The organism is Streptomyces sp. NPDC001668 (assembly GCF_042893155.1).
Taxonomy (GTDB): Bacteria; Actinomycetota; Actinomycetes; order Streptomycetales; family Streptomycetaceae; genus Streptomyces.
On the sequence record NZ_JBIAUQ010000003.1, the window covers coordinates 671251 to 727054 of the forward strand.

Sequence of the window (55804 nt, forward strand, 5' to 3'; positions counted from 1 at the left end):
GTACGGCGGTCACCGCGATGCGCATCCGCGGGCCGATCGCCCAGCGGGTCCACGGCGCCCCGGACGGCGCGACGATCCGCCTCGACCTGGCCTGACCGGCTCGTCCGGCACCTGGGGTGCGCTCGTCTCAGCCGTCGAAGGCGGTGGCCCGCGTGGTCTTCTCCCACGCGGCGACGTCGGCCCGTACTCCGTCGAGGTGGTCCAGTACGGCGGTCACCGCGTCGTCGCCGAGGGGCAGCCGCAGCGGGGTCTCCTCGGCGTCGAGGGCGGCGCGGATCAGAGCGGCCGCCTTCGCGGGGTCGCCGGCCTGGGTGCCGTCGCCGCCGGAGACGAACCCGCGGGTCTCGCTCACCTTGGCGTAGACCCCGCTGTCGGCACTGGCCCCCGCCCGGCCGGGCTCGAACAGCGAGGTGCGGAAGGCGCCCGGCTCCACGATCAGCACCTTGATGCCGAACTCCCGGACCTCGTCGGCCAGCCCCTCGGACAGTCCCTCCAGCGCGAACTTCGTCCCGCTGTACGCCGAGAAACCCGCGAAGGACAGCTGCCCGCCCATGCTGCTCATCTGCACGATCGCACCCGCACGCCGCTCGCGCATGGCCGGCAGCACCGCCCTGGTGAGCGCTGCGGGACCGAAGACATGCAGGTCGAACAGCTCGCGCAGCTCGGCGTCGGTGGTCTCCTCGAAGGCGCCGACATGGGTACGGCCCGCGTTGTTGACCAGCACGTCGATCCGCCCGTGCCGGGCCAGCACATCCTGTACGGCGGCCTCCGCGGCGGCCGTGTCGGTCACGTCCAGGCGCAGCGCCTCCACCTGGTCGGGGTACGCGGCCACCAGGTCGTCCAGCGCCTCGGGCCTGCGGACGGCGCCCACCACGACATCGCCGTCGGCCAGCGCCGCCTCGGCAATCGCCCGCCCGAACCCGCTGCTCGCACCCGTGATCAGCCAGACCTTGTTCATGACGTCTCCTCGTTCTCGGGCTGTTCCAGGAACCAGCCTGCTGCGGAAGTCGGTTGCCGGTCCAAGACCCACGGTGATAACCGATGGCTATGACGACGGACGTGCATGTACGGGATCTGCGCTACTTCCTGGCGGTGGCCGAGGAACTGCACTTCACGCGTGCCGCCGAGCGGCTGTACGTCTCGCAGCCCGCGTTGAGCAAGCAGATCCGGGCGCTGGAACGGCAGTTGGGCGTGGAGCTGTTCCGTCGGGACCCGCGGGGCGTGCTGCTCACCGAGGCGGGTGAGGCGTTGCTGCCGCACGCCCGGCAGGTGCTGGCGGCCTGGACGGCGGCGGACGCGGCGCTGGCGGCGGCCCGGGCGGCGGGACGCGGCACGCTGGTGGTGGGCATGAGCACCAGCCCCGGCCGCGGCGGTCTGCTCCCCGCGATCCGCTCCCGCTTCACGGCCGCGCATCCGGAGGCGGTCGTACGGCTGCGGCAGATGGGCTGGCAGGACCCCACCGCGGGTCTGGCGGACGGCGGGACGCAGGTCGCGTTCGTCTGGCTGCCCCTCCCCGACGAGGAGCGCTACGACTGGACGGTGGTCGCCGAGGAGCCCCGCCTGGTCGCCCTCCCCGACACCCACCCGCTCGCCGCGCGCGAGGAGATCGACTTCGCCGACCTGGCCGACGAACCGTTCCTGGCCCTGCCGCCGAGCGCGGGCCCCCTGCGCGACTTCTGGCTCGCCCTCGACGAACGGTCCGGCCGCCCGCCCCGCGTCGGCGCGGAGATCGCCGGCACGGAGGAGACGTACGAGGCCCTCGTCGCCGGCCTGGGCGTCTGCCTCGTGGCCGCCGGCAACGCGCCGCTGATCACCCTGGGCGGGGTGGTGACGCGGCCGGTGCGCGGGATCGGGCCGAGCAGGTACGTGCTGGCTTGGCGGAAGGAGGACGGGGGGCGGGCGCTGGTGCGGGGGTATGTGCAGGCTTGTCGGTGGGTGGCGGGGGCTGGAGCGGGGGCCGTCTGACGGTGATGGCCTTCGCACGCCGTTCCCGACTCACTCCGCCGCCGTGAGCCTCTCGTCCCGCATGCCCAGACGCTCCTGTTCCTCCTCGACGATCTGGCGGGCCAGTTCGGTGTCCGACACGTCGATCGCGTCCGGGGAGGCTTCGGCAACGGCGCTGCGGCGGGCGTAGGCGTCGAAGAGGCGGGTCTTGGCCTCCAGCAGTTTCACCAGACGTTCGTCGACACCCCCGGTGGCGAGGAGGCGGTAGACCCGGACCGGTCTGACCTGGCCCATACGGTGGGCGCGGGCCACCGCCTGGTGTTCGATGGTCGGCTTGATCTGGGGTTCGCAGAGGACGACGACGGAGGCGGCCTGCAGATTGAGGCCGACGCCCGCTGCCTGGATCTGCGCCAGGAGCACCGCGGGGCCCGGGACACGGGTGAAGTCGTCGACGATCTGCTGCCGCCGTCCAGCGGGGACGCTTCCGGTGAGGGGGCCGAACAGCGCGGTGCCTTCGGTGCCTTCGGTGCCTTTGGTGCCTTCGGCGGCGAGGGCTTCCTCCACCACGCTCAGTACGTCCCTGAAGTAGGAGAAGACGACCGTCTTCTGCCCGTTCTCCCCGGCCTCCCGAACGATCTCACGGAGCCGGTCCAGCTTGGCCGACTTCTCGGGGCGCAGGTACGCGGCCCTGCGCATCGCCATGAAGTTGCCCGCGCGCACGGCTTCCCGGTACGCCTCCTCGTCGGACGCGCTCAGTTCCTCCCACTGGTCGGTGTGCTGGAGACTGGGGAGTTCCGTCAGCACGTCCTCCTGGTTGCGCCGCAGGTAGACCGGGGCCACGGCCTTGCGGAAGGCGACCGATCCGGCCACCGCGTCCCGTTCGCCGAGGGAGTCCGCGAGGTCGGCGTCGAGTATCCGGACCAGGTGGTGGAACTCCACGACCCTGTTCTCCATCGGGGTTCCGGTCATGAGGAGGGTGCGCCCGCACCGCTCGGACCACTGGGCGACCGCCTGGGACCGCTTGGCCTTCGGGTTCTTCACCGAGTGCGCTTCGTCCACCACGAGCAGGCCGACCTCCCCGTCGCCCGGCGCGGGAAAACCGCGCAGCGCGTCGAAGGTGGTCACCCCCACCCCGCCCCGCTCCTTCCAGTCGGCGTACGCGTGGTGCCGGTCGGGGCCGTGGAGCACGGTGGCCCGCAGGGCGCTGCGGGCCTCGATCTCCCGTGTCCAGTTCACCAGGACGCTCGCCGGGCAGACGACCATGAAGCGGCTCTGTCCGGCGGCGGCCAGGTGTGCCAGTACGGCGATCGCCTGGATGGTCTTGCCGAGTCCCATCTCGTCGCCGAGTATCACCTTGCGCTGCGCTAGCGCGAACCGCGCGCCGAACGCCTGGTAACCGCGCAGGGAGACCCGCCGGTGCGCGTCGTCGAGGTGCTGGGTCCGCACCCGCTCGGCGATCTCGTCCGGCAGGAAGCCCTCGGCGGCGGCCGTGTTCGGCGGCCGTCCGGAGATCTCCGCGAGCAGGCTGTAGTACTCGGCGGAGCGGAGTTCGAAGTCCACCCAGGCCGCGAGGTCGGTCGCGGGTCCCCGGAGCAGGTCCACCGAGGCCTGGGCGAACAGCCCGGGCAGGTCCGCCTGCTCCGCCTCGTCCAGCAGCGACCGGATCTCCGTGACGGCGGCCCACGCGCGGGCCTTCTTCTCCTGGCCCGCCAGGAGGATCCGGATCCGCCCGACGGCGGGCCTGGCGTCGGTGAGCAGCGGACCGAGCCGTTTCGACAGGTCGGCGGCCTTGTCGACCGCACGCCGGGCGTCCGGGCCCGCCTCCACCAGGACGTGCAGGGCCATGACGAGCGCGGTGGTGCTCGGTTCCGGCCGCTCCACGTCGATGTGGACGGCCACCGTCTCGTCGGCGGCCTCGGAGAGCCGGCGGGCGGCCGCGAGCACCTGGTCGACGGTGCGCTGTCCGACACCGGGAATCTGCCGCAACCGGTAGGGGCCGGCTTCGAGAACCGCGCCCACCGTGCGCAGGCCGCTCTTCTCGACACTCCCGAGCCGCAGCCGCCCCCCGGTGACGTCCTGCAGCCGGGCCACGGGGATGGCGTCGAGTTCCCGCCGCACCTCCGTGTCGTGGATCGGCTTCAGGGCCGCCCGAACCGCCTCCGCGGCCCGTGCATGGTCAGCGACCACCGCCTGCGCCGCCTCGTACAGCCGCGCCCCTCTCGCGACCGTCTCCCGCTCGCCTCGTCCCACGCCCCCGCCCCCTCTACGGAAAGAAACCTGTGCCCGACCCGCCGGGAAGCGTGTCGGGCGCAGGTTTCTGACTTGTTCTCAGACGTTGAAACGGAACTCCACCACATCCCCGTCCTGCATGACGTAGTCCTTGCCCTCCATCCGCGCCTTCCCCTTCGCGCGGGCCTCGGCCACCGAACCGGTCTCCACCAGGTCGTCGAAGGAGATGACCTCCGCCTTGATGAAGCCCTTCTGGAAGTCGGTGTGGATCACGCCGGCCGCCTCGGGGGCCGTGGCGCCCTTCTTGATGGTCCAGGCGCGGGACTCCTTGGGACCGGCCGTGAGGTAGGTCTGGAGGCCGAGGGTGTTGAAGCCGACGCGGGCGAGGGTGGTCAGGCCGGGCTCCTCGGCGCCGACCGACTCCAGCAGCTCCATGGCGTCGGCCTCGTCGAGCTCGGCGAGGTCCGCCTCCAGCTTGGCGTTCAGGAAGATCGCCTCGGCGGGGGCGACCAGGGCGCGCTGCTCGTCCTTGAAGGCGTCGTCGACCAGTTCGTCCTCGTCGACGTTGAAGACGTAGAGGAAGGGCTTGGTCGTGAGCAGGTGCAGGTCGTGCAGGAGCTCCTCGTTGCCGGAGCCCTGGACGATGCCCGCGGAGAAGAGGGTGTCGCCCTTCTCCAGGATCTCCTTCGCCGCCTCGACCGCCGCGACCTTCGCCACGACGTCCTTCTTGATCCGCGACTCCTTCTGGAGGCGGGGCAGGACCTTCTCGATGGTCTGGAGGTCGGCCAGGATCAGCTCGGTGTTGATCGTCTCGATGTCGTCCTTGGGCGAGACCTTGCCGTCGACGTGGACGACGTTCTCGTCCTTGAAGGCGCGGATGACCTGGCAGATCGCGTCGGACTCACGGATGTTCGCGAGGAACTTGTTGCCCAGGCCCTCACCCTCGGAGGCGCCCTTCACGATGCCCGCGATGTCCACGAAGTCGACGGTCGCCGGGAGGATCTTCTGGGAGGAGAAGATCTCGGCCAGTTTCGTCAGGCGCGGGTCCGGGACGCCGACCACGCCGACGTTCGGCTCGATCGTGGCGAACGGGTAGTTGGCCGCCAGCACGTCGTTCTTGGTCAGGGCGTTGAACAGGGTCGACTTGCCGACATTCGGCAGACCGACGATTCCGATCGTGAGCGACACGTTGCGACTTCCCGTACGTGAGAGGAGACGTGAGGAGACTGGCGGCCAGGGGGCCGATCCACCAGTCTACGGCGTGCCGTACCCCGTCCTGGCGGCCCTCTCGAACGCATGGCCAAGGTCTTTCCCACGGCGTGTCTCAAGGGCGATTCCACACATAAACAGACCTAAGTTGGTCCAGTGGAGCACTACAGGACCCGCCCCCCGCACAACGGAACGCGACGCCCGACACCGAAAGCGCCGCTGCCCGCGCAGGCCCGCGGCGAGCGCCGACCACCGGTGGCCCGCCGCCCGCCGCCCCCCGTGGTCCAGACGCTGCGACGGCTGCCCAACCCCCGGCTCACCGGGCTCGGCGGCGGTCTGTTCTGCGCCGGGCTGATGTTCCTGCTCGGCTGCCTCGTCTCCCTGCTGTTCGGCTCGTCGCTGACGGTGTACGGCGTGCTGTTCGTCCCGGTCAGTGTGCTGACGGCGGTGTGGATGCGCCGGGGCGATCTGCTGACCGCCCCGATCATCGTGCCGATCGCCTTCGCCGTCGGGCTGGTCCCGGTCGCCGACAGCGGCGGCGGCACCTCGGGCCGTCTGATGGGCCTGTTCACCGCGCTGGCCACCCAGGCCGGCTGGCTCTACGCCGGCACCCTGGCCGCCGGCCTCATCGCACTGGTCCGCAGGATCCGTCTGGTACGGGGCCGCTCGCGCTGACGTGAGAGCCGACGGCACGGGGAACGCCTCCCGGGCTGACGCCTCCCTGGCTGCTCGGTTCGGGGCCGCAGGGCGGGGCAGGAGCGACACCAGCCCACGGGTGGACCACCATCCCTCTTCGCCGCGCTGCCCGCTGAAACGGTGGCCGTCGCAGTGACCTCGGCGCGAGGCCGGTGGTCGCCGCCGGCACTTCCTCATCGGAGCACGGCCCGCCGCCGCGCGGGGCCGCACCCGTCCGCGCCGGTCACGGCGCCGCTGGGGAGCAGGAGCGCCGGGTCTCGCCCCGCACCCCTTCTCCCCGCTCCCTCTACTCCTGCACCGCCCGCATCGCCGCGCCCACGATCCCCGCGTTGTTCTGGAGCTCCGCCGGGACGATCTCCGCCTTGATGCCCTCGATGTGGGGCAGGAACTTCTGCGCCTTGCGGCTGACGCCGCCGCCGATGATGAACAGCTCGGGCGAGAAGAGCATCTCGACATGAGCGAGGTACTTCTGGACGCGGTGGGCCCAGTGCTCCCAGGTGAGCTCCTCGTCCTCCCTGGCCTTGCTGGACGCCTTCTTCTCGGCGTCATGGCCGTGCAGCTCCAGGTGGCCCAGCTCGGTGTTGGGGACCAGGGCGCCGTCGACGAAGAGCGCGCTGCCGATGCCGGTGCCGAAGGTGAGCAGGATGACGGTGCCCTTGCGGCCCTTGCCCGCGCCGAAGTTCATCTCGGCGACGCCCGCCGCGTCCGCGTCGTTGACCACCGTCACCGGGAGCCCGCCGAGCCGCTCGCTGAACAACGCGCGCGCGTCGGTGTCGATCCAGCTCTTGTCGACATTGGCGGCCGTACGGATGTGGGAGCCGCCGGTGACCACGCCGGGGAAGGTCAGCCCGACCGGGCCGGTCCAGCCGAAGTGGTCCACGACCTGCTTCACCCCGTCGGCCACGCCGTCGGGCGTGGCCGGGTGCGGGGTGAGCACTTTGTGGCGCTCCTGGGCGAGGTCGCCCTTGTCCAGGTCCACAGGGGCGCCCTTGATCCCGGATCCGCCGATGTCCAAGCCGAAGATCTGCATGGCCCTACGTTACGACGGACGACTGACAGTCACGCCTGGGAGGTCCCCTTGCGCTCCGCGACCAGCGCCGCGGCCTCCTCGCGCAGGTCGCGCCGCAGCTCCTTGGGCAGGGAGAAGGTGATCGACTCCTCGGCCGCCTTCACCAGCTCGACATCGCCGTAGCCGCGCTGCGCCAGCCACTCCAGGACCTCCTCGACCAGCACCTCCGGCACCGAGGCGCCCGAGGTGACGCCGACCGTGGTCACGCCTTCCAGCCAGGCCTCGTCGATCTCGCTGGCGAAGTCCACGAGGTAGGCCTCGCGGGAGCCGGCCAGCTTGGCGACCTCGACGAGCCGCTTGGAGTTGGAGGAGTTGCGGGAGCCGACCACGATGACCAGTTCGGCCTCCGCGCCCATCTGCTTGACCGCGAGCTGGCGGTTCTGTGTGGCGTAGCAGATGTCGTCGCTGGGCGGCGAGATGAGCTGCGGGAACTTCTCCTTGAGGGCGTCGACGGTCTCCATGGTCTCGTCGACGGACAGCGTGGTCTGGGAGAGCCAGACGACCTTCGACTCGTCGCGGACCTCGACCTTGGCGACGTCCGAGGGGCCGTCGACGAGGGTGATGTGGTCGGGGGCCTCGCCGGAGGTGCCGATGACCTCCTCGTGGCCCTCGTGCCCGATCAGGAGAATGTCGTAGTCCTCGTTCGCGAAGCGCACGGCTTCCTTGTGGACCTTGGTGACCAGCGGGCAGGTCGCGTCGATGGTGGCGAGCTTCCCGCGCGCGGCCTCCTCGTGGACGACCGGGGCGACGCCGTGCGCCGAGAACATGACGATGTTGCCCGGTGGGACCTCCTCCGTCCGCTCGACGAAGACGGCGCCCTTCTTCTCCAGGGTCTGTACGACGTACTTGTTGTGGACGATCTCGTGCCGGACGTACACCGGAGCGCCGTACTGCTCCAGGGCTTTCTCGACAGCGATCACGGCGCGGTCCACACCCGCGCAGTAGCCACGGGGGGCGGCGAGCAGGACACGGCGGCCAGACGAAGCAGTCATGCGTCCCATCGTAAGGCCGCGTTCGGCCGGTCAAAGATCGCGTGCACATGACCTTCCCGGGAAGACTGACCAACAGACGCGGGGGGAGCGGCGGGCGAGGCACAGGCGGAGGCGCGATGTCCGGAACCGGCACGGCGGACCGTACGGCCGAGGAGGAACACGGCGACCTGCGCCGCACCCTGGGCTTTCGGGAGCTCGTCGTCTACGGGCTGCTGTTCATCGCCCCCATGGCGCCGGTCGGCGTCTACGGCACCCTGGACGCCAAGTCGCACGGGGCGGTCGCCCTCGTCTATGCCGTGGCCACCGTGGCGATGGCGTTCACCGCGTTCAGTTACGCGCAGATGGTGCGGGTGGTTCCTCAGGCCGGGTCGGTGTTCGCCTACGCGCGCGCGGGGCTCGGCAAGGAGGCCGGGTTCGTCGCGGGCTGGATGGCGATGCTGGACTACCTGCTGATCCCCGCCGTGGCGTACCTGTTCTCCGGTATCGCGATGAACTCCCTGGTCCCGGAGGTCTCGCGCTGGGTGTGGACGGCTCTCGCGGTGGTCGTCACGACCCTGCTGAACCTGTGGGGCGTGCGCGCCGCGGCCCGGGTGGGCTTCCTGGTGCTGGCGATGGAGATCGTGGTCCTGCTGGTCTTCGCGGTGTCCGCGGTCGTCGTCCTCGCGCGGGGCGGCGCCGAACGCGGCTGGCTGTCACCGCTGTCCGGGGACGGCACCCAGGGCGCGTTCGCGCTGTCGGCGGTGATCGGGGCGGTGTCCGTCGCCGTGCTGTCGTATCTGGGCTTCGACGCGATCGCCTCCTTCGCGGAGGAGGTCACGGGCGGTTCGGAGAAGGTCGCGCGCGCGGTGCTGTTCTGCCTGGCCCTGGCGGGCGTGCTGTTCGTGGCGCAGACGTATCTGGTGGCCCTCCTGGACCCGACGACCTCCGCCCAGTACGCGACGGACCCGGGCAGACAGGGCTCCGCCTTCTACGACGCCGTGGACTCCGCGGCCGGCACCTGGCTGCACGATCTGGTGGCCGTCAGCAAGGCGATCGGCGCGGCCTTCGCTGCGCTGGCCGGGCAGGCGGCGGCCGGGCGGCTGCTGTTCGCGATGGGCCGCGACCGGCGCCTGCCGCGTGCGCTGGCGAAGACGGACTCCGGCGTCCCGCGCGTGGCCCTGCTGTGCGCGGCCTGCGTCACGCTGGTCGCGGCGGTGTGGGCGGCACGCCGGGACGACGGGATGGACCACCTGGTGTCCGTGGTCGACATCGGCGCCCTGACGGCCTTCACACTGCTGCACGCGAGCGTGGTGGGCTGGTTCGCCGTACGGCGGCGGGGCGGGCCGGTCGTGTGGTGGCGGCACGTGCTGGTGCCGGTGACGGGCGCGGCGATCACCGCGGCGGTGATCGTGGAGGCGTCGGGGGCGGCGCAGGTGGTGGGTGCGGTGTGGTTCGCGATCGGGCTCGGAGTGCTGGCCGCCCAGCGCAACAGGCAGCCGACGGCTTCCTGACCGGTGACGGCTCTGGATGTTCGTCGCCCAGCGCAGCCGGGTGGTTCACCGCCGGTGACCGTGCGTTGTCGTACCCGCCCGTTACGCTCGCGGCATGGCTGTGAACTCGACCCCCGAAGCGCCTCTGCCCGTCGGCGAGGTGTCGCGCCTCATCGGCGGCTGGATCGACCGTCTCGGCGCCGTGTGGGTCGAGGGGCAGATCACCCAGCTCTCCCGGCGTCCGGGCGCGGGCGTGGTCTTTCTCACGCTGCGCGACCCGTCGTACGACATCTCGGTGAGCGTGACCTGCTTCCGCCAGGTCTTCGACGACGTCGCCGATGTCGTCAGCGAGGGCGCCCGGGTCGTCGTACTGGCGAAGCCGGAGTGGTACGCGCCGCGGGGTCAGCTCTCGCTGCGGGCCACCGAGATAAAGCCGGTCGGGGTCGGTGAGCTGCTGGCCCGGCTGGAGCAGCTGAAGAAGTCCCTGGCCGCCGAGGGGCTGTTCGCGGCGGAGCGCAAGAAGCCGCTGCCGTTCCTGCCGCAGCTGATCGGGCTGGTCTGCGGGCGGGCGTCGGCCGCCGAGCGCGACGTCCTGGAGAACGCCCGGCACCGCTGGCCCGCCGTCCGCTTCGAGGTGCGCAACGTCCCGGTGCAGGGGGTGCACGCGGTCCCACAGGTCGTGCAGGCGGTCAAGGAGCTCGACGCGCTGGACGACGTGGACGTGATCGTCGTGGCGCGCGGCGGGGGCAGCGTGGAGGATCTGCTGCCGTTCTCCGACGAGCAGTTGGTCCGGGCGGTCGCGTCCTGCCGTACGCCGGTGGTGTCGGCGATCGGGCACGAGCCGGACACCCCGCTGCTGGACTACGTGGCCGATCTGCGGGCCTCCACGCCGACGGACGCGGCCAAGAAGGTCGTACCGGACGTGGGCGAGGAGTACGAGCGGGTGCGGGCGCTCAGGGACCGGGCGCGGCGGTGTGTCGAGTCCTTCCTCCAGCGGGAGGAGCGCGGCCTCGCGCAGGCCCTCGCGCGGCCGTCGATAGAGGATCCGCACCGGATGATCGACGAGCGCGCCGACCATGTGGCCGCCCTGGCCGACCGCGCCCGCCGCACCCTGGGCCATCTGCTGGACCGCGCCGACTCCGAGCTGACGCACACGCACGCACGCGTGGTGGCCCTCTCCCCCGCCGCGACCCTCCAGCGCGGCTACGCCGTGCTCCAGAAGGCCGACGGGCACGTGGTGCGGGCGCCGGACGAGGTGGCGGCGGAGGAGACCCTGCGGGCGCGGGTCGCCGAGGGTGAGTTCACTGTCCGAGTCGATGCATAGGGTGGGCGGATGACCAGCAAGGTGGCCGAAGAGGCGCTCGGGTACGAGCAGGCGCGGGACGAACTGATCGAGGTCGTACGGCGGCTGGAGGCGGGCGGTACGACCCTCGAGGAGTCCCTCGCGCTCTGGGAGCGGGGCGAGGAGCTGGCCAAGGTGTGCCGGCGCTGGCTGGACGGGGCGCGGGCGCGGCTGGACGCGGCACTGGCCGAGGAGTCGGAGGAAGGCGCGGACGACTCCGAGTAGGAGGTCCGGGTGATCTGTGAAGCGGATCACCACGGCCTGCTTTTGGTTGAAGGTTGAACTTCATTCGCGTACGGTCGGAGATGTCAACCGGTCCACGGTCCGTTTCTGGGGCCGACGTCCAACCCGAGAAGGTTCCACATGTCTCTCGTCCTTGACCCCGCCGCCCAGGACCTGCTGTTCCGCGAGGCCCGCACCGCGAACACCTTCACCGACGAGCCGGTGACCGACGAGCAGGTCCAGGCGATCTACGACCTGGTCAAGTACGGCCCGACCGCCTTCAACCAGAGCCCGCTGCGCATCACCCTGGTCCGCTCCGCCGAGGCCCGCGAGCGCCTGGTCCAGCACATGGCCGAGGGCAACCAGCCGAAGACCGCCACCGCCCCGCTGGTCGCGATCCTCTCCGCGGACAACGAGTTCCACGAGGAACTGCCGCAGCTCTTCCCGCACTTCCCGCAGGCCAAGGACCTCTTCTTCAGCGAGCGTCCCGCCCGCGAGGGTGCCGCCGGGCTGAACGCCGCCCTGCAGGCCGCCTACTTCATCATCGGCGTCCGTGCCGCGGGCCTCGCCGCCGGCCCGATGACCGGTCTGGACTTCGAGGGCGTCCGCAAGGAGTTCCTGGACGACGACCACACCCCGCTGATGGTCGTCAACATCGGCAAGCCGGGCGAGGACGCCTGGTTCCCGCGCTCCCCGCGCCTGTCGTACGACGACGTGGTCACCACCGTCTGAGACACCTGACATGAGGAAGGGCCCCCACTCGGTGGGGGCCCTTCCTCATGTCGTCACGCCCGTCTCCATGCCTTCACGCCATCTTCAGCGCCTTCGCCATCTCGGTCAGCTGGGCGAGCGATCCCGTGCCCGCGACCACCGTGGTCGCCCCGTCGCCCTGGTGCACGAGGGCGTCGTAGCGGCCGCCGGTGTACCGCGTCCAGGTGCGGCCCGCGATCTCCTGGGTCTGCTTCGTCGCCTCGCCGCCCTGGCTCGCCTCGTCGATGAACTCCGCGGGCTTCTGAGTCGACTGCTCGATCTGCACGTACTCATCGCCAGGCGCCTGGAAGCCCAGGTGCCAGGCGTCGGACTGGTCTCCCCGGAAGCGCACCGAGGTCGCCTTCCAGCCGGCCGGCAGGCCCACGGGCGCGGCCACCGGATAGGAGGCCGCGCGGCGGGCCGTGAGCAGCTCGACGCGGTAGTCGACCGTCTTGATGTCGGGAGCGGAGTCGTCGTGTGGGATGAACACGTAGATGACCGCCGCCGCGATCCCGATCAGGCCCAGGGAGAGGATCATGTCCCGGACCGTCTTCTGCTTGCCGTTCGAACCTGCCACGCCCCTATCGTCGCAGGTGCCCGGTCCGCTCATCCGTGGGGTCCCCTGCTCATTTTGTCGGACTGACGATAGAGTCGACGGTCGAACCCTCATCCGGCCGTCGTCGTATCAGAAAGGTGCGCTCCGATGACCGAGCATCATCATCTGCCGTCCGAACTCGAGGTCCCCTCCGAGGCCCCCGACCGCAACCTCGCCCTGGAACTCGTCCGGGTGACCGAAGCCGCCGCGATGGCCGCCGGCCGCTGGGTCGGGCGGGGTGACAAGAACGGCGCCGACGGCGCCGCGGTGCGCGCCATGCGAACCCTCGTCTCCACCGTGTCGATGAACGGCGTCGTCGTCATCGGCGAAGGCGAGAAGGACGAGGCGCCGATGCTCTTCAACGGCGAGCACGTCGGCGACGGGACCGGCCCCGAGTGCGACATCGCCGTGGACCCGATCGACGGGACCACGCTGAACGCCAAGGGCATGCCGAACGCGATCTCCGTACTGGCCGCGGCGGACCGGGGCTCGATGTTCGACCCGTCCGCCGTGTTCTACATGGACAAGCTGGTCACAGGGCCCGAGGCCGCGGACTTCGTCGACATCGACGCCCCGGTGTCCGTGAACATCCGGCGGGTCGCCAAGGCCAAGCGCGTCACTCCGGAGGACGTGACCGTGGTCATCCTCGACCGGCCCCGGCACGAGGGGATCATCAAGGAGATCCGGGAGGCGGGCGCCCGGATCAAGCTGATCTCCGACGGTGACGTGGCCGGATCGATCTACGCGCTGCGCGAGGGCACCGGCGTCGACATGCTGCTGGGCATCGGCGGTACGCCCGAGGGGATCATCTCGGCCTGTGCCGTGAAGTGCCTCGGCGGGACGATCCAGGGCAAGCTGTGGCCCAAGGACGACGAGGAGCGGGCGCGGGCGATCGACGCCGGGCACGATCTGGAGCGGGTGCTGACCACCGACGACCTGGTGTCCGGGGAGAACGTGTTCTTCGTGGCGACCGGGATCACCGACGGTGAGCTGCTGCGGGGCGTGCGGTACCGGTCGGAGACGGCGACGACCGACTCCATCGTGATGCGGTCGAAGTCGGGGACGGTGCGCAGGATCGACTCGGAGCACAGGCTGAGCAAGCTGCGGGCGTACAGCGCGATTGACTTCGATCGCGCCAAATAGCGTCTGGCAGCTCGGGGGGTCTGGAGCGTTGGCGGGTGCGGCTGCGTGGGGGTTTCTCGCGCAGTTCCCCGCGCCCCTGAGGGAGTCCGCTCACCCCCAGCTCAAGAAGGCGCCCCCGGTGCGGTGGGGGCGCCTTCTCTTTTTGTACGGGACTCAGCCCGCCTGGGCTATGCGTGCCGCCCGCGCCGCCTTCTTCAGCTCCATGTCGCGGCGCCTGCGCCGGGCCAGGACCACCCGGCGCTCCGCCGCGGTCAGGCCGCCCCAGACGCCATAGGGCTCTGGTTGCAGCAGGGCGTGCTCGCGGCACTCGACCATGACCGGACAGCGGGCGCAGACGCGCTTCGCGGCCTCCTCGCGGGAGAGCCTGGCGGCGGTGGGTTCCTTGGACGGGGCGAAGAACAGGCCGGCCTCGTCGCGCCGGCACACCGCCTCGGTGTGCCATGGAGCGTCTTGGTCCCTGTCCCGCACTGGCACCCGCTGGGCCGGAACGGCAGCTACCTGCAGGGACGAATGCGGTTGCAGCACGGTCTACTCCTGACGACGGCTTCGCGAGCGAGAGACGATGCAGCAAGCCCTACCCGCTGTGCGCGCGCCTATGCACTGAGTCCCCAACCGCTGGATTCCGGGGGGTCGCGCGCGCCCGCGGGAGCCCAGCCGGGGCGGACACCCGCCCCTCATACCTGCCCGGATTCACAACCGTCAACGATCCAGGTGTTTGCGCAAACTCCTGTCGACCTTGCGGTCGACCGCGCGCTGCACCCGGTCGAGGATGTCCGCGACGAGTTTGCCGCGCCGGGGCCTGGCATCGACGCTGCCGAGGACCGCCCAGCCGTCGACGTACACCACGGGCGCGTCCGGCTCGGCCGCGTCGAGCGTGTCCACCTGGAAGTCGCCGAGGACACCGACGCCCGTGCCGCGCAGCGAGATGTTCTCGGGGACCCGCACCTCGACACTGCCGAACAAGGAGAACGCCTTGATCACGACCTGGCGGTACTCGAAGATCGCCTCACTGAGGTCGATCTCGACGCTGCCGAAGACCGCGTACGCGTGGATGCGGCGGCCCGCTCGCCAGCGGCCCTTGCGGACGGCGGCGCTGAAGACCGCCACCACGTTGTCGTCCGGGTCGTGGGGTATCGCGTCGGTCGGGCGGTTGGGGGCCGGGGTCCAGGCAGGGGCGGCACGGCGCTCGTGGGCCGCCGGCAGGTCCCGTATGAAGACCTCCAGCTCGGCCACCGTCTTGGCGCTCAGCACCCCCTCGACCCGCTCGGCGTGCTCGTCCGCGGTGAGGCGGCCCTCGGCGAGGGCCTCGCGCAGGATGTCGGCGATACGGTCGCGGTCGGCGTCCGAGGCACGCAGGTCGGCCACCGCGGGGGCGGGGCCCGCGTGCTTCTGAAGGTCGGGCTTCTGAAGGTCGGGCTTGTGAAGGTCCACGGCAGCAGCGTACCGAAACGCGATAGATCGCGACTAGACCTGTGGACAACTCTCGGTGAACCGACTGAGCCTTACCTCACAAGCCGCCGTCCTTGGACAGGTTCTAGGCTGTTGGGGCCCGCCGACGGAGGCGGGTGGTCGACCCGCAGAGTGAGGAATGGGCTGAGATGCCTGAGTTCGCGTACACCGATCTGCTCCCCATGGGAGAGGACACCACCCCCTACCGGCTGGTGACCTCCGAGGGTGTCTCCACCTTCGAGGCCGACGGGCGGACCTTCCTCAAGGTGGAGCCGGAGGCGCTGCGCAAGCTCGCCGAGGAGGCCATCCACGACATCCAGCACTACCTGCGGCCGGCGCACCTCGCCCAGCTGCGGCGGATCATCGACGACCCGGAGGCCTCCAGCAACGACAAGTTCGTGGCGCTGGACCTGCTGAAGAACGCGAACATCGCGGCGGCGGGCGTCCTCCCGATGTGCCAGGACACCGGCACGGCGATCGTCATGGGCAAGCGCGGCCAGAACGTGCTCACACGGGGCGGCGACGAGGAGGCCCTGTCCAAGGGCATCTACGACGCGTACCTGAACCTCAACCTGCGGTACTCGCAGATGGCCCCGCTGACCATGTGGGACGAGAAGAACACCGGCTCCAACCTCCCGGCGCAGATCGAGCTGTACGCCACCGACGGGGGCGCGTACAAGTTCCTGTTCATGGCGAAGGGCGGCGGCTCGGCCAACAAGTCGTTCCTGTACCAGGAGACGAAGGCCGTCCTCAACGAGGCCTCCATGATGAAGTTCCTGGAGGAGAAGATCCGTTCGCTCGGTACGGCCGCCTGTCCGCCGTACCACCTGGCGATCGTCGTCGGCGGCACGAGCGCCGAGTACGCGCTGAAGACCGCGAAGTACGCCTCCGCGCACTACCTGGACGAGATCCCGGCCGAGGGCTCGGAACTCGGGCACGGGTTCCGGGACAAGGAGCTGGAGGAGAAGGTCTTCGAGCTGACGCAGAAGATCGGGATCGGCGCGCAGTTCGGCGGCAAGTACTTCTGCCACGACGTGCGGGTCGTACGGCTGCCCCGGCACGGCGCGTCCTGCCCGGTCGCCATCGCCGTGTCATGCTCGGCCGACCGCCAGGCCGTCGCGAAGATCACCGCGGAGGGTGTGTTCCTGGAGCAGCTGGAGACGGATCCGGCGCGGTTCCTGCCGGAGACGACGGACGAGCACCTCGAGTCCGACGGTGACGTCGTGAAGATCGACCTCAACCAGCCGATGGACGACATCCTCGCGGAGCTCACCAAGTACCCCGTGAAGACGCGGCTTTCGCTCACCGGGCCGCTGGTCGTGGCGCGTGACATCGCGCACGCCAAGATCAAGGAGCGGCTCGACGCGGGCGAGGAGATGCCGCAGTACCTGAAGGACCACCCGGTGTACTACGCGGGTCCGGCGAAGACGCCCGAGGGCTACGCGTCCGGTTCCTTCGGCCCGACGACGGCCGGCCGTATGGACTCCTACGTCGAGCAGTTCCAGGCGGCGGGCGGCTCCAAGGTGATGCTGGCCAAGGGCAACCGCAGCAAGCAGGTCACCGACGCGTGCGGTACGCATGGCGGCTTCTACCTCGGCTCCATCGGCGGTCCGGCCGCCCGGCTCGCCCAGGACTGCATCAAGAAGGTCGAGGTCGTCGAGTACGAGGAGCTGGGCATGGAGGCGGTCTGGAAGATCGAGGTCGAGGACTTCCCGGCGTTCATCGTGGTCGACGACAAGGGCAACGACTTCTTCCAGGACCCCGCTCCGGCGCCGACGTTCACTTCGATCCCGGTTCGCGGGCCAGGGCTGGCGTAGCGCCTGTGGTGCGGCGGGGGATGGTTTTCGCCCCCGCCGCCCCTCCCCGTCCCGTCGCGTCCCGTCCCCAGGGGCTCCGCCCCGCCAGGGACTACTCCGCCCCCCGCGTCTCAGCCGAGGTTCACCGGGGTTGGCGTAGCGACGGTGCGGCGGGGACGGACCTCCGCCCCCGCCGCGCGGTTGGCCATGAGCACCAGGGTGACCCGAACAGCGCGGCCGATCGGGCGGCGACGGAAGCGTCGACGTCCGTCTTCACACGGTCCGCCCTTCCTTTTCACCCGTCCTCGACACGGCCTCGGTGAAACCTGGGCCATATCCCACGTGTGGCCCAGCGGCCGGAACATCCCCGGCCTCCCGATCGCTGTACAGAACATGAGCGACTACCGAATCGAACACGACTCCATGGGCGAGGTCCGAGTCCCGGCGGACGCCAAGTGGCGGGCTCAGACGCAGCGTGCCGTCGAGAACTTCCCCATCTCCGGCCAGCACATCGAGCGCGCCCACATCGAGGCGCTCGCCCGGATCAAGGGCGCCGCCGCGAAGGTGAACGCGCGGTTGAACGTGCTCGACAAGGACATCGCCGAGGCGATCCAGGAGGCCGCCGACGAGGTGGCCCGCGGTGACTGGGACGCGCACTTCCCCATCGACGTCTTCCAGACCGGTTCCGGCACCTCGTCCAACATGAACACCAACGAGGTCATCGCCACCCTGGCGAGCGAGCGGCTGGGCGAGGGGCGCGGCGTGCACCCCAACGACCACGTCAACGCCTCCCAGTCGTCCAACGACGTCTTCCCCTCCTCGATCCACATCGCCGCCACCGCCGCCGTCACCCGGGACCTCATCCCCGCCCTCGACCACCTCGCCACGGCCCTCACCCGCAAGTCGGAGGAGTTCGCCGACGTCGTGAAGTCCGGGCGGACCCACCTCATGGACGCCACCCCGGTGACGCTGGGTCAGGAGTTCGGCGGGTACGCGGCGCAGGTGCGGTACGGCATCGAGCGGCTGGAGGCCTCGCTGCCCCGGCTGGCCGAACTGCCGCTGGGCGGCACCGCCGTCGGCACCGGCATCAACACCCCGCCCGGCTTCGCCGCCGCCGTCATCGAGGAGATCGCCCGCGCCACCGGGCTGCCGCTCACCGAGGCCCGGGACCACTTCGAGGCGCAGGGCGCGCGGGACGGGATCGTCGAGACCAGCGGGCAGCTCAGGACCATCGCGGTCGGCCTGACGAAGATCGCCAACGACCTGCGGTGGATGTCCTCCGGGCCCAGGACCGGCCTGGCCGAGATCTCGCTGCCCGACCTCCAGCCCGGCTCGTCGATCATGCCCGGCAAGGTCAACCCGGTGATCCCGGAGGCCGTGCTCATGGTCGCCGCCCAGGTGATCGGCAACGACGCCACCGTCACCACCGCCGGAGCGGCCGGCAACTTCGAGCTCAACGTCATGCTTCCGGTCATCGCGAAGAACGTCCTGGAGTCGATCCGGCTGCTCGCCAACGTCTCCCGGCTGCTCGCCGACCGCACCGTCGACGGCATCGTCGCCCACCGCGAACGCGCCCGGGAGTACGCCGAGTCCTCGGCCTCCGTGGTCACCCCGCTCAACAAGTACATCGGGTACGAGGAGGCCGCGAAGGTCGCCAAGAAGGCCCTCGCGGAGCAGAAGACGATCCGCGAGGCGGTGCTGGAGGGCGGATACGTGGACCGCGGCGACCTGACGGCCGAACAGCTCGACGAGGCGCTGGATGTCCTGCGGATGACGCGGCCGTAACCTTTCCCCACGCGGGCGTGAACCGTGACGCGCACCGCAGCGTCGTATGCCTATGGCACCTAATATCTGTGCATGGCAGACGGTGGAGCGGTGAGAGCGGTGGAAGCAGGTACGTCGGCGCGCTTCTGGGAGCCCGGGAGTCAGATCCTGTGGCGCTACCGGGAGAACGCGGGCGCGCGCTTCCACATCGCCCGCCCGGTCACCGTCGTACGCGACGACGAGGACCTGCTCGCCGTGTGGCTGGCACCGGGCACCGAGTGTGTGAAGCCGGTGCTGGCCGACGGCACACCGGTGCACGCCGAGCCGCTGGAGTCCCGTTACACCAAGCCGCGTTCGGTCCAGCGGGACCGCTGGTTCGGCACCGGGGTGCTGAAGCTGGCCCGGCCGGGGCTGCCGTGGTCGGTGTGGCTGTTCTGGGAGCCGGGCTGGCGGTTCAAGAACTGGTACGTGAACCTCGAGGAGCCGCTGGCGCGTTGGGCCGGGGGCGTGGACTCCGAGGATCACTTCCTGGACATCACCGTGGATCCGGACCGCGCCTGGCAGTGGCGGGACGAGGACGAGTTCGCACAGGCACAGCGGGACGGGCTGATGGGACCTGACCTGGCCGAACGGGTCAGGGCGGCGGGACGGTCCGCGGTGGAGGTGATCCGCGCCTGGGGCCCGCCGTTCTCGGACGGCTGGCCCGACTGGCGGCCCGATCCGTCCTGGAGTGTCCCGCTCCTTCCGGAAGACTGGGACCGTACGCCCGCGCACTTGTCCTCATGAGACCCTTGATGCGCCCCCGGGCTGCAAACGTAGGATCGTCCTCCGCAAGAGTGCGCAGCGGCAACTACCGGAGCGGGCACTGGGCTTGACCGATCGTCACCGAGGGGCGGCAGGACGTGAGCGTGGGGTACGAGGGCAACACCGGCGCGGGCCGCGCGAGGTTGACCGAAAACGCAGGAACAGCCCCTGACCACGCGGGAATTCCGTTCCTGGGACACGTATTCCGGGTATCGGGATTTCGGCGGGACCAACTGCGCGTACGGCGTGCAGCCCCGGACGGACGGATTCGACACGCGTGACGGAGCACCCGACCTCCTTCGAACGCCCCCAGCAGGGCGTCGACCCCACGGACCCCCGCGGGGCGCTCCTGCGTTCCCCGGCACCGCCGCCCGCCCAGGGCGTCGAGGCGCCGGCCGCTTTACCCGTCCAGGCCGTCCAGGCACGCTCCGCTGACCCCGCGCCGGAGGCGGCACCCGTCGCCCGAGGCACCAACAGCACGACCGGCAGGACCGGGAAGACCGGCGACAACAAGGACATGGGCATGAACCCGGCCGGTACCGGCCCCGAGCACTCCCAGCCGGCCGCCGCGGAGCCGGACACCCACCGCCCGCGGCCCGTCCCCGAGGGGATCCCGGTCCAGCCGGGCGGCGAGGACGAGCGGCCGCCCCAGAGCGGCGACGAGCGCCGTACCGGCAAGGGGCTGCCCCCGGGCCGGCCCACGCCCATGCGGCGCGACGGAGACCGCCTGCGCTTCGTGGGCGCGGCCACCCGCCGGATCGCCCGCGGCATCGACCTGGACGAGATCGTGATGGGGCTGTGCCGGGCGACCGTGCCGACCTTCTCGGACGCGATCCTCGTCTATCTGCGCGACCCGCTGCCCGTCGGCGACGAGCGGCCCACCGGCCCCCTCGTGCTGCGGCTGCGGCGCAGCGACCGCATCCCGCAGCAGGAGCGGGACCTGGAGGACGGCATCCTGCCGGTGCCGGTGCCGGAGAACCCGACCGAGCTGGACGCGCTCGGCACCGAGCTGTGCGAGGTGCAGCCCGGCAGCGCACTCGCGGAGGTGCTGCGCGGGGTGCGCCCGGTCTTCACGGACACGCCGGCGGCCCATGCCGCGCTGCCGGAACTGCTCGGCGAGGGTGCCGAATTCGCCGTACCGACGGGCCGGCGCGCGATCCTCGCCCCGCTGCGCGGCCGGCGCCGGGTCATCGGCGCCGCGCTGTTCCTGCGCCGCCCCGACCGCATCCCCTTCGACCCGGACGACCTCCTCGTCGCCGCCCAGCTCGCCACGCACAGCGCGCTGGGCATCGACAAGGCGGTCCTCTACGGCCGTGAGGCGTACATCGCCGACGAGCTCCAGCGCACCATGCTGCCCGAGACGCTCCCCCGGCCGACCGGCGTGCGGCTGGCCTCGCGCTATCTGCCGGCCGCCGAGACGGCCCGGGTGGGCGGCGACTGGTACGACGCGATCCCGCTGCCCGGCAGCCGGGTGGCGCTGGTCGTGGGTGACGTCATGGGCCACTCCATGACCTCCGCGGCGATCATGGGCCAGCTGCGCACGACCGCGCAGACCCTCGCCGGGCTCGACCTGCCCCCGCAGGAGGTGCTGCACCACCTGGACGAGCAGGCCCAGCGGCTCGGCACGGACCGTATGGCGACCTGCCTGTACGCCGTCTACGACCCGGTCTCGCACCGCATCACCATCGCCAACGCCGGCCATCCGCCGCCGGTGCTGCTGCATCTGGGCGGCCGGGCCGAGGTGCTGCGGGTGCCGCCGGGCGCGCCGATCGGTGTCGGGGGCGTGGACTTCGAGGCCGTGGAGCTGGACGCGCCGGCCGGGGCGACGCTGCTGCTGTACACCGACGGGCTCGTGGAGTCGCGGCTGCGGGACGTGTGGACCGGGATAGAGCAGCTGCGGGAGAAGCTCGCCGCCACCGCGCAGCTGACCGGGCCGGATCATCCGCCGCCGCTGGAGGCGCTGTGCGACGAGGTGCTCGACATGCTCGGTCCTGGTGACCGGGACGACGACATCGCGCTGCTCGCGGCCCGCTTCGACGGGATCGCGCCCAGTGATGTGGCGTACTGGTTCCTGGAGCCGGAGGACGCGGCACCGGGCCGGGCCCGGCGGCTCGCGCGGCGGGCCTTGTCCCGCTGGGGCATGGAGGATCTGACCGACTCCGTCGAGCTGCTGGTGAGCGAGGTCGTGACGAACGCCGTGCGGTACGCGACGCGGCCGGTGACGCTCCGGTTGCTGCGGACCGATGTGCTGCGCTGCGAGGTCGGGGACGACGTGCCGCAGTTGCCGCGTCTGCGGCAGGCCCGGGCCACCGACGAGGGCGGGCGTGGGCTCTACCTGGTGAACCGGCTCGCCCGGCGGTGGGGGGCCACTCGGCTGAGCACCGGCAAGGTGGTGTGGTTCGAGCTCAACAGGGGTTAGTCGACGCCCCGCACAGCCGACGAGAGAGGGCGCCCGGTCATCACCGGGCGCCCTCTCTCTTTCGCTACTGGTCGGCGTTCGGGTCGAACGGATTCAGCGGTGAGGTCGATGTCTCGACCGGGGTGCTCTGCTCACCGGTCGGCGCGCTCTGCGACGGCGTCTGCGACGGGGTTTGCGACGGCGTCTGCGAGGGCGTCTCGGACGGGGTCTCCGAAGGCGTCTCCGAAGGCGTCTCCGAGGGAGTTTCCGACGGGGTCACCGAGGGCTTCGGGGTCCACGTCGGCTGCACCGCGGCGCCCTGGTCGGTGTCCAGGTCGAACTTGGTGTTCTTGCCCGCGACGCCGAAGGTGTACTCCGCCCAGATCTCCGCCGGGAAGCCACCGCCGTTGACGCGGTCGAGGCCGGCCGTGTTGTACAGCTTGCTCTGCCCGTGGGTCTTGTAGTCCTCACCGAACAGACCGACCGAGGTGACCAGGTCCGGGGTGTAGCCGGTGAACCAGGCCGACTTGTTGTCGTCGGAGGTACCCGTCTTGCCGGCGACCTTCCGGCCGTCACGGGCCGGGTTCTGCTGGACGGCCTTCTTGGCCGTACCGTCGTCGACCACACCGGTCAGCACCGAGGTCACCGTGTCGGCGGCCTCCCGGCTGATGACCTGCTCGCCGATCGGGTCGGGCATCTGGAACTCGGTGCCGCCCTGCTCCGCCGACTTGATGATGGTCGGCGTGACCTGCTTGCCGTGGTTGTCGAGGGTGGCGTACACACCGGCCATCTGGATCGGGCTCGCGCCCATCGTGCCCAGGGTGTAGGCGGGCAGCGGCCTCAGCTTGCCGGTGTCCATGCCGAGCTTGGTGGCCGTCGCCAGCACCTTGTCCATGCCGACGTCCACGCCCATCTGCGCGAAGACGGAGTTGATGGACTTGTCCATCGCCGTCTGCACGGTGACCTTGCCGTAGTTCGCGTCGTCCTCGTTCTCGGGACCGAAGCCGACCTTGTTGCCGTTGCTGTCCACGACCTGACGCTTGCTGGTGCCGTCGTAGATCGTGTTGGCGCCGATCGCCTTGCCGTCCTGTGTCTCGGAGGCGTTCTCCAGGGCGGCGGCGAGGATGACCGGCTTGAAGGTCGAGGCGGGCTGGTAGTCGGTCCGGTTGGCGTTGTTGAAGTAGTGCTTGGTGTAGTCCGTGCCGCCGTACAGGGCGACGATCTTCCCCGTCTTGGGGTCGACGGAGGCGGCACCGGCCTGGACGTTTCTGTCGACCGGCCGCTTCTTCGGGTCGAGCTGGCTGATCAGCTGGGTCTTGACCGCCTTCTCCAGCTGGGCCTGCTTCTTCTTGTCGATGTTCAGGGTGATGGTCCATCCGGAGTTCTCGACCCGGGCCTCGGCCTCGTCCTGGGTGATGTTCTCCTTGGCCATCAGCTGCTTCTCGAGCTGCTGCTTGGCGAGCTTGATGAAGTAGCCCTTCTGGCCCTCCATCCCCGGCGCGGCCTTGGGCTCCTTGGGGAACGGGAACGTCATCTTGTCCCGCTTGGCCTTGTCCAGCCAGCCCTGCTTGACCATGTTGTCCAGGACGTAGTTCCAGCGGGCCGTCACCAGTTTCCTGCCGGTGTCGCTGGCGACCGCCCAGTCGTACTGGCTCGGGGCCTGGAGCAGCGCGGCGAGATAGGCGCCCTGCTCGACGCTGAGCTTGCTGGCGTCGACCCGGTAGTAGTCCTGGGCGGCGGCCTGGATGCCGTAGGCGCCGCGGCCGTAGTAGCTGGTGTTGATGTAGCCGGCGAGGATGTCGTCCTTGGGCGTCTCGCGGTCCACCTTCAGCGAGATGACCAGTTCCTTCAGCTTGCGCGTGACGGTCTGGTCCTGGTCGAGGTAGTAGTTCTTGACGTACTGCTGGGTGATCGTGGAGCCACCCTGTTTGCCCTTGCCGGAGAGGGTGTTGAAGAGTCCGCGGGCGATGCCCTTGAAGTCGACTCCCGCGTCCGTGTAGAAGGTCTTGTTCTCCGCCGCCACGAAGGTGCGCTGCACCGGCTTGGGCACTTCGGAGAGGTCGACGATCTCGCGGTTGGTGTCGCCCTCGCGGGCCATGACCGAGCCGTCGCTGTACTGGTAGATGTTGCTCTGTTCCTGGGCTTTCGCGTTGCCCTTCGGCACGTCGATCATCATGTACATCACGACGAAGGCGCCGATGCCGAGCAGGCAGAAGCCGAAGAACGCGCCGAGGATCTTCTTCCAGGTGAAGAGCCGGCGTATGCCGCTCTTACCGTTCTTCGCGCCCTTCTTACCCCGCGCGGCGGCCTTGCGCGCCGCGGCCCGGCCGCCGGTCGCGAGGCCCTCGCTCGGCGTCCCGGACGAGCGCGTGGGCGGCGCCGCGCGGCGGCCACCGCGCTGACGTGCTCTTCTCTCTTCCGCTCGTCCCATGGGTCGACTCGCTCCGCTTCCTCATCGGCGGCCACACAGGTTCGTGGCACAGGTCAGCTCAGAAAGCTAACACCGGTCTATATGACACCGGGCCTTCGATCCGGCCTCAGGAGGGCGTGAGAATCAGCACCCGCCTCCTCGGAACCAGACCTCCGAGAGAGCTTCAAGGTTGCCGAGGACGGGTATTGTGCTATCACTTAGCTAGATCTGAGATGTCAGTCAGAACGGGGGACCTCCATGTCCGCACAAGACTCCGAACCCATCGCCGACGCACCCGACATGCCCGCCCCGCGGGTGCGGGAGTTCGCCGCGCGCAGCATCGGCGGGGCGCTCGCGCTGCTGCTGGGCCTGATCGGGCTGCTGCTCGCCGTCTACCTGCTCCTCCTCAGCGGGGAGAGCCCCAGCTTCGCCATCGCCGGCGCTCTCGTGCTGGTCGCCGCGTTCATCTCGCTGCGCGGCCTGAACACGGTCGCCCCCGGCGAGGCCCGCGTGGTCCAGCTCTTCGGGCGCTACAAGGGCACGATCCGCCAGGACGGCCTGCGCTGGGTGAACCCCTTCACCTCCCGCACGAAGGTCTCCACCCGGGTCCGCAACCACGAGACCGCCGTCCTCAAGGTCAACGACGCCTACGGCAACCCGATCGAGCTGGCCGCGGTCGTGGTGTGGAAGGTCGAGGACACCGCGCAGGCCACCTTCGAGGTCGACAACTTCGTGAAGTTCGTCGCCACCCAGACCGAGACGGCCGTACGGCACATCGCCATCGAGTACCCCTACGACGCCCACGAGGAGGACGGCCTCTCGCTGCGCGGCAACGCCGACGAGATCACCCAGAAGCTCGCGACCGAACTGCACGCGCGCGTGGAGTCGGCCGGGGTGCAGATCATCGAGTCCCGCTTCACGCACCTCGCCTACGCGCCCGAGATCGCCTCGGCGATGCTCCAGCGGCAGCAGGCCGGCGCGGTCGTCGCGGCCCGGCGCCAGATCGTGGAGGGGGCGGTCGGCATGGTCGAGGAGGCGCTCGCCCGGATCACCGAGCGGGACATCGTCGAGCTGGACGAGGAGCGCAAGGCGGCGATGGTGTCCAACCTGATGGTGGTGCTGTGCGGCGACCGCGCCCCGCAGCCGGTCCTCAACACCGGGACGCTCTACCAGTGACGGCACCTTCCGACGGGGGCTCCCCCGAGCGGCGGCCTCAGCAGCGCAAGCAGGTGCTGCTGAGGCTGGACCCGCTGGTGTACGAGGCGCTGGCGCGGTGGGCCGGGGACGAGCTGCGGTCGGCGAACGCGCAGATCGAGTTCCTGTTGCGCAGGGCCCTGAAGGAGGCCGGCCGGCTGCCGGGGGAAGCCGGCCCGCTGCCGCGCCGCGGGCGCCCACCGAAGGACGCCCCGGGCGCGTAGCAGAACCGTGACAATCGGCCCCCACCTGCGGCTCCACACGCCCCGGACGTGACTGCACACGGCGCGTATACACGAGGGGTATACACCGCATGTACAGTCCTCCTCATGTCCATCGGTCACACCCTCCTAGGGCTCCTGGAGTCCGGGCCCCGCCACGGTTACGACCTCAAGCGGGCCTTCGACGAGAAGTTCGGTCACGACCGGCCGCTGCACTACGGCCAGGTCTACTCGACGATGTCGCGGCTGCTGAAGAACGGGCTCGTCGAAGTCGACGGCATCGAGCCCGGCGGCGGTCCCGAGCGCAAGCGGTACGCCATCACGGACGCCGGGATCACCGACGTACAGCGGTGGCTCGCGACGCCCGAGAAGCCCGAGCCGTATCTGCAGTCGACGCTGTACACCAAGGTCGTCCTCGCGCTGCTCACGCACCGGGACGCCGGGGACATCCTCGACACCCAGCGCGCCGAACACCTGCGGATGATGCGCATCCTCACCGACCGCAAGCGCAAGGGCGACCTCGCCGACCAGCTGATCTGCGACCACGCCCTGTTCCACCTGGAAGCCGACCTGCGCTGGCTGGAGCTGACCGCCGCGCGTCTCGACAAGCTCGCGGAGGTGGTCAAGTGACCCCGGCAGGTTCCCTTCTCGTCGCCGACGCGCTGCGCAAGACCTACGGCCCGACCGTCGCGCTGGACGGTGCCGAGTTCTCCATACATCCCGGCGAGGTCGTCGCCGTGATGGGCCCGTCCGGGTCCGGCAAGTCGACCCTGCTGCACTGTCTGGCCGGGATCGTCACACCCGACTCGGGCTCGATCCAGTACGCCGGCCGGGAGATGGCGACGATGAGCGACGCCGAGCGCAGTGCGCTGCGCCGCTCCGAGTTCGGCTTCGTCTTCCAGTTCGGGCAGCTGGTGCCCGAACTGACCTGCGTGGAGAACGTGGCGCTGCCGCTGCGGCTGAACGGCACCTCCCGCAAGGAGGCCGAGAAGGCGGCGCTCGGCTGGATGGAGCGCCTGGAGGTGGACGACCTCCGCAAGAAGCGGCCCGGTGAGGTCTCCGGCGGTCAGGGGCAGCGGGTGGCCGTGGCCCGGTCCCTGGTGACCAACCCGCGCGTGCTGTTCGCCGACGAGCCGACCGGCGCGCTGGACTCCCTCAACGGCGAGCGGGTCATGGAGCTGCTCACCGAGGCCGCCCGGTCCACCAACGCGGCCGTCGTCCTCGTCACCCACGAGGCACGGGTGGCCGCCTACTCCGACCGCGAGATCGTCGTACGGGACGGGAAGTCCCGGGACATGGAGCGGGTCGTATGAGCGTGAGGCAGTGGTGGAGAGACCTCTCCATGGGGGTTCGGTTCGCCTTCGCGGGCGGACGCGAGGGATGGGTCCGCGCGCTGCTGACCGCGGTCGGGGTCGGGCTCGGGGTGGCGTTGCTGCTGCTGACCACCGCGCTGCCGAACGCGCTGGCGGTACGGCACGAGCGGGGTGACGCCCGCGCGGACATCAACTACGGGCAGGAGATCAAGAAGGCCGACAACACCCTGCTGTCGGGGAACGCGTCGACCACCTTCCGGGACACCGACATCCGCGGCCGGGACCTGGAGCCCGAGGGGCCGAAGGCGCCGCTGCCGCCCGGGGTCGCGAAGTTCCCCGCGGTCGGCGAGATGGTCGTCTCCCCCGCGCTGAAGAAACTGCTGGAATCCGAGGACGGCAAGCTGCTGCGGGAGCGGCTGCCGAACCGGATCGCCGGGACGATCGCCGAGAGCGGGCTGATCGGCTCCCACGAACTCGCCTTCTACCGCGGGGCCAAGGGGCTCGCCGCCCAGGACGTCAACGGCGCCGGGGTCAGCCGGATCGCCAAGTACGGGAACCCGAACCCGACCGAGTCGGACTCCGACCCGGTGCTGGTGCTCCTGGTCCTGGTCGTCTTCGTGGTGCTGCTGATGCCGGTCGCCGTGTTCATCACCGCGGCCGTCCGCTTCGGCGGCGAGCGGCGCGACCGGCGGCTCGCGGCCCTGCGCCTGGTGGGTGCCGACGGCCGCTCGACCCGGCGGATCGCCGCCGGCGAGGCGCTGGCGGGCGCGGTGCTCGGGCTGGTCCTCGGCACCGTGTTCTTCCTGATCGGCCGTGAAGTGGCGGGCTCCGTCGAGGTGTTCGGGCAGAGCGTGTTCCCGAGCTATCTCAACCCCTCCGTGCTGCTGGCCCTGCTGGTCGCGGTCGCGGTGCCGGCGGCGGCCGTGCTGGTGACGCTGGTGGCCCTGCGGGGCGTGGTGATCGAGCCGCTCGGCGTGGTGCGTACGGCCAAGCCCGCGCGACGCAGGCTGTGGTGGCGGCTGCTGCTGCCGCTGGCCGGGCTCGGAATGCTGTACCCGATGGTCGGACAGGGCCGGGACGGCGGCGACTTCAACCAGTACCTCGTCAGCGGCGGTGTCATCCTGCTCCTGGTCGGTGTGACCGCGCTGCTGCCGTGGATCGTCGAGGCGGTCGTGGCCCGGCTGGGCGCGGGCGCGGTGTCCTGGCAACTGGCCGTGCGCAGGCTCCAGTTGAGCAGCGGCACGGCGGCCCGGATGGTCAACGGCATCGCGGTCGCGGTGGCCGGGGCGATCGCGCTGCAGATGCTGTTCGCGGGCACCGAGAGCGACTACACGAAGGACACCGGCTACGACATCTCGCGGGCGCAGATGCAGGTGACCGTCCCGAAGGGGAAGGCGCTCGCGGCGACCGCGAAGGAACTGGCCGCGACCAAGGGCGTCCGGCAGGTGTACGCGTTCGACGAGGGCTTCGTCAACGACGGGACGGGCGAGGACGCGAACTGGGCCCGGGTGACCGTCGCCGACTGCACGTCCCTGCGTGAGGTGGCCAAGCTGCCCTCCTGCCGCGACGGCGATGTCTTCGTCTCGCATGTCGCGCCGTCGGCGGGCGAGAGCGACACCGAAAGGCAGAACACCGACGACGAGTCGAATGTGACGGCCCGGCCCGGCCAGAAGCTCTGGTTCGACACCTCCGAGGCCGCGGAGAAGCAGACCTCGGTCGTCTGGACGGTCCCGAAGGCCGTCAAGCAGGCGGAGTCCATCGCCGACCCGACGGGCTACCGGCGCGGCGGAATCCTGGTCACCCCGGGCGCCTTCCCGGCACAGGCCGCGGCGGGGGTGCGCGGACAGATCTATGTGCGGGTGGACGACTCGCTCCCGGACGCGCGCGACCACGTCCGCAACACGGCCGCCCGGATCAACCCGTACGAGGAGCCCATGACCTGGGTCTCCACCGAGAGCAACGACCGCTACTCCTCCATCCGCACCGGCCTGTTCGTGGGCGCGGTCTGTGTCCTCGCGCTGATCGGGGCGAGCCTGCTGGTCTCCCAGCTGGAGCAGCTGCGTGAGCGCAGGAAGCTCCTGTCGGCGCTGGTCGCCTTCGGTACCAGGCGGCGCACCCTGAGTCTGTCGGTGCTGTGGCAGACGGCGATCCCGGTCGGGCTCGGTCTGCTGCTGGCCTCGGTGGTGGGGCTGACGCTGGGGGTGGTCCTGCTGAAGATGACCGACACCCCGGTGCGGGTGGACTGGTCGAGTGTGCTGTCGATGACCGGCGTGGGCGCCGGGGTGGTCCTCGTGGTGACGCTGCTGAGCCTGCCGCCGCTGCTGAGGCTGATGCGGCCGGACGGGCTGCGGACGGAGTAGCCGCCCGCAGCCGGGGGTCCGCTCAGAGGCTGTACTCCTTCACCACCCGCCGGACCTGGGCGAACAGCATGCCGACGTTGACCGACTTGCGGCACACGACCACGGCCACGACGTCCTGCTGTTCGACCAGCCGCACGAACAGGTGTGTGAGGTTCTCGCTGTTGACCAGGATCTCCTGGAAGAAGTGGTTGTCACTGGCGATCCCGCGGCGCTCCTTGAAGACGTCCTCGATCATCACGACCGTGCGGCCCTGGAACAGGTCGAGAGTCGCCCCCGCCAGGAGGTCCAGGACCTCCGGGGGATGGTTCTCGACCGTCTCGTACGACAGCAGCATGCCGGTGGACATGTCGACCACCCCGGACGCGACGCAGTCGGGGGCGTCGGTGCGAAGGGACTTGACCAGGCCCATCACCTGGTCGGAGAAACCTGGGGTCATACGCTTCGTCGCCATCCCTTCAGACTCCTTCTGATGCTTTCTCGGTCGCCTTGTCGGTGAGGATCGAGCCGATCCGGTTCAGGGTCGGCTGGGTCGCCCGGTGCAGGTGGTCCACGTCCATGCCCTCGTCGCCGAGCACGACCATCAGGGCGGTGTCACCGACGGCGTAGAAGGCGGCGCAGCCGTGGCTGCCGTACGTCACCGTCCGGCGCAGCGTGCCGCGGGCGGTCGCCTCGGCGGTGCGCCGGGCGAGGCCGAGACCGGCCGCGGCGAGCGCGGCGAGCCCCTCCGGGTCGATCGAGTCGGCGGTGTCCGCGGCGATGAGCAGTCCGTCCGCGGCGGCGAGCGCGGTATCCGTGATTCCGGTGACCTGTTCGCGCAGACCGCGCATTTCAAGCGCCAGGGCTTGGTGATCCATGTACTCAACTCCCCTGAATCTGTTCACATCTGATCGGCTTTTTCATTTGGGTATTCCGTTTCGGAGTCGGAAGAAGCTGCCGGGTTTTCGGCGGGGCAGATCGGTTCGCGTCGGGGACGCGGACTGCTCCACGGACGGGGGTTCGCGGGGCCGGAGTTCGTCGCCACCCGGAAGGGAGCGGACGACGACGGCGGCGGGCGGGCCGGCGCACACCAGGAGCCCCTCGTCGAGCATGCGGGCCACCTCGACGGTCACGGTGTAGACCCCGCGCCCGACCCGGAAGGCGAGGTCGCGGGCCGTACTGCGACCGTCGGCGTGCGTGAGCAACTCGCGCCGCAGGGCCCCGGACGCGTTGCCGGTGCCCGAGCGCACGGGCCGTTCCCGGTCGGGGTGCACGGGGTGCGGCAGCGCGGCGAGTGCGGTGAGTCTGCGGAGCGCGTCCTGGAGCAGCCGCAGCGGCGGCTCACCCAGGGGGACCTGCGCGAACGGCTCCGCGGTGGCGAGGCGTTCGCACTCCTCCACCCGGCCGGCGGCCATCGCGAAGGCGGCGTCGTGCAGGGCCAGCGCGCACACCACCCGCAGTTGTGCGGCGCCCGCGTAGCCGTGGGCGATGAGTGCCGTGGCCGGCCAGCGCGAGCCGCCGGACTCCCGTACCAGCTCGGCCCACTGCTCGCCGCTGACCCGCCCCGAGCGCAACAGCAGCGCCTCGGGGCCCGGGGCGCCCGGCGACTCCACGGCGACCACCCGGCCGTCGCCGAAGTGGAAGGTGCCGCCGGGTGTCCCGGTGACCCGCAGCTCTCCGGTGAAGCCGTCCCGGCCGCACGCGGCCAGGGCCTGAGCCAGGTGTTCGTGGCCCGACATCACACCCCCCGCCGCCTCGCACATACGCCTGACGCGTAGCGCTGAGGAGGGAATGTGTATCAGTCCGGGCGCATATTCCGGGTGCGGGTTTCCCAGCTGCCGTTAGTTGACGGAAGTTGAGTTCACGGGCTGCTCAAAAACAATGCGTTCGGCGCTCATTTGACCGAATCCGAGGCAGGTTTTTCAGGGTCCGGCGGCGGCTCTTCCGCCCCCTGCTCCTCGGTGACGACGTCCTCCGCGTCCTCCGTCACGACCTCGTCCTCGGCCTCGGGTGGCGGCGCTTGTTCCTCGGCGTACGCCTTGAGGTAGCTCACCACCGTGTTGGTCACCGCCACCAGAGGTACGGCCACCACCGCGCCGCCGATGCCGGCCACCATGCCGCCGGTGGCGACCGTGAGGACGACCGCGAGCGGGTGGACGCGCACCGCGCGGCCCAGGATGAACGGCTGGAGGATGTGGCCCTCGATCTGCTGGACGGCGAGGACCACCGCGAGGGTCATCACCGCGGTGAAGACGCCCTGGGTGACGAGCGCGACCAGGACCGCCAGCGCGCCGGAGGCGACGGCGCCGACGAGCGGGATGAACGAGAACAGGAAGATGAAGACGGCCAGCGGGACGGCCATGGGGACGTCGAGGAAGTAGATGCCGATGCCGATGAAGACGGCGTCGATGAGGGCCACCAGCACCGTGCCGCGGACGTAGGCGGTCAGGGTGCGCCAGGCGCGCGGGCCGGCGCCGGCCACGGCGGGACGGGCGGCCGCGGGGACCAGCTTCAGCGTCCATCCCCAGATGCGCCGGCCGTCGTAGAGCAGGAAGAGGGTGGAGAAGAAGGTCAGCAGGATGCCGGTGAGGGCCTCCACGACGACCTGGACGCCCTCCAGGCCCGCCGAGGTGATCTGGTCGGTGTTGGCGCCGACCGCCTCCCGCAGGTTCTTGGCGATCTGGTTGATCTGCTTGTCGGTGACGTGGAAGGGACTCTTCAGCAGCCAGTTGCGCAGATCGTCGATGCCGTTCTGGATCTGGTCGGAGAGGTCGTCGATGTTCTCCATGACCTGCCAGGTCACGAACCAGCCCAGCAGGCCGATGATGACGAAGCCGAGGATCGCGGTGAGCGCGGTGGCGGGGCCGCGCGGGACGCCGTGCCGCATGAGGCGGGCCACCGTCGGCTGGAGCAGCGCGGTGATGAGCAGGGCGACGACGAACGCGAACACGACGAGCTGTACGGAGCTGATGATCCGCATCAGCACCCAGACGGTGCCCGCGAGGACCAGGAGCCGCCAGCCGGCCTCGGCGGCGACCCGTACGCCCCACGGCACGGCCTGCGCCGGGTCGGGGCGGGGGACCAGCACGACGGGCGGGCGGGAGGCGGCGCCCGCGGGTTTCCCCGGCCCGCGCTCGCGCTCGGGCGACTCGGCGGCCTCGGCCTCGGCCTCCTCACGGGCCACCTCGGCGCGGCGCTCGTCCAACCGCTCTCCCACATCGGTCAGCCGGGCACCGAGCCGACCGATCCACCCTGGCACTCGCGACATGATCCGTCCTCTTCCCCCGTCTCTCCCCACCACTCCCCCCTGGAGTCGTCCGGTCCGACCGTACATGGCAAAAGCCCCTCCCCCTAGGACGGGGAGGGGCCTCGCGAGGTTGAGAGCCGGGCGCGCTCAGTACCAGTGGTTGGCCTGCCAGAACGACCAGGCCTCGCAGGGGCTGCCGTACCGGCTGTCCATGTAGTTGAGGCCCCACTTGATCTGGGTGGCCGGGTTGGTCTGCCAGTCGGCACCGACCGACGACATCTTGGAGCCCGGCAGGGCCTGGAAGAGACCGTAGGCACCGGAGGAGGCGTTGACGGCGCGGTAGTTCCAGCTGGACTCGTGGTCCACGATGTTGCTGAAGCACTGGAACTGGCCGCTCGGCACCATCGACGCGGCCATCGCCTGGATCTGCGCCACGGTGTACGAGCTCTGCACCGGGAAGCTGGAAGAGCTCCGGCTGGCCTTCTCCTTGGCCTCGGCGCGCTCCTTGGCTTCCTTGGCCGCCTGCTCGGCGGCCTCCTTCTTCTCGATCGCGGACTTGGCGGCGGCCTTGCGGGCCGACTCCTCCGCGACCTTCTTGGCGCTCGCATCCGCGGCGATGGCCTGGTAGTCGGCCTGCTGCGTGAGGGACGCGGTCTGCACCTGAGCCTGCTCACCCGCGGGGATGTCCGCCAGGAGCGTCGTCGTGTCGGCTGCCGTCGTCTCGGCGTCGTTCGGCTGCGCGACACTGCCGGAGGCAACTCCGACAACGCTTCCTACAGCGGTGACCGCGGTGGCTGAGGCCACTGCGAATCCCCGGACCGAAATCGGGCTCACACGGTTTCCTTCCAGCATCGCCCGCTTCGGTGACCCTGGCGGACGCAATCGTGCCCCTGAACACTGGCCTCCCAACTGCGGGGTCACGGGAGGCGCGGGCCCGGTGGGCAACTCCCGCGGGGGGAGCGCCGCGTGGTGCGCGGGCGGCATACGGCTTCGACTATGGAGTTGGTGGTGCTGCTGTGGTGCCGTACCGCTGGGGGTACAGGTGTGCCGTATGCGGGGCCTGACAGAACCGAGACTCTGCCGTAACCGGACGCCGGGTGGCAATTCTGAGTTGCGTGTGAAAGCTCACATCCCGTTTGACCCCAGGGATTTCGAGAAACCTCGACACGCGAAGGCGCCGCCCGGCTAGGCTCTTGGCCTTTCCGGACGGCGCCAACGAGCGTGTACTACCTCAGATTTGGCCGTCTTCGAGCATTTCGGTCACAAGGGCCGCGATCTGGGACCTCTCGGACCTCGTCAGCGTGACGTGGGCGAAGAGGGGGTGCCCCTTCAGCTTCTCCACCACGGCGACGACACCGTCGTAGCGACCGACGCGGAGATTGTCCCTTTGTGCCACGTCGTGGGTGAGAACCACCCGTGAATTCGCTCCGATCCGGGACAGAACGGTGAGAAGGACGTTCCGTTCCAGGGACTGCGCCTCGTCCACGATCACGAACGCGTCGTGGAGCGAGCGGCCGCGGATGTGGGTGAGCGGCAGGACCTCGAGCATCCCGCGCGCGGTGACCTCCTCGATGACCTCGCGGCTGGTGACCGCGGACAGCGTGTCGAAGACCGCCTGCGCCCAGGGGCTCATCTTCTCGGCCTCGGAGCCCGGCAGATAGCCGAGTTCCTGCCCGCCCACCGCGTACAGCGGGCGGAAGACCATGACCTTCTGGTGCTGGCGGCGCTCCAGGACCGCCTCCAGGCCCGCGCACAGCGCGAGCGCCGACTTTCCGGTGCCGGCCCGGCCGCCCATGGACACGATCCCGATGTCCGGGTCGAGCAGGATGTCCAGCGCGATGCGCTGCTCCGCGCTGCGGCCCTTGATGCCGAACGCCTCCCGGTCGCCGCGCACCAGACGGATGTTGCCGTCGGGCGCGACCCGGCCGAGCGCCTTTCCGCGCTCGGAGTGCAGGGTCAGTCCCGTGTGCACGGGCAGCTCGGAGGCCTCGGGGACGTAGACGTGGCCTTCCTCGAAGAGGATGTCCACCTGCTCGCCGGGCAGGGTCAGTTCGGACATTCCGGTCCAGCCGGAGGCGTCCGTGATGGCGAGCTCGGCGCGGTACTCCTCGGCGAGGAGACCGACGGACGAGGCCTTGATCCTGAGCGGGAGGTCCTTCGACACGACGGTGACGTCGAATCCCTCGGCCTGCAGATTGCGGGCGACCGCGAGGATGCGGGAGTCGTTGTCCCCCAGGCGGTAGCCGCTGGGCAGCACGCTGGGGTCCGAGTGGTTGAGCTCGACACGGACGGTCCCGCCCAGCTCCCCGATCGGGATGGGGGCGTCGAGGCGGCCGAACCGCACCCGGAACTCGTCGAGCAGGCGCAGGGCCTGCCGGGCGAAATAGCCGAGTTCGGGATGGTGCCTCTTCGCCTCCAGCTCCGTGACCACGACGATGGGGAGCACGACCTCGTGCTCGTCGAAGCGGCTCAGGGCGTTCGGGTCGGCCAGCAGGACGCTGGTGTCGAGAACGTAGGTGCGCCGGTCAGGCATACGGCGCTTTGTGCTGGTCACCACGGAAGGACGTACCCCCTCGGATGAGGTCGGGGAGCGACGGAGTGGAGCTGGACCGGTCGACGGCCCGTTTGCACGGGCCGGGAACCGGCCCTCCACTGCTTCTTCCGTGCTGAGACCGCACGGTCGAGCTGGTGCAAAGGGCCTCCCGGGCGGGACGGCCCCGTGCCGCCCGCTGAGATCCGACACCCGTGGTTCGGGCATCGACCTGCTTGGCTTATGCCCTCGAACATGCGGTGCCATGCCAGCGCATATGACGGCGCGCTGGTGAACTCCTTGTTACTTCCGCCCCAAAAGGGGTACTCCAGGCCGTCGCGTCAGCCGCCGTAGCGCCGGTGACGGGCCGCGTAGTCCCGCAGCGCGCGCAGGAAGTCGACCTTGCGGAAGGCCGGCCAGAAGACCTCGCAGAAGTAGTACTCCGAATGGGCGGTCTGCCACAGCATGAATCCGGACAGCCGCTGCTCGCCGCTGGTGCGGATCACCAGGTCGGGGTCGGGCTGGTCGCCGGTGTAGAGATGGCGGCCGATCATGTCGATGTCGACGGCCTCGGCGAGCTCCTCCATCGAGGTGCCCTTCTCCTGCGCGTCGAGCAGCATGGACCGTACGGCGTCGGCGATCTCCTGGCGGCCGCCGTAGCCGATGGCGACGTTGACGAGTATCCCGTCGACGTGGGCGGTGGACTCCTCCGCCTCCTTGAGCGCCGTCTGCATCGGGGAGGGCAGCAGGTCGGGGGTGCCGACGTGGTGGACGCGCCAGCGGCCGTCGGCGGCGAGGGTGCGCACGACGTCCTCGATGATGCCGAGGAGGGGGCCGAGCTCCTCCGGCGGGCGGTTGAAGTTGTCCGTGGACAGCAGCCACAGGGTGACGACCTCGACGTCCGTCTCGGTGCACCAGCCGAGGAACTCCTCGATCTTCTCCGCACCGGCGCGGTGGCCGTCGACAGGGGTGGAACCGGCGGCCTTCGCCCAGCGCCGGCTGCCGTCCACGATGACACCGATGTGCTTGGGCACCTGGGCGTGGTCCAGGTGGCCTTCCACCCGGCGTGCGTACAGCCTGACCAGCAGGCCGCGCAGCTTGTCGCGCAGGTTCACGTGAAAGTCAGCCCCTTTGAGATGGCGGTCCCCGCGGCTAGAGCGTACCGGGGCTTCCGGGCGCCAACTGCGGGGGGCCTGCTGGCGCATGGGCCACCGCGGGTCGTCGGCGACCGCTGGTGCCCACGCGGCACAGAGCCTGCCGCTACGACTCCGCGCCCTGAGCGGGTACCCCGGCCGCCCCTGTCATGCGCATCACGTGCGCGCCGCGCAGGTGTCTCGTGCGTGCCTCGCGGTGTGCTGCGCGCACAAAAAAACGGGCCGGTCCGTGGGGGGGAGACGGACCGGCCCGAGGGGGGGTTTCCACCATAACCCTTCGTGAGGGATGGTGTGTGCATCGGCGTGCCACAACTACTCTCCGGAGTCGGACGGCGACGGCGCGGTGGCCGGTCGAAGCCCTGTTCATGGGGGTTTCGTGGCCGAATCACGGCGGAATCATGGGGGTGTGAGGCATCGCCCGAGCGGGTGACTCCGGGTCGGAACGTTTCTTTGACGCCGGGAAGTGGGCGCGGCACCGCGCAGCCCCCTCCTCTGCACGGTGCCACCGCGCAGCTTTGCTGGCGCGAATTGCCTCGCATTGAATTTACGTCAGTCGAGGCCCTGACGCGAGCCGCCTGGGATAACAATGTGGAAACCCCGTGAAGACCATGGATATGTGGGGCAGATCAGCCCACGATATACGCATTGCCCGGTTTGTAGTCATCCGGGGGTTCCAGCCGGAGGTCGCCCTGACGCCCTGAGACTCGTCCGCAGGCGGGAACGTCAGGCCTGCGGCTTGCGGGCCTGAAGGAGGTGGCGGCTGCTGTGGGCGACGAAGGGCCCCTCGGACTCGATCCGCTCGTGCAGGGCCCGCAGCCGGGGTTCGTACTCGGCCACAGTGAAACCGGGGACCATCCACACCACCTTGCGCAGGAAGTGGACGACGGCGGCGATGTCGTGGAACTCGACCCGCAGTCGCTCGGCACGCAGGTCCACGATCTCCAGTCCGGCGGCCTCGGCGGCGGCGCGGTCGCGGTCGGGATGGCGGTCCGAGCTCTGCGACTCGGGCTGCGGGCCTAGGAAGTACTCGACGAGCTCGAAGACGCTGCGGGGGCCGACATGCTGGGCGAAGTAGGTGCCGCCGGGCTGCAGCACGCGCGCGATCTCCGCCCACTGGGGGTTGACCGGGTGCCTGCTGCTGACCAGGTCGAAGGTGTCGTCGGCGAAGGGCAGCGGCGCGTCCTCCGCCGCGGCGACGACCACGATGCCGCGCGGGCGCAGCAGTGCGGTGGCCTTGGCGACGTTCGGCGGCCAGCCCTCGGTGGCCGCGGCGAGCACGGGCGTCCTGCCGCCCTGCCCGAGGGCGAAGTCCATGACCTCGCCGCCGCCGGTCTGGATGTCCAGCGAGGCCGCGGCACCGGCCAGCCGTCCGGCCAGTGAGCGCGCGTACCCCCAGGAGGGCCGCGCCTCGGTGGCCCGCCCCTCGAACCACGAGAAGTCCCAGCCCTCGGTGGGGACGGAGGCACCCTCGGCGACGAGGGCTTCGAAGGTGTGAGGGTGCGGGGAGTGGGCGTGCGGAGAATGGGGGTGCGGGGAGCGGTGGTGCGAGGAGTGGGAGTGTGGGGAGTGGGGGTGTGAGGCGGCCATGGGATTGATCGTGGCAGGAGCATGCCGGTGACCGCCGCCCATTTTTTCCGTCAGCCCACCAGGGGCCGGACCTCCCGCGCGGTGAACCGTACGAAGCCCTCCGGGTCGGGTTCGTCGGCGGTCGGCTGGAGTACGACCGTGTCGGCGCCGGCGTCGGCGAGCCGCTGCACGGCCTTGGCGACGGCGTCCGCGTCCCCGGCGACCCCGAGGTCGGGGACATCGGCGTGGCCCTCGTCGGCGAGTCCGGCGCGCAGCCGGGCGGCCGCGTCGGGTCCGGTGGCGGTGAGGAGGTACACGACGACCCGGTGCGGGTCCGTCCGCCCCGCCGCCTGCCGTCCCTCCTCGATGAGCCGGCGGGCCCGCCGGACACCCTCGGGCGGGGTCCCGGCGGTGAGCACCGTGCCGTCGGCGGCCTCGCCCGAGAGGCGGAGGGTGCGCGGGCCGGTGGCCCCGGTGAGCACCTCGGCGGGCTCGGCGGGCGGCCAGTCGAGGCCGACGTCGTCCAGGGTCACGTACCGCCCCCGTGTGCTGAGCCGCTCCCCGCGCAACAGGGCCCGCAGCGCGTCGAGATGCTCGCGCAGCAGGGTGAGCGGCGACTCCGCCCGGGCCCCCACCTGCGCCATCCAGTCCTGTACGCCGTGCCCGACACCGAGGACCGCCCGCCCCGGGAACATCCGGTGCAGGGTGGCCGCCTCCATCGCCGTGATGGCGACGTTCCGCAGCGGGACGGGCAGCAGGCCGACCCCGACCCGCACCCGCTCGGTCCACGCGAGGGCGGCAGCGGCGGTGGAGATCCCGCCCTCCCGGAAGCAGTCCTCCCAAAGCCAGAGCTCTTCCAGCCCCGTCTCGTCGGCGAGCCGGGCGAGGGCCCGCAGCCGCTCGGGAGGGAGCTGGGGACGGAACACCGCGCCGAGTCCGGTCATGCGGCCCTTCCTACCCGCCGGGGAGCCAGGAACAACCTCTCTACGACGCCGGCTCGTACCGCAGCAGCACCACGCCGTTGCCGAAGGTGTGCGACTCGACGAGCCGGAGGGAGGTCAGCGTGTCGCTGTGCGGGAACAGGGGTTTGCCCCGGCCGACGAGCACGGGGTGGACGTAGATCCGCAGCTCGTCGACGAGGCCGTACCGCAGGAAGGTCTCCCCGAGGCCGGCCCCGCCCAGCGCGAGATCACCGCCCGGCTGCTCCTTCAGGGCCCGGACCTCTTCCGGTACGACCTCACGGACGAGCGTGGAGTTCCAGTCGACCTTCGTCAGGGTCCGGGAGTAGACGACCTTGGGGAGGTCCCGCCAGATCGGGGCGAACTCCCGGACGGACGCGGGGGCGTCGGGGTCGGCGTCGGCGGTGGGCCAGTAGGAGGCCATGAGTTCGTAGACGACACGGCCGTGGAGCAGCCCGCCCATGGCTCCCACCGTGGCGTTCATGTGCGTGTGCAGCTCGTCGTCGACCGTGTGCCAGTCGATGTCGTGGTCGGGTCCTTCGATGTAGCCGTCGAGGGACATGGACATCATCAGGACGATTTTCCGCATCGGACACCTGACCTGGGCAGTGGAGAGAGGATCGGTCCACGGTAGCGGGGGCGACGGGGACGGCGTGGGAACGCCATGACGAAGGGCGGTTCCGGGATGGGGCGTTGGCAGGACGGCCGGGGAAAGCTGATCGTGCACGGTGAGCGGGAGGAGCTCGCCGTACCGCTGGAGATCGCCTCCTCCTACCGCGCCCGGACGAGGGGACTGCTCGGCCGGGACTCCGTGGACGGGGCCCTGCTCCTCTCCCCCGCGGGCAGTGTGCACACCTTCGGGATGCGTTTCCCCATCGACGTCGCCTACCTCGACCGCGGCCTCCGCGTGATCGCCGTCCGCACGATGAGGCCGGGACGGCTGGGGTTGCCGCGGGTGCGGTCGCGGCATGTGCTGGAGGCGAGGGCGGGGGTGATGGAGGGGTGGGGGGTTCGGGTGGGGGTGCGGGTGAAGGTTGTTGTGGAGTGACGGTGTGGGTGTGTGGGGGGCGCCGCGACTCGGCCGAACGCGCTGACGGGGAGGTCGGAGGGGGCCCAAGCCGGGGCGGCTGCCGGCGTTGATCGCGGCACCGCAGCCGAACAGACCCTTGGTGAGTTCTTGTCCGGTCAGCTGCCGCAGCTGCCGGCCTTCGGCCATCGGCCGGGGGTGCGTGGGCGCGAGTGTGGCGGCACCCGTCGCCGCGGCGAGGGTGGTCAGCACTACCGATCAGGCCAGGATGCGTCCACTCAAAGACAGGGCTGCGTCTCGGAGCACAGGCGGAGGCCGTCGTGCCCAGGGTAGGCCAGAAGCGTCCGCGATCCGCTTGATCCTCTTACGGTAATCTCACCTTCACGGGCGGTATCCAGGCGCCGCCTCACGGGGATGAGAAGGGGCCAAGTCGTGTCAGGCGGTACAGACGTTGACCACCCGGAAGCGTTGAAGAAGGCGGGGAGCGGGGCTTCCGAGATCGCAGGTGAGACGCGGACCGCCGGTGATCATCCACTCGACGAGACCCGCTCGGCGGCCACGGACTTCAGTGCCGACTGGAGCGGCGGACTGGGCGCAGCGCTCAACAGCCTCGCGTCAGTCTGGTCCCTCCAGGTGGACGGACTGGTCGGCCGCTGCCGGGACCTCAGCGCGCAGTTCGGGACCACCGGCAACAACTACGTCGAGGTCGAGTCGGTGAACACCCAGACGGTCAAGTCCGTCCAGCCGTCGCCGTTCGGCTGAAGGACCACGCCTCAGCTCGCCTCACACGATCGTCTTCACGGGGAGAAGTCCGGCCGATGCCGACGTACGAACAGCTCTACCACCTCAAGCTCGGCAACCTCAAGAGCGCCGCCGACCGGTGGGCCGAGACCTCCACCAAGTTCAAGAGCCTGCACACCTCCTTCGGGGAGCGCGTGGAACGGCCGTACAAGGACGCGGGGTGGCGGCAGCCGGCCATGACCGCCGCGTACGCGGGGACCAAGACCACCGAGCTCCGGTACGGCGCTGTCCTTCCTGGCCGACAGAGCCTTCTCAACCCGACGACTGGCCCCGGCAACAGGGTCGCCACGACACCGAGATCCTTGGAGAGGTACAGGAGTGGCAGTGAGACGGATCGTCCTGCGAGCGGTGATCTCACTGTCGGTCACGGCCGCCGGTGTGCTCGGATATCTGTATGTGCACGGGGACTTCCAGCGGTGGAGTGACAACTCGGCGCTCGACGCCGCCTGTGGCGGTCTCCTCGACCGGGATGTGGTGCGCGGGGTCCTCGGGTCCGGAGAGGTCAAGGTCAAGGAGACGGCTGAGTACAAGCGGTACTGGGACATGGTGGCGAGTTGCTGGGTGCACGTCGACGGCGGCGGCACAGCCGAGATCCGTGTCGTCGACGCGGCCTCCGTCGGGGAGAACGTGGATTCCCTCTACAGGGCTGACGGCTCGGACGATCTCGCCGTACCCGTCGGATACGGATGGTCAGGAGTCCTCGGGGCGGACCTGGACGAGCCGGAGGACGTGACCGTCAGTCTGGTCCTCGACTGCGCCGAGGGCAGCAAGGCGGCGGCCCTTTCCATCACCGTGGAGACCTCGCTGCCCGACGTCACCATGGACGATCCCGCGAACCGACCGGGCTACGCCAGGATCGCCACCTCCACCGCGGCGAAGGTGTCGAAGAAGCAGGAGTGCGGTGCCGAACTCGGAGAGCCCGTACGGCGTCTCGGCCTGCCGGTGAGCGAGGACTCCCGCAAGCCTCTCCGCGCGGCGGACGGGACCTGCTCCGGCATCCCCACCGCGCAAGGGGTGTCCGTCGCCACCGAGACCGACCGCGGGGGTGCGCCGTACGAGATCTGTCGGCTGTCCGACGCGGACGCCCGCGCGCGGTATCTCCTGAAAGCGCGGTTCGGCCCCTACGCGCAGGAGATGTACTCCAACTACCAGGTATTGAGCCACGGCAGGGTTACGCCGTCGCCCGGCGTCCCCGCCCAACAGCGGGCTGCAGACGGGACGATCAGCTGGACGTCAGCCAAGTGCCGTGACGGGTTTGCCCTGTTCACCTTGCAGCCGTATGCCGCCACTGATGACGACCGCAAGGGCATCGCGAGCACACCGGGTCGCGCCTACGAGCGGAGCGCGCTGAAGGTGTTCGCCGAGCGCTCGGCGAAGGCCCACGGGTGCTCTGCTCCCGCGAAGCTCTGACGACGTTCGAGCCGCCGAGCACAACGCTCTACGGTCGGTAGACCGCCCACCTCTTCGATGTACGCAGGGAGCATTCAGCTCTCCCCCCGCGGGAACGACACCTCCACCCGGCGGTTCTTCTTGCGGCCCGCCTCTGTCGTGTTGGACGCGATCGGGTAGTCCTCGGAGTAGCCGCGGACCTCGTAGGTGATGCCCGAGTCCTTGAGTTCCTGGTCGAGGACGTCCTGTACGGCGTTGGCGCGGTTGCGGGACAGGGTGAGGCCGTGGGCGTAGCTGCCGAGGTTGTCGGTGAAGCCGAAGACGCGGATCTGGGTGGCGTTCTGGTTCCTGATCTCCGCCGCGATCGCGGAGATACGGGCCTTCGCCTCGCCGTTCAGCTTCGCGCTGTCCTTGCCGAACAGGACCTCTGCCTGGAGGGCGAACTTCACGTCCGCGTTGGTGTCCTCGCGCCGTTCGTCCCCGCTCTGCCGGGTCGTTGGGGTCCATCCTGGGGCCGCCGCCGTCGGCCTGGGCCGGGGTGAGGGTCAGGGCCGTCATGAGCGACGCGACCGTGATGCGTGTCATCGGATAGTCGCTCAGTGCTCACCGGCACATGACAGGATGCGTGGGTGTGTCCACCGGGGCACACCCACGGCGGGTATGGGAGAGGAATACGGATGGCCTTCAGACGAGCGACGTGCGCGCTGAGCGCCACACAGCAGCCCACCCCACCCCATGGCCCGTGGCCACCCCAGGGGTAGGAGGCAGCCAATTCACATGATGGGAATTCACTAGAAAAATGATGAGATTGCCCGCTGGGACTGCGATTCTCACAACCGTAGCAGTCGGTATGCTACTTGCCGGATGCTCGGCCTCGGTCGACGCCGGAAAATCAGAACCGAAGATGTCTGCGGAAAAGCTAGCCACTCTGGTTTCCGAGAAGCTCGCCTCCACGACGGGGAAACCGAAGCCCGACATCAGCTGCCCCGAGGATGTCGTCGGCAAAGTCGGCAACACCACCCGGTGCAAGCTGACAGCCGACGATGGAAGCACCTTGGGTGTGACGGTCACGGTGACTTCTGTCGACGGAAACCAGATCAACTTCGACTTCGAGGCCGATGCCTCGGCTTCCCCCGCGAGTTGACCACTCAAAGAGGTTCGTCCGCACCGCCCAGGACCTGCGCTTTCACAGTCGGCCGGAGATGACTCCCCGCCAGGTCCAGCCGGACTTCAGGACTACGCCTTGGAGCGGATTCTTGAGGTCGTCGCTGTCGAAGCTGAAGGTCTCCTCTCGATTGCCGTCTTCGCCCCGGCTCAGCGACCATTGCTTCGAGGTGCTCTTTACCTGACCACGTTGAGCCTCCGGCGACAACGAGAGCCTGGGGGTGTCGCCGAGCCACTCGACCTCGAATTGCTGGTCAAGGGCACGGACTTCGTCCTTCTCCGGAACCAGGCGCATATAGACCTTGAACACCCGGCTCAGCTGGCTGCGCAGGAAGAAGGTTCGCCAGGCCGGCTCCAGGACACGCCACTCGGCTACCAGATCCGCACCCTCTTCGCGGCCGTCCCGGATGACGTACGGAACCTCAACGCTGTTGAGGCCGAGCAAGGCAGCACGCACCTCATCGGCGGACAGCGCAGCAATGCCGTCGGCCGGGTGTTTGGTTCCGGTCAGTTTGTCGAAGAGTCCCATAGCCGCAACCTATGAGGCCCCAGGTTGCGGGTGCAAGGTCGATCCGAGCTATGACGCTGCATCAGTGCGCGGCCGGACCGTGCGCACGAAGCCCTCGAAGTCGCCAAGAAGCTGGCGGTGTTGGACAGCAGTAGACGTCAGCACCAAACGGATCACTACCCGATTGTGCGGATCTGCGGTGTCCAACAGGGACAGGTACACCTGAGTCTGGACAATGTCACGGGGGGTACCGCCGCCAGCGGTCGAGACGGCCAGTCTCTGGAGGAGACCGGGAGCCTCCTCCGAACCCATTTCGCGTCGATCAGTGAGGATGACCGACGCACCGGTCTCACGCAGCCGTTCTACCGACCCGTCAGCCATCTCGGGCAGCGCCGCCGAGTCCGGGCGATACTCACCGTCGATAGTGATGTTGGCGGTGAAACCGGCATCCGGTCGTGGATGCAAGGCGATGAACGCCGCTCCTGGCGCCCCGACCTCGTCCGGCGGGGCGGCACGCCAGCCGGTTGGCAGTTCGAACTCGATCGGTACCGGCAGAGTCGTGGCCATGTCGGTCTCTCCTTAATCCTGTGGTGCGGCTACCGGTGCACGCATACGCCTCTGGCGAGAATGCGGAATCCTGCGTCAGATCAGGTTGCCGATTCCGTCGGCGATATCGCCCACGGTGTCTGCGACCTTTCCCGGATCGACGGTGAACTCGAAGCCGACGGCGCCGCCGAGTCCGAAAGCGAGACCAGTGTGCGTCGTGACCTTCCACTTGCCGTCTTCGGCCTTGCCCAGGGTCGCCTCCCCCTCTGCCCCGATACCGGCCCAGCCTTCAGCCGACGCACCCGCTCCGAGACCCCCGACGTCAGCACCTCCTGAGACGCTGCCCTTCGCCCCGGCGAACGCATCTCCCCCCACGGCCAAGCCCTCGCGGTTGGCGGTGGCTGTGCTGCTCGCCTCTGCGCCGCCCAGGCCCTCGGCCCGTCCGTAGAGGCCGACAGGGCCGAGGTAGGCGCTGCCTTTGGCCGAGGCCTCGCCTCCGGCGAAGGCGCTGCTCTGGCTCTGGAGGCCCTCATTCGTGGCACTACCGCTCACCGACCCCTTGGCCCCGGCGTACGCCTCGGCTTCTCCGGCAAGTTGGAACGAGCCGTTGGTCACGGTGCCTTCAGCCATTGCGCGGCCAAGGTCAGCATGAGCCTCGGCCTCTCCCAGTTTGCCGTCCACGGCATTGGGCCCGGACGACGATGCTCCGGCTCCGAGCCCGGAGACCTCCGTCTTACCTTCTGTGACCCACCCGTCGGCCTCTGCCTTGGCGTCTTTCTTCTTGAGCTCGGCCGTACGGGTGGCACGGGCGTCATCGAGAGATGTGACGACCTTGGTGTTGAAGTCACTTCGGCTTGCGCCGAGGTCCCGGCGCAGGGCCCAGCACGCGGTCTCGTCGGCGTCGGCGGCGCGCTGCAGGACGGCTTCGATACGGCGGACGAAGGCGTCGCATGCCTGTTGCTGGTCGCGGATGAGGGCCTGGCCGTCGGGGTCGTGGCGGGCGCCGGGGTTCTGGGAGAGGTCGTTGCGCGGGGTGACCGTGCCGTTGGCGCTGACGTGGAGATCCTCTTTCTTGGCCTCGACATCGGCGAGGTGGTGGAGGTCGTCCTTCGCCTTCTTCAGCGCTGCGTGCAGGGTGGTGAGGACACCGGCGATGCCTTCGGCTTCCTTCTGGGCGTCCGCGAACTCCTGGTGGGCGGCCCGTACATCGTTGTCCGCCTTGGCGGCAGTCAGTACCGGCTGCCGCCAGCCGGCTTGCTTGAAGGGCCCCGCGACCTCGTCGCCGAACGCAGTGTGCAGGCCTTTGAACTTGCCGACCGTCTCCTCCCAACGGTCAGCGGTCGCTTTGAGGTTGCTGAGGTTGAGGTGGTAGAGCTGCTCGTACGTCGGCATGACGCTGGTGGATCCCCCGTGGAGTGGTGTAGCTCGTCAGACAACGGTTGCCGTAGGCGGGTGGTGAGTTGGAGCCGTTCAGCCGAAAGGTGAGTGCTGGGCGGACAGTGAGCTCATGGTCCGGGTGTTCGCCGTTTCGGTGCCCTGATACAGCATTCCGGAGCTCCCGCACTGCCTGGCGAGACCCTCACATCTGGCCGCAAGCGCCGAGACCTGGCTCGACCAGGTCTCGGCCAGGCCACTCAACGCCCCGCCGAGCCCGCCGTCCCAGTTGTCACTACCGAGATCCCGGGACGCCGAGCGCGTCTCGTCCACAGGATGCCGACCGCTGGTACGTGTCCGTCCTGCGATCTCCTGCGCGCCGCTGCCCGCGCGATTCAGGGCTGCCGGATCCTCGATGTCCGTGCCGCCAGCCATGTCTCATCCCCCATGCTTTTCCGCTCCGTGCGGGGCGAAGCTTTCGCTATGTAAAGCAAATTCGTCCGCGGTGCGTTCGCGAAAATATCACCAAGACGCCTGGCATCCCCAAGCTTTCGCGCGGAGTCCATGCTCCGCATGGCGCACTCTGCTCTCCCAACCCTGCTGTCACACCTGGCCGTACAGCGTGGCCAGGTCGATCAACTGGATGTCGGGGGTGGTGTCGGCGGCGGTGCGGGCTTTGTCGTTGAAGCCTGATCCGCTGAGGCAGATGAGCTGGGTGTGGGTGGTGTCGTAGCGTCCGGCCTGCGTGATGAGGTCGCGGATGTGGTGGAGGCGTTCGATGTGGGCGATACCCATGGTGTCGTTCCACTTGGCTTCGCCGATGGCCAGAAGCGGCGGTTTCGCGCCCTCCGCGATGCCGATGACAGCCACGTCGACTTCATGGCTGGTGCGGGCTTTGGTGTCGTGGACGATGCCGTGTCCGACGCGGGCGGGCAGGCCGCCGAGCAGGTCGGGGTCGGCGTGGTGGAGGGCCCAGTCGCGGCAGATCTGTTCGAAGTGGGGGCCCAGGACGTTGCTGACGAAGCGGCGGCGACTGGCCTGCCAGACGCGGGCCGCGCTGCCGGGGCGTTCCAACTGGTCCCACACCGGGCGCATGATGACGTGGTAGAAGCCGATCAGCGGTTCGGCGATGCGGTAGGTGGGGCGGTTGTCGCGGAAGACGTCGGCGTCCCGGTGCAGCAGACCGGCGTCTTCCAGGACGTTGATGGGGTGTGCGATGTCGGTGGCTTTGCGTTCCAGGTAGCCGGCCATACCGCCGCGCGTGGCGTTTCCGTCGGCGACGGCGGCGAGGACGGACAGGTACAGGGCTGTGTCGCGAAGGTCGGGTTCCTCCGCCAGCAGGTAGCGGGCCTCGCGGAAGAGGGGCGTCTCGGGGTTGAGGACGGTACGGACGACCCAGTCGTCGAAGTCGTCCGGCCCTTTCGGACTGTCACCGCGGGCGAACTCGCGCCGGTAGGCGGGGGTGCCGCCGACGACCGCGTTCACCTTCATGGCCAGACGTGGGTCGGTGATGTCCCAGAAGTCGGCGGCCAGTCGGTGGTCGAGGGGGCGGACGACCAGTTCCAACCCCGCCCGTCCTCGGAGCGGGGCGTTGCCCGACAGCAGTCGGCCCATGAAGGACAGCGCCGACCCGCACAGCAGCAACCGCGTCCGGGAGCCGGTGCGCTGGTCGCGCAAGGGGCGCAGCGCCTCCTGGATGATCGACGGCAGTTCCGGGTTGGCCTTGGCGAGGTAGGGAAACTCGTCGATGACGACCGGGACGGGGCGCTCGGAACCAAGGGCGAGCAGCGCGTCGACGGCCTCGGCCCAGTCGGCGAAGTGGAACGGGCTGGCAGGGCGCACATGGGCGGTCAGTGCCGTACTGATCCGGCGCAGCGACTCGGCATCGGCGGCTTCGGTCGCCCCGAAGTAGAACCCCCCTGCGGCCCGGCACGCCGCGTCCAGCAGGAACGTCTTGCCCTGCCGACGACGGCCGGAGACCACGCCGAGAGTCGCGCCGGGCTGTGGATCGGCGATGAAACGGCTCAGTGCCGCCCACTCGTAGTCCCGGTCGAACATCTCGGCAGGCTTGTCCATGAGCAGTTCCCAGATGTAGAAGTATGCCTCTATTAAACATACCTCTATATCCCGACGCTCTGCTCTGCGCCCACCCGCGTCAGCTCTCCCCCCGCGGGAACGACACCTCCACCCGGCGGTTCTTCTTGCGGCCCGCCTCTGTCGTGTTGGACGCGATCGGGTAGTCCTCGGAGTAGCCGCGGACCTCGTAGGTGATGCCCGAGTCCTTGAGTTCCTGGTCGAGGACGTCCTGTACGGCGTTGGCGCGGTTGCGGGAGAGGGTGAGGCCGTGGGCGTAGCTGCCGAGGTTGTCGGTGAAGCCGAAGACGCGGATCTGGGTGGCGTTCTGGTTCTTGATCTCCGTCGCGATCGCGGAGATACGGGCCTTCGCCTCGCCGTTCAGCTTCGCGCTGTCCTTGCCGAACAGGACCTCGGCCTGGAGGGCGAACTTCACGTCCGCGTTGGTGTCCTCGCGCCGTTCGTCCCCGCTCTGGTCCTCGACGACCTGCTTGATGTCCAGAACCTTCGGTTCGGCGAGGGTGGCGCCCTCCGGGAGCTTCAGGTCCGGGTCGTTGGGGTCCACCTCGACGGGGGCGGAGGCGGAGGCTTCGGTGCCCGGCGGGACGCTGGGGCCGCCGTCGTCGGCCTGGGCCGGGGTGAGGGTCAGGGCCGCCATGAGCGACGTGACCGTGAGGGCCAGGGCCAGGCGGGGTGGGGTTCGGGTGGCGGTCATGGTGGGGGTCATCCGGAGATCTGGATGGTGGCGGAGGCGAAGGTGGGGAGCTGGAAGGTGACGTCGGTCGTGCTTGTCGGGGGGGCCGGGAACTGGACGAAGACAGCCAGGGATTCGCCGGGTTGCAGGGACGAGAAGCCTGTTGTCGTCAGTGGTCGGCCGTCCGTGTCGCGCAGCACGTAGTACCGCTTCTTCGACGCGGCGTCCACCAGGGTCGCGCCCCCGAGCGACATGCCGTGCCGGAGGATCTCGGTCTCGTCTCCGCGCACGGCGGGGGGCACGGTGATGCGCTTGGAGCCGTCGTTCTTCAGGTTGCCGTTCACCGTGACGAAGCCGCCGGCGTCGCGCATGGCCGAGGTGATCTGGAGCAGCAGGCCGCTCGAGCCCTTCAGCTCCGCGATCGGCTCGTCGGATGCGCCTTCCTGAGTACTCGGGTCGGACCCACCCGTGCGGGAGGCGGACGCCGATGTCTCCGGCTTCTTGTCGTCGTCCCCTCCACCGCTGCAACCGGCCACACCGACGGCCAGTCCGGCCGCGATCGTCAACGCGACCATCCCCCTGCGGGCCTTCGCCGTGAACCGAATGCTCATCACTTCGCTTCCTTCGTCACTCGTTGTTCGGTTGTGCCAGATGGACGTCGAAGAGATCCTCGGGTCCGGGCAGATCCGTGAGGTCGTCCGGGTTCAGGGTCCACTGCACATCGCCCTCGCAGGTGAGTGTCGGCAGCGCGTCCGCTTCGGCGTCTTCGCCAGGCAGCTTGAATCCGCAGAGCGGTTCGATGACCGCTGTGGCTGTCTCGATCGACTGCTTGCCCTCGACTCCGGGGACAATGGAATCACCGATGGTCTTGTTCGTCCTCACAACGACCTTGTAGCCCGGGTACGGCTCCAGTACCCGGTCACATCCCAACCTGGTGGCATCGTTCTGCGCGGCCAGTTCGGCTGCCCGTGCGCAACCGTCGAATTCGACTCCCACGCCGTCGAAGATGTCCTGCCACTTGGTGGGATCGAGGACGTTCTCCACCCACTTGTCAGTGAGCTTGTCCCGGGTGTCCAGGGCCGCTGCCAGCGCTGCCGCGTCGGCGGCCGTCTGGGCGCCGTTCCGGTTCGCCGCGGCCTGGCCGACCGCCAGGAACGCGAACGTGAGAAAGAGCAGGCCCGCCACCACCGTGATGTAGATGGGGAAAGCCTGCCCTGCGTCATCGTTTCGGCGAAGGCCGTTCAGCCACTGATGACTTCGTTGACCTTGTCCACGATCGCCGTGTAGATCGTGTTGCCGATGTCCGTCCCCGTGATCGCCAGCACGATCGCCACCACCACCGCGATGATGCCCAGGTACTCGACCGCGGTCTGGCCCTTGTCGTCGTTGAACCGGTTGCTCATCGTGAGACCCTTCGGTGTCGCCGCCATCGACAACCGGAACGTAGACCTGCTGATCCCGGTAGGCGCAGGGCCCATGGGCCCAAATCCGGGCCCAAGTTCGCATCGGCACGGGTCATCCCACCCCTCGGCCCGAACTCGGCGCGGTGCCCAGCCACTTCGCGGCGGCCTCGGAGCGGCTGGTGCTGTGGAGCTTGGCGAAGATGCGGTTGATGTGGTTCTTGACCGTCTTCTCGCTGATGAAGCAGGCGGCGGCGATCTGCTGGTTGGTCATGCCGGATGCGATGAGGTCCATGATCTCCGCCTCCCTCGCGCTGAGTTGGAAACGCGACCTGTCCGAGGACGACTGTCCCACACTTGGTTGCAGTTGCGAAAGTCCTTTGAGGTGGATCGGCTTTGCAGGGGACGGGAGATGGCGGTCTACGTGTGCATTTGCATCGCGTAGTTGAGTCAGCAGGGCGCTCGCCGCCGTGGGGGTGAGGTGGGTGCGGCCCCGCGCGGTGTCCCGTACGGCTGTGGCGAGTTGGTCCGCCGTGAACTCGCCGTGGACCAGGTAACCGTCGGCGCCTTTGCGCAGCGCCTCCTGGACGGTCTCCGGCTCTCCGCTGTACGTCAGCATCAGCACCGGGGCGATCGGCACGAGGTACGGGAGCGCCGCGATGCCGTCCACGCCCGGCATCCGGACGTCGAGGAGGACCACGTCCGGCTGGTGCAGGGCCGCGGCCTCGTAGGCCTCGCGGCCGTCCGCCGCCTCCGCCACGACCGTGAGGCCGGCCCGGCCGGAGAGGAGGGCGGTGAGGCCCGCTCGGACCACCGGGTTGTCGTCGGCGACGACGATCCGGACGGGGGTGGCCGGGGCCGTCGGGAACAGTGCGACCGGTCGGCTGGGAGGGCCGGGTGAGCTGGGTGAGCTGGGTGAGCTGGAGTGCTGGGGGTCGTCGTCCGGCATGTCGCGGCCTCCTCTCGGGGTGGGGTGGGGGGTCATCCGTGCGCCCTCGGGGGTGCCAGGGGCAGTTCCAGGAGCACTTCCGTGCCCTTCGCGTCCGCGCCCTCGCCGATGTGGATACGGGCGCCCACCGACTCGGCGCGCTCCACCATGCCGACCAGGCCGAAGTGGCCCGAGCGGCGGAGTTCGGCGAGGGAGGTGTCCGGCGGGAGGCCGCAGCCGTCGTCCTGGACGCTGATGCTGAGCAGTTCGCGGGCGGGGTCGATGTCCGCCGTGACGTCGATGCGGCTGGCCTCGGCGTGCCGGTGGGCGTTCTCCATCGCCTCCTCCGTGATGGTGAGGAGTTGGCGGGCCACGGGGGGCGGGACGGCGGGCGCGGGGTGGGAGTGGGCGGGCGGCCGGTAGCTCGTGGGGAGCGTGGTGCGGGCGCTGAAATTCCTTGTGCGAGCCGCCAGTTCCTCGAGTACGTCCGTGGTCGGGGCCGGATCCCGGCGCAGGTCGGTGAGGAGTTCGCGGGACTCCGTCGCCGCTCTGCGGGCCGCCCGGGCCACGAGGTCGGCCTGCTGTTTGAGCAGGGCCGGGTCCGGGGCGGGGGCTGCTGCGGACGCCGCCAGGCCCTCGGCTGCCAGGGCCACCCCGTGCAGGGTCTTCGCCACCGAGTCGTGCATCTCCCGTGCCAGACGGGCCCGTTCCTCGCTGATCGCCTCCGTCACCGCCAGGCGGCCCTTCATCGCGGTGAGGGCCTGGGTCGCCGTGCCGAAGCGGAGCAGGAGGTTGCGCAGGGTGGAGCCGACCGCGCCTGTGATCACGCAGAAGCCGGGGAGGAGCAGGATGTCCGCGGGGGTGGTGTTCGCGTGCGGGAGGGCTGTCTGGGCCAGGAGCAGGATCAGGGACTGGAGGGAGGCGAAGAACGCCGCGCCTCGCCAGCTGTAGGCGATTCCGGCCAGGAGCGGGGTGCAGACACTGACGTACGCGAGCGTGGTGTCCGGGCCCGCGGAGATCAGGAGGAGGCTGGCGAAGAGGGTGTCCGCGGCGAGGAGGGAGGGGTGGCGCAGGAGGAGGGGGCCGAAGCGTTCCCAGTCCCTGAAGAGGGCGTACGAGACCATGAAGGTGACGACCACCGCGGCGCCGACCAGGCGGACGCCGAGGCCGGGGTTGGCGTTGAGGAGGGCGGCGGGGGCGGCCAGGGCGATCATCGCCAGGCGGAAGCCGAAGACCTGGCGGCACATGGCCTGGAGGGCGTTGACCTGGATCTCCAGTGCGGGTGCGGCTGCCGGTGCCGGTGCCGGTGCCGGTGAGTGGGGGTGCGCGTTGACCCTGTTCCCGCCCGCACCACCTGTACGACTCTCGTCGTCGGGTGCGGGTGGCCCCATCCGCGGCTGAGCGCCGTCGGCGGCCGCGCGTCCGCTGCCCCGTTCCTCCGCCCCCACATACAGGCGTCTGCGCGCACCCGTCATCGACATCCCCCCGCCCCCTACTTCCCCGTGATCGTGCCGAAGTCCGTGCCCGAGCCCAGCAGCAGCCCCGCGGCCAGCAGCAGCATCGTGGCCGGGACCATGAACGTGGTGATCATCATCGTGGCCTTGGGGACCGCCCGGGCGGCCTTGCGGCGGGCGTTCTGCGCGTCCGTGCGGCGCATGTCCTTGGCCAGGGAGACCAGGGTGTCCACGATGGGCGCGCCCAGTTCCTCCCCTTGCTGGAGCGCCGTCACGAACATCGCGACCTGTTCGGAGTCGTTCCTCCGCCTCAGCTCCGCGAAGGCCTGGCGGCGGCTCATGCCCAGGTCCATCTGGCGCAGCGTGATGCGCAGTTCGTCGGCCCAGGGGCCCTCGTACTTGGAGGCGACCCGGTCCAGTGCCTGGCGGAAGCCCAGGCCCGCGCTCACCACCACCGCCAGGACGTCCAGGAAGTCGGGGAGCGTGCGCTCGATGACGTCCTTCCTGACCCGGATCGCCGACCAGATGCCGACCTCCGTCCAGAACGCCCCGAAGGCCAGGAGCAACAACGCCACGAACACCTGCCCCCGCAGCAGGAACACCAGGAAACCCACCGCGCCCAGGAAGCCGTACACCGCCCTGCGGGCCGCGTAGCGGTTGATGGTCAGGCCGCCCGGGTTGCCCGCGAGGTCGATCTTGCGGCGGTACTTGGCGACCTGCTTGGGGCCCATCAGGCGCAGGACGGCGGGGGCGTAGCGCATGCCCATGCGGTCGATCAGGGAGTCGACCGCGCCGGTGCGGGTGGAGCCGACCTCCAGGGCCAGCACCAGGTCGCTCGGCAGTTTCGCCTCCGCCCGGTACATGCGGATGCCGGCGAAGACGCCCCACACGCTCACGGCCATCAACAGGGCCAGCCCGAAAGCGATCACAGCCACCCCCTCCTCAGACGTCGATCCGTGACAGGCGGCGGATCAGGATGAATCCCACCGCGTAGAGGGCGAAGGCGATGATCACCGCGCCCTGGCCGAGCGGTGAGCCGGTCATCCGTTCCAGCGCGCCGTCCTTGACGCCGTTCATCAGGAACAGCGAGCCGATGCCCAGGACCGGGACGGCGTACGAGGTCATGCTCACCTGGGAGAGCTGGGTGCGGACCTCGCGCCGTGTCTCCTTGCGTTCCTCCAGCGTCTCGGTCAGGTTGCGCAGGGCGCTGACCACCTGGCCGCCCGCCCGGTTCGACAGCACCAGGGTGGTGACCAGGACGACCAGTTCCCGGGACGGCAGGCGCTTCGCCATCTCGTCGAGCGCGTCCTCCATCGGTACGCCCACCGCCAACTGGTTGGCCACGTTGGCCAGTTCCTCTCCGGCCGGTGCCTCCAGCTCCTCCGCGGCCATGCCGATCGCGGTGCGCAGGGCGAGGCCCGCGTGGGTGGCGTTGGCCAGGATGCGGGCCAGTTCGGGGAGTTGGTTGATGAACTTCTCGATGCGTTTCTGGCGCTGCCAGTTGAGGAACTGCACCGCCGCCCACACGCCCGCGAGGCCGGCCAGCGGGCCGAAGAACGGCGCCAGGGTCGCCTGGCCGATCAGCCACAGGCCGCCGACGAGTCCGATCATCGCGGCGAAGAACTCGCCCGGCGTCACATCGAGACCCGTCGCCGCCAGCCGCAGTTCCAGCTCCCGGCCGAGCCGGGTGCGGCGCAGCCGGCGGTCCAGGTCGCGGAAGTGCCGGCGGCGGCCGGTGTACGGCACCTGGGCCGCGGCCGACAGCCGGTCGACCAGGGCCGCCCGCTGCGCCCGGCCCTTGGCGTAGACGTGGACGCCCACGACGGCGAGCACGCATGTCAGCAGCGTGACGCCGGTGGTGAGCGTGACTAGGGTCTGGAGGTCCATGAGGGTGGGTCCTACCTGTTCCTACCTGGTTTCCCGGATGGCCAACTGGTTCGCGGACTGGGCCACCCCGAAGGCCTGGGGGGTGGGCTGGCTCGCCATGTAGAGGCGGTCGACGGTACGGCGCGGAAGCGGGAAGTACTCGAACCGGCCGTAGATCCGGCCGTCCGCGGCCATGGGCTGGGCGTTGAAGCGGGCCACCGTCACCAGGCGGTACGGCTCGCTGCCGTTGCTCTCGAGCAGGGCGATCTCGGTGATCCGGCGGGCGCCGTCGGCGAACCGGGTGAGCTGGATGATCACGTCGACCGCGCTGTTGATCTGGTCGTGCAGCGCCTCGAAGGGGATCTCCACCTCCGACATGGAGGCGAGGGTCTTCAGCCGCATCAGCGCGTCCTCGGCGCTGTTGGCGTGGACGGTGGCGAGGGAGCCGTCGTGGCCCGTCGACATCGCCTGGAGCATGTCGAGGGACTCGCCGCCGCGGACCTCGCCGACCACGATCCGGTCGGGGCGCATGCGCAGCGAGTTGCGGACCAGGTCGCGGATGGTGACCCGGCCCTGGCCCTCCACGTTCGGCGGGCGGGACTCCAGGCGGACCACGTGCCGCTGCTGGAGCTGGAGTTCGGCGGAGTCCTCGATGGTGATGATCCGGTCGCCCTCCGGGATGAGCCCGGACAGGGCGTTGAGCAGGGTCGTCTTCCCGGTGCCCGTCGCGCCCGACACGATGATGTTGAAGCGCGCCTGCACCAGGCCGGCCAGCAGGTACAGCATGTTCTCGTCGAGCGAGCCGAAACCGACCAGTTCCTGGAGCGTGTAGGAGCGCGGGAAGCGGCGGATGGTGAGGATCGCGCCGGTCAGGGAGAGCGGCGGGATGATGACGTTCACGCGCTCGCCGGACGGCAGGCGCGCGTCGACCATCGGGTTCGTCTCGTCGACGCGCCGGTTGACCGTGGAGACGATGCGCTCGATGGTCTGCATCAGCTGGTCGTGGGAGGGGAAGCGCAGCGGCAACTGCTCGACGCGGCCGCCGCGTTCGACGAAGATCGAGTCGGGGCCGTTGACCATGATCTCGGTGATGGAGGCGTCTTCGAGCAGCGGTTCCAGGATGCCGAGACCGAGCGCCTCGTCGACCACGCGCCGGATCAGCTGGGAGCGTTCGACGGTCGACAGGACCGGACCCTCACGGCTGATGATGTGCCCGAGCACCCGCTCAAGGCGGGCCCGGCGCTCGGCGGCCGCCAGCGAGCTCATCTCCGCGAGGTCGATCTCCTCCAGGAGCTTGGCCCGGTAGGAGGAGACCAGGTGGCCGTCCTCGCCCCGGCTGCCGTTCTCCTCGGGGGTGTTGATGCGGGACCGCAGACTCATGGGGTACCTCGTTCAGTGGTCGAGCGGCATGGTGGCGGTCTTGACGGCGGGGTCGAAGCTCCAGCCGGGGACGATCGACGGGATCTGCACGGTGGCGGTGACCGTGACCGTGTCGCCGCCAGCACCCTCGGCGCAGTCGACGGACAGCCAGTCGCTGATGGCGTTCACACAGCCGTCCTGCGCGCTCAGGTCCAGCGAGGCGGCCCGCGCCCCGGCCCTGGCCGCCGTACCGGCCTGCTGGGCGGTGTAGGCGATGAGCCCGACCTGCACGCCCGCCATGGCGACGAGGATCAGGATCGGGATGAAGCCGAGGTATTCGAGGGCCACCTGGCCGCGGTCGCGAGGGCTCTTGGAGTACGGCATCTCAGTCCCTGTCCTCCTCCACCGCGCCCGCGTGTC

General features: G+C 69.9%; 55 protein-coding genes and 1 pseudogene (1 of these 56 cut by a window edge). 20 read left to right on the forward strand and 36 right to left on the reverse strand.

The genetic code is table 11. The features are described from left to right. Positions 1–127: 127 nt before the first annotated feature. Positions 128–958: an oxidoreductase gene (locus ACFYZ8_RS12745; RefSeq protein WP_388534864.1), complete on the reverse strand. Its 831-nt coding sequence runs from the start codon at positions 956–958 to the stop codon at positions 128–130. 83 nt (positions 959–1041) lie between these two features. Between ACFYZ8_RS12745 and ACFYZ8_RS12750 the strand changes: the two genes are divergently transcribed. After that, positions 1042–1965, forward strand: coding sequence for a LysR family transcriptional regulator (locus ACFYZ8_RS12750; protein WP_388534866.1), 924 nt, complete (start codon positions 1042–1044; stop codon positions 1963–1965). A 30-nt stretch (positions 1966–1995) separates the two neighbouring features. Here the strand turns inward: ACFYZ8_RS12750 and ACFYZ8_RS12755 are convergent, their stop codons facing one another. Together ACFYZ8_RS12755 and ychF are read right to left on the reverse strand one after the other, a co-directional pair. After that, a complete protein-coding gene (locus tag ACFYZ8_RS12755; protein ID WP_388534869.1) occupies positions 1996–4194 on the reverse strand; it encodes a DEAD/DEAH box helicase in 2199 nt (732 codons plus the stop codon). Positions 4195–4272: 78 nt separating this feature from the next. Then, a complete protein-coding gene (gene ychF, locus ACFYZ8_RS12760; protein WP_359030146.1) occupies positions 4273–5361 on the reverse strand; it encodes a redox-regulated ATPase YchF in 1089 nt (362 codons plus the stop codon). A 177-nt stretch (positions 5362–5538) separates the two neighbouring features. Between ychF and ACFYZ8_RS12765 the strand changes: the two genes are divergently transcribed. Continuing rightward, entirely contained in the window at positions 5539–6057 is a 519-nt protein-coding gene (locus ACFYZ8_RS12765) for a DUF6542 domain-containing protein (RefSeq protein WP_359030145.1), read from the forward strand. A gap of 307 nt (positions 6058–6364) precedes the next feature. Here the strand turns inward: ACFYZ8_RS12765 and ppgK are convergent, their stop codons facing one another. Together ppgK and ACFYZ8_RS12775 are read right to left on the reverse strand one after the other, a co-directional pair. Further along, positions 6365–7108 (reverse strand): polyphosphate--glucose phosphotransferase, encoded by a 744-nt coding sequence (ppgK, locus tag ACFYZ8_RS12770; RefSeq protein WP_359030144.1) that lies wholly within the window; start codon positions 7106–7108, stop codon positions 6365–6367. Positions 7109–7137: 29 nt separating this feature from the next. Beyond that, entirely contained in the window at positions 7138–8148 is a 1011-nt protein-coding gene (locus tag ACFYZ8_RS12775) for a 4-hydroxy-3-methylbut-2-enyl diphosphate reductase (protein WP_359030143.1), read from the reverse strand. 107 nt (positions 8149–8255) lie between these two features. Between ACFYZ8_RS12775 and ACFYZ8_RS12780 the strand changes: the two genes are divergently transcribed. The 4 genes from ACFYZ8_RS12780 (at position 8256) to ACFYZ8_RS12795 (ending at position 11904) form a co-directional block, all read left to right on the forward strand. Then, positions 8256–9629, forward strand: a complete 1374-nt coding sequence (locus ACFYZ8_RS12780; RefSeq protein WP_388534874.1) for an APC family permease — start codon at positions 8256–8258, stop codon at positions 9627–9629. 94 nt (positions 9630–9723) lie between these two features. Further along, complete coding sequence (gene xseA, locus ACFYZ8_RS12785; RefSeq protein WP_388534877.1) at positions 9724–10932, forward strand: exodeoxyribonuclease VII large subunit; 1209 nt, start codon at positions 9724–9726, stop codon at positions 10930–10932. A 9-nt stretch (positions 10933–10941) separates the two neighbouring features. Further along, positions 10942–11175 (forward strand): exodeoxyribonuclease VII small subunit, encoded by a 234-nt coding sequence (locus ACFYZ8_RS12790; protein WP_359030140.1) that lies wholly within the window; start codon positions 10942–10944, stop codon positions 11173–11175. A gap of 138 nt (positions 11176–11313) precedes the next feature. Beyond that, positions 11314–11904 carry a malonic semialdehyde reductase gene (locus ACFYZ8_RS12795; RefSeq protein WP_359030139.1) on the forward strand — a complete coding sequence of 197 codons (591 nt, stop codon included), beginning with the start codon at positions 11314–11316 and terminating at the stop codon, positions 11902–11904. A gap of 73 nt (positions 11905–11977) precedes the next feature. Here ACFYZ8_RS12795 and ACFYZ8_RS12800 read toward each other — a convergent pair whose 3' ends face one another. Beyond that, the gene (locus ACFYZ8_RS12800) at positions 11978–12499 is read right to left on the reverse strand and encodes a DUF4245 domain-containing protein (protein WP_359030138.1); all 522 of its coding nucleotides are present in this window, start codon (positions 12497–12499) and stop codon (positions 11978–11980) included. Positions 12500–12625: 126 nt separating this feature from the next. Between ACFYZ8_RS12800 and glpX the strand changes: the two genes are divergently transcribed. Further along, a complete protein-coding gene (glpX, locus tag ACFYZ8_RS12805; RefSeq protein WP_359030137.1) occupies positions 12626–13660 on the forward strand; it encodes a class II fructose-bisphosphatase in 1035 nt (344 codons plus the stop codon). 153 nt (positions 13661–13813) lie between these two features. Here glpX and ACFYZ8_RS12810 read toward each other — a convergent pair whose 3' ends face one another. Together ACFYZ8_RS12810 and ACFYZ8_RS12815 are read right to left on the reverse strand one after the other, a co-directional pair. Next, positions 13814–14185 carry a WhiB family transcriptional regulator gene (locus ACFYZ8_RS12810; protein ID WP_359030136.1) on the reverse strand — a complete coding sequence of 124 codons (372 nt, stop codon included), beginning with the start codon at positions 14183–14185 and terminating at the stop codon, positions 13814–13816. Positions 14186–14359: 174 nt separating this feature from the next. Next, positions 14360–15091: a DUF1707 domain-containing protein gene (locus ACFYZ8_RS12815; protein ID WP_388534882.1), complete on the reverse strand. Its 732-nt coding sequence runs from the start codon at positions 15089–15091 to the stop codon at positions 14360–14362. Positions 15092–15258: 167 nt separating this feature from the next. Between ACFYZ8_RS12815 and ACFYZ8_RS12820 the strand changes: the two genes are divergently transcribed. The 4 genes from ACFYZ8_RS12820 (at position 15259) to ACFYZ8_RS12835 (ending at position 21892) form a co-directional block, all read left to right on the forward strand. Next, positions 15259–16926 carry a fumarate hydratase gene (locus tag ACFYZ8_RS12820; protein ID WP_359030134.1) on the forward strand — a complete coding sequence of 556 codons (1668 nt, stop codon included), beginning with the start codon at positions 15259–15261 and terminating at the stop codon, positions 16924–16926. Positions 16927–17298: 372 nt separating this feature from the next. Continuing rightward, a complete protein-coding gene (locus ACFYZ8_RS12825) occupies positions 17299–18690 on the forward strand; it encodes a class II fumarate hydratase (protein WP_359030133.1) in 1392 nt (463 codons plus the stop codon). Positions 18691–18762: 72 nt separating this feature from the next. After that, positions 18763–19455 carry a DUF402 domain-containing protein gene (locus ACFYZ8_RS12830; protein ID WP_359030132.1) on the forward strand — a complete coding sequence of 231 codons (693 nt, stop codon included), beginning with the start codon at positions 18763–18765 and terminating at the stop codon, positions 19453–19455. A gap of 295 nt (positions 19456–19750) precedes the next feature. Continuing rightward, entirely contained in the window at positions 19751–21892 is a 2142-nt protein-coding gene (locus tag ACFYZ8_RS12835) for a SpoIIE family protein phosphatase (protein WP_388534886.1), read from the forward strand. Between the two features lie 64 nt (positions 21893–21956). On the opposite strand, the gene ACFYZ8_RS12840 is transcribed toward ACFYZ8_RS12835, so the two are convergent. After that, positions 21957–24302 carry a transglycosylase domain-containing protein gene (locus ACFYZ8_RS12840; protein WP_388534889.1) on the reverse strand — a complete coding sequence of 782 codons (2346 nt, stop codon included), beginning with the start codon at positions 24300–24302 and terminating at the stop codon, positions 21957–21959. Positions 24303–24539: 237 nt separating this feature from the next. Between ACFYZ8_RS12840 and ACFYZ8_RS12845 the strand changes: the two genes are divergently transcribed. The 5 genes from ACFYZ8_RS12845 (at position 24540) to ACFYZ8_RS12865 (ending at position 29369) form a co-directional block, all read left to right on the forward strand. Continuing rightward, positions 24540–25457: an SPFH domain-containing protein gene (locus tag ACFYZ8_RS12845; RefSeq protein WP_388534892.1), complete on the forward strand. Its 918-nt coding sequence runs from the start codon at positions 24540–24542 to the stop codon at positions 25455–25457. Further along, entirely contained in the window at positions 25454–25699 is a 246-nt protein-coding gene (locus ACFYZ8_RS12850) for a hypothetical protein (protein ID WP_359030128.1), read from the forward strand. Before ACFYZ8_RS12845 ends, ACFYZ8_RS12850 begins: the two co-directional genes overlap by 4 nt. Positions 25700–25804: 105 nt before the next feature. Continuing rightward, positions 25805–26326 carry a PadR family transcriptional regulator gene (locus ACFYZ8_RS12855; RefSeq protein ID WP_359030127.1) on the forward strand — a complete coding sequence of 174 codons (522 nt, stop codon included), beginning with the start codon at positions 25805–25807 and terminating at the stop codon, positions 26324–26326. Beyond that, positions 26323–27009, forward strand: a complete 687-nt coding sequence (locus ACFYZ8_RS12860) for an ABC transporter ATP-binding protein (RefSeq protein ID WP_359030126.1) — start codon at positions 26323–26325, stop codon at positions 27007–27009. The genes ACFYZ8_RS12855 and ACFYZ8_RS12860 overlap by 4 nt, the downstream gene beginning before the upstream one ends. Then, positions 27006–29369: an ABC transporter permease gene (locus ACFYZ8_RS12865; protein ID WP_388534897.1), complete on the forward strand. Its 2364-nt coding sequence runs from the start codon at positions 27006–27008 to the stop codon at positions 29367–29369. Before ACFYZ8_RS12860 ends, ACFYZ8_RS12865 begins: the two co-directional genes overlap by 4 nt. 22 nt (positions 29370–29391) lie before the next feature. On the opposite strand, the gene ACFYZ8_RS12870 is transcribed toward ACFYZ8_RS12865, so the two are convergent. The 10 genes from ACFYZ8_RS12870 to ACFYZ8_RS12915 all read right to left on the reverse strand — a co-directional run bounded on the left by ACFYZ8_RS12870 (position 29392) and on the right by ACFYZ8_RS12915 (position 39390). Continuing rightward, positions 29392–29820, reverse strand: a complete 429-nt coding sequence (locus ACFYZ8_RS12870; protein ID WP_359030124.1) for a hypothetical protein — start codon at positions 29818–29820, stop codon at positions 29392–29394. A gap of 4 nt (positions 29821–29824) precedes the next feature. Then, positions 29825–30223 (reverse strand): roadblock/LC7 domain-containing protein, encoded by a 399-nt coding sequence (locus ACFYZ8_RS12875; protein ID WP_359030123.1) that lies wholly within the window; start codon positions 30221–30223, stop codon positions 29825–29827. Between the two features lie 42 nt (positions 30224–30265). Next, positions 30266–31084 carry a MarR family transcriptional regulator gene (locus ACFYZ8_RS12880; RefSeq protein ID WP_359030121.1) on the reverse strand — a complete coding sequence of 273 codons (819 nt, stop codon included), beginning with the start codon at positions 31082–31084 and terminating at the stop codon, positions 30266–30268. 155 nt (positions 31085–31239) lie between these two features. Next, positions 31240–32613, reverse strand: coding sequence for an AI-2E family transporter (locus ACFYZ8_RS12885; RefSeq protein ID WP_359030120.1), 1374 nt, complete (start codon positions 32611–32613; stop codon positions 31240–31242). 126 nt (positions 32614–32739) lie between these two features. Next, positions 32740–33444, reverse strand: a complete 705-nt coding sequence (locus ACFYZ8_RS12890; RefSeq protein ID WP_359030119.1) for a transglycosylase SLT domain-containing protein — start codon at positions 33442–33444, stop codon at positions 32740–32742. 379 nt (positions 33445–33823) lie between these two features. Further along, complete coding sequence (locus ACFYZ8_RS12895; RefSeq protein WP_359030118.1) at positions 33824–35149, reverse strand: PhoH family protein; 1326 nt, start codon at positions 35147–35149, stop codon at positions 33824–33826. A 314-nt stretch (positions 35150–35463) separates the two neighbouring features. Beyond that, positions 35464–36237, reverse strand: a complete 774-nt coding sequence (locus tag ACFYZ8_RS12900) for an isoprenyl transferase (RefSeq protein WP_037719963.1) — start codon at positions 36235–36237, stop codon at positions 35464–35466. A 762-nt stretch (positions 36238–36999) separates the two neighbouring features. Then, positions 37000–37863 carry a class I SAM-dependent methyltransferase gene (locus ACFYZ8_RS12905; RefSeq protein ID WP_388534903.1) on the reverse strand — a complete coding sequence of 288 codons (864 nt, stop codon included), beginning with the start codon at positions 37861–37863 and terminating at the stop codon, positions 37000–37002. 50 nt (positions 37864–37913) lie between these two features. Further along, positions 37914–38786 (reverse strand): LLM class flavin-dependent oxidoreductase, encoded by an 873-nt coding sequence (locus tag ACFYZ8_RS12910; RefSeq protein ID WP_388534906.1) that lies wholly within the window; start codon positions 38784–38786, stop codon positions 37914–37916. 40 nt (positions 38787–38826) lie between these two features. Next, a complete protein-coding gene (locus ACFYZ8_RS12915) occupies positions 38827–39390 on the reverse strand; it encodes a dihydrofolate reductase family protein (RefSeq protein WP_388534909.1) in 564 nt (187 codons plus the stop codon). A 96-nt stretch (positions 39391–39486) separates the two neighbouring features. Here ACFYZ8_RS12915 and ACFYZ8_RS12920 point away from each other — a divergent pair, with 96 nt between their 5' ends. From ACFYZ8_RS12920 to ACFYZ8_RS12930, 3 genes are all read left to right on the forward strand, one after another. After that, positions 39487–39849: a DUF192 domain-containing protein gene (locus ACFYZ8_RS12920; protein ID WP_388535080.1), complete on the forward strand. Its 363-nt coding sequence runs from the start codon at positions 39487–39489 to the stop codon at positions 39847–39849. Between the two features lie 411 nt (positions 39850–40260). Continuing rightward, on the forward strand, positions 40261–40590 hold the full coding sequence (locus ACFYZ8_RS12925; protein ID WP_388534912.1) for a hypothetical protein: 330 nt from the start codon (positions 40261–40263) through the stop codon (positions 40588–40590). A 363-nt stretch (positions 40591–40953) separates the two neighbouring features. Beyond that, positions 40954–42039, forward strand: a complete 1086-nt coding sequence (locus tag ACFYZ8_RS12930; protein WP_388534914.1) for a hypothetical protein — start codon at positions 40954–40956, stop codon at positions 42037–42039. Positions 42040–42113: 74 nt separating this feature from the next. On the opposite strand, the pseudogene ACFYZ8_RS12935 reads toward ACFYZ8_RS12930, so the two are convergent. Continuing rightward, positions 42114–42603: pseudogene (locus tag ACFYZ8_RS12935) on the reverse strand (OmpA family protein). A gap of 217 nt (positions 42604–42820) precedes the next feature. On the opposite strand from ACFYZ8_RS12935, the gene ACFYZ8_RS12940 reads away from it, so the two are divergent. Next, complete coding sequence (locus ACFYZ8_RS12940) at positions 42821–43162, forward strand: DUF4333 domain-containing protein (protein ID WP_359030328.1); 342 nt, start codon at positions 42821–42823, stop codon at positions 43160–43162. Between the two features lie 42 nt (positions 43163–43204). On the opposite strand, the gene ACFYZ8_RS12945 is transcribed toward ACFYZ8_RS12940, so the two are convergent. The 16 genes from ACFYZ8_RS12945 to ACFYZ8_RS13020 form a co-directional block, all read right to left on the reverse strand. Further along, positions 43205–43711, reverse strand: a complete 507-nt coding sequence (locus tag ACFYZ8_RS12945) for a hypothetical protein (protein ID WP_359030112.1) — start codon at positions 43709–43711, stop codon at positions 43205–43207. Between the two features lie 48 nt (positions 43712–43759). Continuing rightward, on the reverse strand, positions 43760–44257 hold the full coding sequence (locus ACFYZ8_RS12950) for a hypothetical protein (protein ID WP_359030111.1): 498 nt from the start codon (positions 44255–44257) through the stop codon (positions 43760–43762). Positions 44258–44332: 75 nt separating this feature from the next. Next, a complete protein-coding gene (locus ACFYZ8_RS12955; protein WP_388534917.1) occupies positions 44333–45628 on the reverse strand; it encodes a hypothetical protein in 1296 nt (431 codons plus the stop codon). A 78-nt stretch (positions 45629–45706) separates the two neighbouring features. Continuing rightward, on the reverse strand, positions 45707–46045 hold the full coding sequence (locus ACFYZ8_RS12960) for a hypothetical protein (RefSeq protein ID WP_359030109.1): 339 nt from the start codon (positions 46043–46045) through the stop codon (positions 45707–45709). Between the two features lie 168 nt (positions 46046–46213). Further along, entirely contained in the window at positions 46214–47686 is a 1473-nt protein-coding gene (locus ACFYZ8_RS12965) for an ATP-binding protein (protein ID WP_388534921.1), read from the reverse strand. 79 nt (positions 47687–47765) lie between these two features. Next, the gene (locus ACFYZ8_RS12970) at positions 47766–48398 is read right to left on the reverse strand and encodes an OmpA family protein (RefSeq protein ID WP_388534923.1); all 633 of its coding nucleotides are present in this window, start codon (positions 48396–48398) and stop codon (positions 47766–47768) included. A gap of 8 nt (positions 48399–48406) precedes the next feature. Further along, positions 48407–48988, reverse strand: coding sequence for a hypothetical protein (locus tag ACFYZ8_RS12975; RefSeq protein WP_388534926.1), 582 nt, complete (start codon positions 48986–48988; stop codon positions 48407–48409). Positions 48989–49004: 16 nt separating this feature from the next. Beyond that, complete coding sequence (locus tag ACFYZ8_RS12980) at positions 49005–49622, reverse strand: pilus assembly protein TadG-related protein (RefSeq protein WP_388535082.1); 618 nt, start codon at positions 49620–49622, stop codon at positions 49005–49007. Beyond that, a complete protein-coding gene (locus ACFYZ8_RS12985) occupies positions 49619–49780 on the reverse strand; it encodes a Flp family type IVb pilin (protein WP_167368204.1) in 162 nt (53 codons plus the stop codon). Before ACFYZ8_RS12985 ends, ACFYZ8_RS12980 begins: the two co-directional genes overlap by 4 nt. Positions 49781–49892: 112 nt before the next feature. Then, the gene (locus ACFYZ8_RS12990; protein ID WP_388534929.1) at positions 49893–50726 is read right to left on the reverse strand and encodes a response regulator; all 834 of its coding nucleotides are present in this window, start codon (positions 50724–50726) and stop codon (positions 49893–49895) included. A gap of 32 nt (positions 50727–50758) precedes the next feature. Further along, the gene (locus tag ACFYZ8_RS12995; RefSeq protein WP_388534932.1) at positions 50759–52186 is read right to left on the reverse strand and encodes a sensor histidine kinase; all 1428 of its coding nucleotides are present in this window, start codon (positions 52184–52186) and stop codon (positions 50759–50761) included. 11 nt (positions 52187–52197) lie between these two features. Beyond that, positions 52198–53085 carry a DUF5936 domain-containing protein gene (locus ACFYZ8_RS13000; protein WP_388535085.1) on the reverse strand — a complete coding sequence of 296 codons (888 nt, stop codon included), beginning with the start codon at positions 53083–53085 and terminating at the stop codon, positions 52198–52200. A 16-nt stretch (positions 53086–53101) separates the two neighbouring features. Next, a complete protein-coding gene (locus ACFYZ8_RS13005; RefSeq protein ID WP_359030104.1) occupies positions 53102–54046 on the reverse strand; it encodes a type II secretion system F family protein in 945 nt (314 codons plus the stop codon). Positions 54047–54067: 21 nt separating this feature from the next. After that, entirely contained in the window at positions 54068–55405 is a 1338-nt protein-coding gene (locus tag ACFYZ8_RS13010; RefSeq protein WP_359030103.1) for a CpaF family protein, read from the reverse strand. A gap of 12 nt (positions 55406–55417) precedes the next feature. Next, entirely contained in the window at positions 55418–55768 is a 351-nt protein-coding gene (locus tag ACFYZ8_RS13015; RefSeq protein WP_388534935.1) for a TadE/TadG family type IV pilus assembly protein, read from the reverse strand. Position 55769: 1 nt separating this feature from the next. Continuing rightward, positions 55770–55804: the 3' end of a pilus assembly protein gene (locus ACFYZ8_RS13020; protein WP_359030323.1), read on the reverse strand. The gene runs 289 nt beyond the window's last position; the window shows 35 of its 324 coding nt (coding positions 290–324); its start codon lies off the right edge, out of view — the gene reads right to left on this strand; its stop codon occupies positions 55770–55772.

Bases quoted from the DNA above. Each gene is read 5' to 3' on its own strand.
- ACFYZ8_RS12745 (WP_388534864.1), bottom strand. From the start codon at position 958: ATGAACAAGGTCTGGCTGATCACGGGTGCGAGCAGCGGGTTCGGGCGG.
- ACFYZ8_RS12750 (WP_388534866.1), top strand. From the start codon at position 1,042: ATGGCTATGACGACGGACGTGCATGTACGGGATCTGCGCTACTTCCTG.
- ppgK (WP_359030144.1), bottom strand. From the start codon at position 7,108: ATGCAGATCTTCGGCTTGGACATCGGCGGATCCGGGATCAAGGGCGCC.
- ACFYZ8_RS12775 (WP_359030143.1), bottom strand. From the start codon at position 8,148: ATGGGACGCATGACTGCTTCGTCTGGCCGCCGTGTCCTGCTCGCCGCC.
- ACFYZ8_RS12780 (WP_388534874.1), top strand. From the start codon at position 8,256: ATGTCCGGAACCGGCACGGCGGACCGTACGGCCGAGGAGGAACACGGC.
- xseA (WP_388534877.1), top strand. From the start codon at position 9,724: ATGGCTGTGAACTCGACCCCCGAAGCGCCTCTGCCCGTCGGCGAGGTG.
- ACFYZ8_RS12790 (WP_359030140.1), top strand. From the start codon at position 10,942: ATGACCAGCAAGGTGGCCGAAGAGGCGCTCGGGTACGAGCAGGCGCGG.
- ACFYZ8_RS12795 (WP_359030139.1), top strand. From the start codon at position 11,314: ATGTCTCTCGTCCTTGACCCCGCCGCCCAGGACCTGCTGTTCCGCGAG.
- glpX (WP_359030137.1), top strand. From the start codon at position 12,626: ATGACCGAGCATCATCATCTGCCGTCCGAACTCGAGGTCCCCTCCGAG.
- ACFYZ8_RS12820 (WP_359030134.1), top strand. From the start codon at position 15,259: ATGCCTGAGTTCGCGTACACCGATCTGCTCCCCATGGGAGAGGACACC.
- ACFYZ8_RS12825 (WP_359030133.1), top strand. From the start codon at position 17,299: ATGAGCGACTACCGAATCGAACACGACTCCATGGGCGAGGTCCGAGTC.
- ACFYZ8_RS12830 (WP_359030132.1), top strand. From the start codon at position 18,763: ATGGCAGACGGTGGAGCGGTGAGAGCGGTGGAAGCAGGTACGTCGGCG.
- ACFYZ8_RS12840 (WP_388534889.1), bottom strand. From the start codon at position 24,302: ATGGGACGAGCGGAAGAGAGAAGAGCACGTCAGCGCGGTGGCCGCCGC.
- ACFYZ8_RS12845 (WP_388534892.1), top strand. From the start codon at position 24,540: ATGTCCGCACAAGACTCCGAACCCATCGCCGACGCACCCGACATGCCC.
- ACFYZ8_RS12855 (WP_359030127.1), top strand. From the start codon at position 25,805: ATGTCCATCGGTCACACCCTCCTAGGGCTCCTGGAGTCCGGGCCCCGC.
- ACFYZ8_RS12865 (WP_388534897.1), top strand. From the start codon at position 27,006: ATGAGCGTGAGGCAGTGGTGGAGAGACCTCTCCATGGGGGTTCGGTTC.
- ACFYZ8_RS12870 (WP_359030124.1), bottom strand. From the start codon at position 29,820: ATGGCGACGAAGCGTATGACCCCAGGTTTCTCCGACCAGGTGATGGGC.
- ACFYZ8_RS12875 (WP_359030123.1), bottom strand. From the start codon at position 30,223: ATGGATCACCAAGCCCTGGCGCTTGAAATGCGCGGTCTGCGCGAACAG.
- ACFYZ8_RS12880 (WP_359030121.1), bottom strand. From the start codon at position 31,084: ATGTCGGGCCACGAACACCTGGCTCAGGCCCTGGCCGCGTGCGGCCGG.
- ACFYZ8_RS12885 (WP_359030120.1), bottom strand. From the start codon at position 32,613: ATGTCGCGAGTGCCAGGGTGGATCGGTCGGCTCGGTGCCCGGCTGACC.
- ACFYZ8_RS12890 (WP_359030119.1), bottom strand. From the start codon at position 33,444: ATGCTGGAAGGAAACCGTGTGAGCCCGATTTCGGTCCGGGGATTCGCA.
- ACFYZ8_RS12905 (WP_388534903.1), bottom strand. From the start codon at position 37,863: ATGGCCGCCTCACACCCCCACTCCCCACACTCCCACTCCTCGCACCAC.
- ACFYZ8_RS12910 (WP_388534906.1), bottom strand. From the start codon at position 38,786: ATGACCGGACTCGGCGCGGTGTTCCGTCCCCAGCTCCCTCCCGAGCGG.
- ACFYZ8_RS12915 (WP_388534909.1), bottom strand. From the start codon at position 39,390: ATGCGGAAAATCGTCCTGATGATGTCCATGTCCCTCGACGGCTACATC.
- ACFYZ8_RS12920 (WP_388535080.1), top strand. From the start codon at position 39,487: ATGGGGCGTTGGCAGGACGGCCGGGGAAAGCTGATCGTGCACGGTGAG.
- ACFYZ8_RS12940 (WP_359030328.1), top strand. From the start codon at position 42,821: ATGAGATTGCCCGCTGGGACTGCGATTCTCACAACCGTAGCAGTCGGT.
- ACFYZ8_RS12945 (WP_359030112.1), bottom strand. From the start codon at position 43,711: ATGGGACTCTTCGACAAACTGACCGGAACCAAACACCCGGCCGACGGC.
- ACFYZ8_RS12950 (WP_359030111.1), bottom strand. From the start codon at position 44,257: ATGGCCACGACTCTGCCGGTACCGATCGAGTTCGAACTGCCAACCGGC.
- ACFYZ8_RS12955 (WP_388534917.1), bottom strand. From the start codon at position 45,628: ATGCCGACGTACGAGCAGCTCTACCACCTCAACCTCAGCAACCTCAAA.
- ACFYZ8_RS12960 (WP_359030109.1), bottom strand. From the start codon at position 46,045: ATGGCTGGCGGCACGGACATCGAGGATCCGGCAGCCCTGAATCGCGCG.
- ACFYZ8_RS12965 (WP_388534921.1), bottom strand. From the start codon at position 47,686: ATGGACAAGCCTGCCGAGATGTTCGACCGGGACTACGAGTGGGCGGCA.
- ACFYZ8_RS12970 (WP_388534923.1), bottom strand. From the start codon at position 48,398: ATGACCGCCACCCGAACCCCACCCCGCCTGGCCCTGGCCCTCACGGTC.
- ACFYZ8_RS12975 (WP_388534926.1), bottom strand. From the start codon at position 48,988: ATGAGCATTCGGTTCACGGCGAAGGCCCGCAGGGGGATGGTCGCGTTG.
- ACFYZ8_RS12985 (WP_167368204.1), bottom strand. From the start codon at position 49,780: ATGAGCAACCGGTTCAACGACGACAAGGGCCAGACCGCGGTCGAGTAC.
- ACFYZ8_RS12990 (WP_388534929.1), bottom strand. From the start codon at position 50,726: ATGCCGGACGACGACCCCCAGCACTCCAGCTCACCCAGCTCACCCAGC.
- ACFYZ8_RS12995 (WP_388534932.1), bottom strand. From the start codon at position 52,186: ATGTCGATGACGGGTGCGCGCAGACGCCTGTATGTGGGGGCGGAGGAA.
- ACFYZ8_RS13005 (WP_359030104.1), bottom strand. From the start codon at position 54,046: ATGGACCTCCAGACCCTAGTCACGCTCACCACCGGCGTCACGCTGCTG.
- ACFYZ8_RS13010 (WP_359030103.1), bottom strand. From the start codon at position 55,405: ATGAGTCTGCGGTCCCGCATCAACACCCCCGAGGAGAACGGCAGCCGG.
- ACFYZ8_RS13015 (WP_388534935.1), bottom strand. From the start codon at position 55,768: ATGCCGTACTCCAAGAGCCCTCGCGACCGCGGCCAGGTGGCCCTCGAA.